This is a genomic window from Acinetobacter sp. 797_lipA (assembly GCF_058243025.1).
On the sequence record NZ_JBZAYQ010000003.1, the window covers coordinates 1 to 57,671 of the forward strand.

At 47.0% G+C, this 57,671-nt stretch carries 54 protein-coding genes and 1 pseudogene (1 of these 55 running past the window's edge); 4 read left to right on the plus strand and 51 right to left on the minus strand.

Annotated elements, in window-relative coordinates; genetic code table 11:
- The 46 genes and pseudogenes from AC4CU2_RS18110 to AC4CU2_RS18335 form a co-directional block, all read right to left on the minus strand.
- A pseudogene (locus AC4CU2_RS18110) lies at positions 1-236 on the minus strand (hypothetical protein); the annotation flags it as partial.
- A gap of 65 nt (positions 237-301) precedes the next feature.
- A complete protein-coding gene (locus AC4CU2_RS18115; protein WP_490769288.1) occupies positions 302-880 on the minus strand; it encodes a hypothetical protein in 579 nt (192 codons plus the stop codon).
- Positions 880-1,560: a hypothetical protein gene (locus AC4CU2_RS18120; protein ID WP_490769289.1), complete on the minus strand. Its 681-nt coding sequence runs from the start codon at positions 1,558-1,560 to the stop codon at positions 880-882. Before AC4CU2_RS18120 ends, AC4CU2_RS18115 begins: the two co-directional genes overlap by 1 nt.
- Positions 1,560-2,057: a hypothetical protein gene (locus AC4CU2_RS18125; RefSeq protein WP_490769290.1), complete on the minus strand. Its 498-nt coding sequence runs from the start codon at positions 2,055-2,057 to the stop codon at positions 1,560-1,562. The genes AC4CU2_RS18120 and AC4CU2_RS18125 overlap by 1 nt, the downstream gene beginning before the upstream one ends.
- Positions 2,057-2,662: a WGR domain-containing protein gene (locus tag AC4CU2_RS18130; protein ID WP_490769291.1), complete on the minus strand. Its 606-nt coding sequence runs from the start codon at positions 2,660-2,662 to the stop codon at positions 2,057-2,059. The genes AC4CU2_RS18125 and AC4CU2_RS18130 overlap by 1 nt, the downstream gene beginning before the upstream one ends.
- 74 nt (positions 2,663-2,736) lie before the next feature.
- Positions 2,737-3,822 (minus strand): toprim domain-containing protein, encoded by a 1,086-nt coding sequence (locus AC4CU2_RS18135; protein WP_490769292.1) that lies wholly within the window; start codon positions 3,820-3,822, stop codon positions 2,737-2,739.
- A gap of 181 nt (positions 3,823-4,003) precedes the next feature.
- A complete protein-coding gene (locus tag AC4CU2_RS18140) occupies positions 4,004-5,089 on the minus strand; it encodes an NUMOD4 domain-containing protein (protein WP_490769293.1) in 1,086 nt (361 codons plus the stop codon).
- A gap of 112 nt (positions 5,090-5,201) precedes the next feature.
- Entirely contained in the window at positions 5,202-5,399 is a 198-nt protein-coding gene (locus tag AC4CU2_RS18145; protein ID WP_490769294.1) for a hypothetical protein, read from the minus strand.
- Positions 5,400-5,404: 5 nt separating this feature from the next.
- The gene (locus tag AC4CU2_RS18150) at positions 5,405-8,143 is read right to left on the minus strand and encodes a DnaB-like helicase C-terminal domain-containing protein (RefSeq protein ID WP_490769295.1); all 2,739 of its coding nucleotides are present in this window, start codon (positions 8,141-8,143) and stop codon (positions 5,405-5,407) included.
- A 33-nt stretch (positions 8,144-8,176) separates the two neighbouring features.
- On the minus strand, positions 8,177-8,632 hold the full coding sequence (locus AC4CU2_RS18155; RefSeq protein WP_490769296.1) for a hypothetical protein: 456 nt from the start codon (positions 8,630-8,632) through the stop codon (positions 8,177-8,179).
- Between the two features lie 97 nt (positions 8,633-8,729).
- Positions 8,730-9,455, minus strand: a complete 726-nt coding sequence (locus tag AC4CU2_RS18160) for a hypothetical protein (RefSeq protein ID WP_490769297.1) — start codon at positions 9,453-9,455, stop codon at positions 8,730-8,732.
- 99 nt (positions 9,456-9,554) lie between these two features.
- Positions 9,555-10,442: a replication initiation protein gene (locus AC4CU2_RS18165; protein ID WP_490769298.1), complete on the minus strand. Its 888-nt coding sequence runs from the start codon at positions 10,440-10,442 to the stop codon at positions 9,555-9,557.
- Positions 10,443-11,081: 639 nt separating this feature from the next.
- Complete coding sequence (locus AC4CU2_RS18170; RefSeq protein WP_279690171.1) at positions 11,082-11,333, minus strand: hypothetical protein; 252 nt, start codon at positions 11,331-11,333, stop codon at positions 11,082-11,084.
- Between the two features lie 12 nt (positions 11,334-11,345).
- Positions 11,346-11,891: an N-acetylmuramoyl-L-alanine amidase gene (locus AC4CU2_RS18175; protein WP_279690173.1), complete on the minus strand. Its 546-nt coding sequence runs from the start codon at positions 11,889-11,891 to the stop codon at positions 11,346-11,348.
- Positions 11,891-12,295, minus strand: a complete 405-nt coding sequence (locus AC4CU2_RS18180) for a hypothetical protein (RefSeq protein WP_490769299.1) — start codon at positions 12,293-12,295, stop codon at positions 11,891-11,893. Before AC4CU2_RS18180 ends, AC4CU2_RS18175 begins: the two co-directional genes overlap by 1 nt.
- Positions 12,296-12,375: 80 nt before the next feature.
- Positions 12,376-12,846, minus strand: coding sequence for a DUF4376 domain-containing protein (locus AC4CU2_RS18185; RefSeq protein WP_490769300.1), 471 nt, complete (start codon positions 12,844-12,846; stop codon positions 12,376-12,378).
- A 182-nt stretch (positions 12,847-13,028) separates the two neighbouring features.
- Positions 13,029-13,244, minus strand: coding sequence for a hypothetical protein (locus AC4CU2_RS18190; RefSeq protein ID WP_490769301.1), 216 nt, complete (start codon positions 13,242-13,244; stop codon positions 13,029-13,031).
- Positions 13,245-13,286: 42 nt separating this feature from the next.
- Complete coding sequence (locus AC4CU2_RS18195) at positions 13,287-13,844, minus strand: DUF4376 domain-containing protein (protein ID WP_490769302.1); 558 nt, start codon at positions 13,842-13,844, stop codon at positions 13,287-13,289.
- Positions 13,841-25,099 (minus strand): TipJ family phage tail tip protein, encoded by an 11,259-nt coding sequence (gene gpJ, locus AC4CU2_RS18200; RefSeq protein ID WP_490769303.1) that lies wholly within the window; start codon positions 25,097-25,099, stop codon positions 13,841-13,843. Before gpJ ends, AC4CU2_RS18195 begins: the two co-directional genes overlap by 4 nt.
- A 23-nt stretch (positions 25,100-25,122) precedes the next feature.
- Positions 25,123-25,752 carry a tail assembly protein gene (locus tag AC4CU2_RS18205; RefSeq protein ID WP_490769304.1) on the minus strand — a complete coding sequence of 210 codons (630 nt, stop codon included), beginning with the start codon at positions 25,750-25,752 and terminating at the stop codon, positions 25,123-25,125.
- Positions 25,742-26,482: a C40 family peptidase gene (locus AC4CU2_RS18210; RefSeq protein WP_490769305.1), complete on the minus strand. Its 741-nt coding sequence runs from the start codon at positions 26,480-26,482 to the stop codon at positions 25,742-25,744. Before AC4CU2_RS18210 ends, AC4CU2_RS18205 begins: the two co-directional genes overlap by 11 nt.
- Positions 26,482-27,174, minus strand: coding sequence for a phage minor tail protein L (locus AC4CU2_RS18215; RefSeq protein WP_490769306.1), 693 nt, complete (start codon positions 27,172-27,174; stop codon positions 26,482-26,484). Before AC4CU2_RS18215 ends, AC4CU2_RS18210 begins: the two co-directional genes overlap by 1 nt.
- Positions 27,174-27,503, minus strand: a complete 330-nt coding sequence (locus AC4CU2_RS18220; RefSeq protein ID WP_279690184.1) for a phage tail protein — start codon at positions 27,501-27,503, stop codon at positions 27,174-27,176. Before AC4CU2_RS18220 ends, AC4CU2_RS18215 begins: the two co-directional genes overlap by 1 nt.
- A gap of 66 nt (positions 27,504-27,569) precedes the next feature.
- Complete coding sequence (locus AC4CU2_RS18225) at positions 27,570-33,275, minus strand: phage tail tape measure protein (protein ID WP_490769307.1); 5,706 nt, start codon at positions 33,273-33,275, stop codon at positions 27,570-27,572.
- On the minus strand, positions 33,268-33,552 hold the full coding sequence (locus AC4CU2_RS18230) for a hypothetical protein (RefSeq protein WP_279690187.1): 285 nt from the start codon (positions 33,550-33,552) through the stop codon (positions 33,268-33,270). Before AC4CU2_RS18230 ends, AC4CU2_RS18225 begins: the two co-directional genes overlap by 8 nt.
- A gap of 98 nt (positions 33,553-33,650) precedes the next feature.
- Positions 33,651-34,001 (minus strand): hypothetical protein, encoded by a 351-nt coding sequence (locus AC4CU2_RS18235; RefSeq protein ID WP_279690189.1) that lies wholly within the window; start codon positions 33,999-34,001, stop codon positions 33,651-33,653.
- A gap of 90 nt (positions 34,002-34,091) precedes the next feature.
- Positions 34,092-34,637 carry a hypothetical protein gene (locus tag AC4CU2_RS18240; protein WP_490769308.1) on the minus strand — a complete coding sequence of 182 codons (546 nt, stop codon included), beginning with the start codon at positions 34,635-34,637 and terminating at the stop codon, positions 34,092-34,094.
- An 80-nt stretch (positions 34,638-34,717) separates the two neighbouring features.
- Positions 34,718-35,182, minus strand: a complete 465-nt coding sequence (locus AC4CU2_RS18245; protein ID WP_279690193.1) for an HK97 gp10 family phage protein — start codon at positions 35,180-35,182, stop codon at positions 34,718-34,720.
- The gene (locus AC4CU2_RS18250) at positions 35,182-35,565 is read right to left on the minus strand and encodes a minor capsid protein (RefSeq protein WP_490769309.1); all 384 of its coding nucleotides are present in this window, start codon (positions 35,563-35,565) and stop codon (positions 35,182-35,184) included. The genes AC4CU2_RS18245 and AC4CU2_RS18250 overlap by 1 nt, the downstream gene beginning before the upstream one ends.
- Complete coding sequence (locus tag AC4CU2_RS18255; RefSeq protein WP_490769310.1) at positions 35,562-35,774, minus strand: hypothetical protein; 213 nt, start codon at positions 35,772-35,774, stop codon at positions 35,562-35,564. Before AC4CU2_RS18255 ends, AC4CU2_RS18250 begins: the two co-directional genes overlap by 4 nt.
- 144 nt (positions 35,775-35,918) lie before the next feature.
- On the minus strand, positions 35,919-36,422 hold the full coding sequence (locus AC4CU2_RS18260; protein ID WP_279690199.1) for a hypothetical protein: 504 nt from the start codon (positions 36,420-36,422) through the stop codon (positions 35,919-35,921).
- A 9-nt stretch (positions 36,423-36,431) separates the two neighbouring features.
- Positions 36,432-37,235: a hypothetical protein gene (locus AC4CU2_RS18265; protein WP_279690201.1), complete on the minus strand. Its 804-nt coding sequence runs from the start codon at positions 37,233-37,235 to the stop codon at positions 36,432-36,434.
- Positions 37,236-37,238: 3 nt separating this feature from the next.
- Complete coding sequence (locus AC4CU2_RS18270; protein WP_490769311.1) at positions 37,239-37,838, minus strand: hypothetical protein; 600 nt, start codon at positions 37,836-37,838, stop codon at positions 37,239-37,241.
- Positions 37,839-37,974: 136 nt separating this feature from the next.
- Positions 37,975-38,877, minus strand: coding sequence for a major capsid protein (locus AC4CU2_RS18275; protein WP_490769312.1), 903 nt, complete (start codon positions 38,875-38,877; stop codon positions 37,975-37,977).
- A gap of 142 nt (positions 38,878-39,019) precedes the next feature.
- Positions 39,020-39,904 carry a DUF6651 domain-containing protein gene (locus tag AC4CU2_RS18280; RefSeq protein ID WP_490769313.1) on the minus strand — a complete coding sequence of 295 codons (885 nt, stop codon included), beginning with the start codon at positions 39,902-39,904 and terminating at the stop codon, positions 39,020-39,022.
- A gap of 48 nt (positions 39,905-39,952) precedes the next feature.
- The gene (locus AC4CU2_RS18285) at positions 39,953-41,623 is read right to left on the minus strand and encodes a phage portal protein (RefSeq protein WP_490769314.1); all 1,671 of its coding nucleotides are present in this window, start codon (positions 41,621-41,623) and stop codon (positions 39,953-39,955) included.
- A 51-nt stretch (positions 41,624-41,674) separates the two neighbouring features.
- Positions 41,675-44,197: a polymorphic toxin-type HINT domain-containing protein gene (locus tag AC4CU2_RS18290; protein WP_490769315.1), complete on the minus strand. Its 2,523-nt coding sequence runs from the start codon at positions 44,195-44,197 to the stop codon at positions 41,675-41,677.
- A gap of 2 nt (positions 44,198-44,199) precedes the next feature.
- Positions 44,200-44,802, minus strand: coding sequence for a DNA-binding protein (locus AC4CU2_RS18295; protein ID WP_490769316.1), 603 nt, complete (start codon positions 44,800-44,802; stop codon positions 44,200-44,202).
- Positions 44,803-44,945: 143 nt separating this feature from the next.
- Positions 44,946-45,362, minus strand: coding sequence for a hypothetical protein (locus AC4CU2_RS18300; RefSeq protein WP_490769317.1), 417 nt, complete (start codon positions 45,360-45,362; stop codon positions 44,946-44,948).
- A gap of 299 nt (positions 45,363-45,661) precedes the next feature.
- Positions 45,662-46,132, minus strand: a complete 471-nt coding sequence (locus AC4CU2_RS18305) for a hypothetical protein (RefSeq protein ID WP_279690217.1) — start codon at positions 46,130-46,132, stop codon at positions 45,662-45,664.
- A complete protein-coding gene (locus AC4CU2_RS18310) occupies positions 46,125-46,346 on the minus strand; it encodes a hypothetical protein (RefSeq protein WP_279690219.1) in 222 nt (73 codons plus the stop codon). Before AC4CU2_RS18310 ends, AC4CU2_RS18305 begins: the two co-directional genes overlap by 8 nt.
- A gap of 58 nt (positions 46,347-46,404) precedes the next feature.
- Positions 46,405-47,364, minus strand: a complete 960-nt coding sequence (locus tag AC4CU2_RS18315; RefSeq protein WP_490769318.1) for a hypothetical protein — start codon at positions 47,362-47,364, stop codon at positions 46,405-46,407.
- Positions 47,365-47,407: 43 nt separating this feature from the next.
- Positions 47,408-47,893, minus strand: coding sequence for a thioredoxin family protein (locus tag AC4CU2_RS18320; RefSeq protein ID WP_490769319.1), 486 nt, complete (start codon positions 47,891-47,893; stop codon positions 47,408-47,410).
- Positions 47,883-48,539: an ATP-binding cassette domain-containing protein gene (locus AC4CU2_RS18325; protein ID WP_279690225.1), complete on the minus strand. Its 657-nt coding sequence runs from the start codon at positions 48,537-48,539 to the stop codon at positions 47,883-47,885. The genes AC4CU2_RS18320 and AC4CU2_RS18325 overlap by 11 nt, the downstream gene beginning before the upstream one ends.
- Positions 48,536-49,192 (minus strand): ParB/Srx family N-terminal domain-containing protein, encoded by a 657-nt coding sequence (locus tag AC4CU2_RS18330; RefSeq protein WP_279690226.1) that lies wholly within the window; start codon positions 49,190-49,192, stop codon positions 48,536-48,538. Before AC4CU2_RS18330 ends, AC4CU2_RS18325 begins: the two co-directional genes overlap by 4 nt.
- Positions 49,189-49,833, minus strand: a complete 645-nt coding sequence (locus AC4CU2_RS18335) for a ParB/RepB/Spo0J family partition protein (protein ID WP_279690228.1) — start codon at positions 49,831-49,833, stop codon at positions 49,189-49,191. Before AC4CU2_RS18335 ends, AC4CU2_RS18330 begins: the two co-directional genes overlap by 4 nt.
- Before the next feature lie 76 nt (positions 49,834-49,909).
- Between AC4CU2_RS18335 and AC4CU2_RS18340 the strand changes: the two genes are divergently transcribed.
- From AC4CU2_RS18340 to AC4CU2_RS18355, 4 genes are all read left to right on the plus strand, one after another.
- Complete coding sequence (locus AC4CU2_RS18340; protein WP_490769320.1) at positions 49,910-52,684, plus strand: helicase-related protein; 2,775 nt, start codon at positions 49,910-49,912, stop codon at positions 52,682-52,684.
- 276 nt (positions 52,685-52,960) lie between these two features.
- On the plus strand, positions 52,961-53,158 hold the full coding sequence (locus AC4CU2_RS18345) for a hypothetical protein (RefSeq protein ID WP_490769321.1): 198 nt from the start codon (positions 52,961-52,963) through the stop codon (positions 53,156-53,158).
- A 122-nt stretch (positions 53,159-53,280) separates the two neighbouring features.
- Entirely contained in the window at positions 53,281-53,601 is a 321-nt protein-coding gene (locus tag AC4CU2_RS18350) for a hypothetical protein (RefSeq protein ID WP_490769322.1), read from the plus strand.
- A gap of 12 nt (positions 53,602-53,613) precedes the next feature.
- A complete protein-coding gene (locus AC4CU2_RS18355; RefSeq protein WP_279690236.1) occupies positions 53,614-53,868 on the plus strand; it encodes a hypothetical protein in 255 nt (84 codons plus the stop codon).
- A gap of 343 nt (positions 53,869-54,211) precedes the next feature.
- Here AC4CU2_RS18355 and AC4CU2_RS18360 read toward each other — a convergent pair whose 3' ends face one another.
- From AC4CU2_RS18360 to AC4CU2_RS18380, 5 genes are all read right to left on the minus strand, one after another.
- Entirely contained in the window at positions 54,212-54,607 is a 396-nt protein-coding gene (locus AC4CU2_RS18360) for a hypothetical protein (RefSeq protein ID WP_490769323.1), read from the minus strand.
- Between the two features lie 72 nt (positions 54,608-54,679).
- A complete protein-coding gene (locus AC4CU2_RS18365; RefSeq protein ID WP_490769324.1) occupies positions 54,680-55,480 on the minus strand; it encodes a hypothetical protein in 801 nt (266 codons plus the stop codon).
- A gap of 956 nt (positions 55,481-56,436) precedes the next feature.
- On the minus strand, positions 56,437-56,601 hold the full coding sequence (locus AC4CU2_RS18370; RefSeq protein WP_490769325.1) for a hypothetical protein: 165 nt from the start codon (positions 56,599-56,601) through the stop codon (positions 56,437-56,439).
- Between the two features lie 294 nt (positions 56,602-56,895).
- A complete protein-coding gene (locus AC4CU2_RS18375) occupies positions 56,896-57,246 on the minus strand; it encodes a hypothetical protein (RefSeq protein ID WP_490769326.1) in 351 nt (116 codons plus the stop codon).
- 126 nt (positions 57,247-57,372) lie between these two features.
- Positions 57,373-57,671, minus strand: partial view of a hypothetical protein gene (locus AC4CU2_RS18380; protein ID WP_490769327.1) — the 3' portion only. 1 nt of this gene lie beyond the right edge of the window; the window shows 299 of its 300 coding nt (coding positions 2-300); only part of the start codon is in view: it crosses the right edge, with 2 bases visible at positions 57,670-57,671; it ends in the stop codon at positions 57,373-57,375.

A 57,671-nucleotide genomic window follows, 5' to 3' on the forward strand; every position in this document is an offset into this window, starting at 1 on the left:
ATTGCATGCCCTGCAGCTAATTCTTCCTCACGCATTTCTAATGCGGGGCAATGACGACGTTGAATGGCCACTTTACAATCTGAATAATTGCTGCTGATTTTCCCCTCGCTATTAATGCGACTGAGACATGCAGAATATGCAGGGCGATGACCGCCAAAATTACAAAATTCGCAGTAATATGCGTTGCTTCCAGATGCCGACATTTCTATAGGCAGAGTGTTGATTTTTTGATTCATTGTTTCGATCTCTAAGTGAATACAGTTATTTTAAATGCTGCGCTGTAGGATTGCTGCGGATAGTTTTACCCCCAACTTCCCCACGCTTCACCATAGTGATTGGCGCGATTGATCTGAGGTTTGTTTTCGTCATTGACGATCTGATTCTTGGTCGTGCGGATGTACGCTGATAATTTTGCAGCAATCCACGACTCATGCTCCTTAAATGCCTCTTTCACTTCTTTTTCAAAGTCTTCAAGCATCTTGCTAGAAATATACGCGACGCCTAATCGGGCAATTTTTTGAAGCGACGGAACATTCAGAACATTCAAGCTTCCAAGTGTCTTATTCAACTCGTCACCAACTTCAATTAGCTGATCAAAAACTGCAATTTCATTGGTGCGCGTTTGATGTGAGTCAATTTCACTCTGCTCGTTGGAGACTATGTCCACATTCATGCTACTAATGCTCTTGCCCACGCCGTTTAGCGCAATATCAATGAACATTGCTCGGTTTGGGCCATGCGACCTTCCTTTTTTGACTTCACTCTCCGTCGCTTTATAGGTGACAAGAATTTCAAGCATGGCGTGACCCAAATCAAAACCTTCCGCGTGCTGCCGTCCGGAAACAAACAGACGGGTTTGGCGCATGTATTTTCTACCCATTACCAACTCCCCCATGATTCGCCGTAGTGTTCGTCGCGCGTTGCGTTGCTCACTGCGGATTTAGTTTCAGGTTCAATCGCTTCTCCTTTGCTTAAATTGTTCATAACAGCGTTATGAATGGCAAAAGCATAGTCGTGCGCGGCGGTGATTTGCGCCCGCGTTTCGGTCAATTCGCGTGCGTCACATGAATTGAATTTATCGCTCCCGATAAACTCCTGTAATTCATCATAAAGAACGCTGAGTTGCCCATATGTTAGATGCGATAAACTCTCGTCGACTCCTAGTGCCAACGCGCCAGAAGGACTAAGCGTTCTCTCTAGGTCTTTTAACTCACACAAATCTTCCTCATTGAATGGTCTGAGCCTTTCGCTATTTTTTGTTTTGGCAAAATCAAGCATGCCCTTGATTCTTTCCACGTCGTCTACGTCTTCGTGGTGCTTAGCGATAAGCGCAAGCTTAGAAATCTCGTCATCTTGAATTACGCCAAACGCTAGTGGTTTAGTTTTTACACCAACGTGCTCTGCCACTGCGTTAGACGGCTTAATAAAAATAGAATAATGACGAATTCGGTTGGTTTTGTAGATTTCGCCATATCGATCTTTATCTTCATACTCATAAACGCTGACTGAGCTTTCCACGGTCCAATATGGAGTGTGCTCGTTGAAACTTTCCGAACTCATTACCAACTCCCCCATGCCTCGTACGCTTGTGGTTTTTCCATCTTCATTACGTCACGCTCAATGAGCGCTTGGGCCTCTACACTAAGACCCTTGATATAGCTCTTAAGCTCGAACTCCGTCATGTACAGTACGCGAGTTTCGTTTTGCAGGAGCTTGACGTTTGAATCTCGATAGCCAAGCGCTTCAATTTCCGTCACAAAGTTGACAATTTCACGGCGCTGTTTGGAGATGATTTTTTCCACAAAATCATTGACGTTATCGAAGTTTTGATCATCCTCAATGCCTGCGGTTTCGTTGAAGGTTGGCACAATTGGCGCGCCCTTCAACTGAGTGATCTCTTTTGAGTTTAGACAATAGGAACACCCCTCGCCCAACTTGTGAAAACCAATGATTAACTGAGTGCCCTTTGCAGAGTCCGAGTCATTTGCGGCAAGAACCTTGAACACACCCAACCCTTCTGTGACGACATAACCAACACAACCACTTTCTGTACTCATTACCAAGCTCCCCAGCTTTCGCCATAGTGCGCTTCGCGTTTGCTTTCTAGCGCATTTATTTCCTCAAGTTTTTGTTGCTGCGCTTGTTCTGCGGTCATGCGGCTGTATGTCGATTCACGTTCATTCGTCCCTATTGCCGCAGTGAGAACGGATTTTAATAGTGCTTGCTTAAGATCGGTCATTCCTTCACGGCCAAGGTCAGCCCAATCGTTTACGCTGTTTGACGTTAATTTCGAGTTGGTTGCGTTTTTTTCCGTAATATCGACGAGCCAATTTCCAAGCTCAATATTAATAAACACTTCCGCTTCTGCAAGATCGCGAAAAGAAATAGTGCCAATACCGCTATTTCCGGAGTTGAGACCCACATAGCCACGACGTTTTTTACTTTTAATTAAATCTCGAAATTCGGTAACACCCGACGTCTCTTGCTCATAAGGCGTTATCTGCACTCGACTCTGCTTGCCGATAGAGCCATACATGCGCATGATAAGAGCTGATTTGGTTCCGCCGTTATTTACCGAAATCGCCGCAAGTAAAATCGCGTAATGTTTGGTTCCGCCTTCATGCTCTGCATGTGTATTATAAAAACTTATATCAATGCTCATTTTTAAAACTCGTTGTTCTATATCTATGATTTTATAGATTCTCAATAGGAGAGCTATATTGGGTAAAAACGACCCTACGCTTTTGCCAAGCGATATTTCAGCAGCAACTTGGTCGCGCTTGCGGGTGTGATTTCAACCGCAGATCGATAGGCTTTACGCACTACGCTTGGCTCAACTTCGTTGGGGTCTTTACCTTTTGGCAAGATTGCAACTTTAACTTTAATGCCGTGCATTCTGATTTTTAACGCGGTCTCGACTGCATCTATAATCGCCGCCTTTTCGCCGTCCCACATGATCGTTAGCTTGGACATTCCAGCGTCTTTGAGTTTCAGCAATTCTTCCATCTGCGAGTTCTCAAAGCCCTCAGAGATATGTTTACCGAAAGAGCCAATACAGCCGACGTTGCGCAGCGCAATATCCGTTTTAAAAGCTTGATAGATTGCCATGACGTCGAATGCACCTTCGCCCACAACCACATCAACGTAGCCATACGCGTTGTGCCCGTTGTACAAATAAGTACCTGTGGACGCGAAGCCAGGAGGGAACAAGTATTTCTTTTCCGCTGTGCCAGTAATGTCACGCCCTTGAAAGCTCACAAGGCGACCGTCTAGGTCTTTGACGGGAATCAAAATTCGCTTTGTGTAGTTTTGATACTGTTTTTCGCCAGTTGGGCCAATGAACTCAAACCAACCCTTAGCGCAGAAACGCAAACCAAACTCACGCACCGTATCCAAATCAATGCCGCGTTCAGCAAGGTATTTCAGATTTTTACCTTCATGTGGCAGTTCAATCGACTTTGGTATTTTCAGCTTGCCTACGCTTTGAGTTTTGGCGACCTTTTTTACCTTTGGTCGCCAACCTTGTTCCATTGCGACATTTTCAATGTGCTCAAAAACCTCACGATTGCTAACCGTCGAGCCAAGATCAGCCTTTACAAATGACCATTTAGTGAATTTCGCTTCGCAATCGCCGTGAAAGCAGTTGCCTAAACCCGTGTCTTGGTTCAGGTAAACCTTCCAATTGTCGTTACCGCACGCGGGACAGCGTTTGACGTTCAACTGTGTGCCCGACTTACCGTGAACGACTTTATATTCGTAGCCTTCACGGTTAAGCCAATACTCCATGTCGATGCGGTCTAGGGTTTCTGATAGGTCACTCACAACGATTCCAACTTATTTTTGCATGGACAGTTTTTAAGCCAGTACATGAAAATCCAACGACCGCCAGCGTATAGATAGACGCGCCCGCGCTCGATACGATATTTCGCCTGTGTATCAACATGCCGATGTGTTGCCAAACTAAGATCAAACAACCCCACTTTAATTGTCATAACATTGCGCCTCAGATGAAGCGCAAATTATTAAGTTTGCAATTGTCCATATTGCCATCGATATACTCGTAGCTATAAGACAAGCCCTTTGCTTTTCGCTCAGGGTGGAATGTCTCTACAACCACTTGCGCGACAGCGACAGGCATCTTTAAGCCATCGCGACAGAGTGTAACCGTCAGTTCGCCATCTTTGCGCACAGGGGTTAATTCACGTCCACGAACGAAGCGATAGTTTTTGGCGTTGTATTTTTTGATGTTTTCAGGCGTCAACATGCTTGGCTCGCCATCTGAGCGTGTACCGCCAAAGCGATGTACATAGCGCTCAAGTGAACGAATGACGCCCAAGTTTGAAACTTGATAGAAGCCTTCAAAGTACGGGACGTCTCGCCATTCGGTTTGCTCACACGCCTCTAACGCAAACGGTGGAGACATTTCGACAGTTGCGGCCTCAACCATTTGGCTTTGATCGGCATCGGGTCGGGTGAAGGTGTCAAGGTAGCTGTAATCGCCCGTGATCGGTGCAAGGTGGTTGCAGCCGCGCATTGTCTTGCCTTCTTCGTTAAGTTTGTTTAGATGCGCGCGTCCAGCGTCATTCAGGCGTTCAGCGCGCCCCTCTGATATCCAATCAATGTTTGAAATGCGGCAGTCGCTAGTATCGTCATTTTTATATACGACGACGCTTGTTGAGCGCTGCAATACATCGGGGAAACGCTTGGCCCAAGATGGCTCGCCTTTGAACTTCAACAACACCAATTTCGCAGTGGATAAAGTGATCTTATAACGCTTGCCTTTATATGTTGCGACAATGACGTGTGAGATCGAGTGGTGTTCAGCGCGCTTAATTACAGGTGGCGTAATCAAATAAGCACCGCGACCACTGCGTTCAGGCATGTATTTCACTCGCCCTTCGCTTGAAATGCTAACTTTTCGATCTAATACATTTAAAGAGCGCCAAGACTCTTTTTCTGACAAATCTTGCGTGCTGTAATTGTCGATAGGCGGTTGAACGAAACGCTCAACCTCTTTACTTTTGTCAGAATCCACATAAGCGAGAAAATTGCGGGCCAAAGAAGCCATACCGCGCATGATCATATTCATAAATAATCACCAATTGATTGAATACATAGTTGTATTGAAAACTGTTAAAGCATAGCTGAACTATTTTAGGATTAAAATAGTCAGCGCTGACTTATTTATATTGGGCGCAAAATTACCCTTCTTTCTTTTCTTCTTTCTTGTTGTCCTTCTTGTCGCTTTTCAGCGCCGCAAAGCAGCCAGCAACAGTAAGCACACCCAATGAAAGCGCAATGCCAGCGGTCAAACTCAGCATGAAAACATCCACCAAAGTTTCAAATGAAACACGTGGAAGCAAGACTTCGTAACTTGATTTAATTTCCGTGATTTGCATGTGATTTACTCCACTCTGATAATTTCTTCTAGGAATCGCATCATGGCGACGTTTTGTTTAATTACGACCGTAAAGCCTGTTTCTTGGTTACGTGACGCCGCAAAGTACAGTCGAGCCTCGCCTCGCGCTGCTTCTTCTTCCGTTTTGTTGATTGAGATCACCAAGTCAGCAATACGAATTTTGTTAAAGTCCTCTGCAACGTGGTCCATCTTCGCAACGGTAGACTTATGCCCTTCACGGTTCGTCTGCGTCGCTGTAATCAACGCCACATTGAAATCGTGTGCGATTGCACGTAAATCGGTGTAAACGCTCTTAGAGTTCGCGATATCGTCATTCATGCGGTGATCGGGACGCATCAGGTCGGCATAATCGACCACAATCATGTCGAACTTAATTGGCGGTCGCATCGTGCCGTCGGCATTTCGTCCAGGGTTTTGGTAGCGCTCGACCAATTTACGCAATTGATTTGGGCTGAATGTACCCGAGCCGTATTCGTGAATGATGAATTTGCCCGCCGATGCTTTTGCAATGTCCACTGCATCAGCAACGTGAATCGCCTTATCACCCAGATCACGCATATTGGTCTTGGAGATCGCTGCGTCCATACGGTCTGAGATAATGTCCGCAGATACTTCAAGCGTGACATAAAGCACGTTAAATTTGGCGAGCGTTGCTGCGCGTCCAAAGTTAATTAAGGCTTGTGTGTTGTGACTGACAAGACCGTTGGCAAAGAAGCTGTGCGTGTCAGGCACGGTGACATCCACCGTAACCGCTGTGGCGTGTTGCAAAGTCTTGACTTCTTCGTAATAGTAACGACCGCTCACCAACGCTCTCAATTGCTCTACAGCGCTGCCGCATAGCTTAAACCTGTCTGCATACGTCAAAATCTTTTGAGCAAGCGCTACAGTCAAATGACGCACTTCTCCATCGACTCCACCGCGAATCTTGCGCAACTGTCGATAGAACACAGGGTCAAAGGTTGATTTCAGCGGATAGCCTGAGTTTTGAAACTCTTTCATCACGCGCCCAATTAACTCACGCTGATGCGGTAGCCATTCTCTTGCCGTTGTGTCTTCGCAATCGTAGGAATCAAGAACATCATTCTTTCTTGATTCGTACAAACCAATCAGCTTTAAGGCTTCGATGTTACGACGACCTGACACCTGTAGGCGGTAATAGTCACGCATGATTTTTAAACCATTTGTGGCGCAGCTTGTCTTTTCTGAATAGGCAGCAATGACACCTTCGTTTAGGAGTAGCATGTGAATCTGCTTAATTAGCTTTTTCGATGCCATACATAAATCAAAGATCACTTTGTTGCCAATCTTTCTGACATTGCCCTCTAAACCAATAAGTGCGCTGACAAAGGCGAGTACCGAAGACTTAGGTGCGCTTAGAACCGCATGTGGCACAACCTTATGTTTGGAGACTGCGTAAACAACCCCTAACTTTTCAAGGTAGGCTTTTAAGCTCAAGCTCTGCACAATGGCGCGATCTGTCTTGTTGGGTTGTGAGTGAACTTTTGCGCTTAAACCAAACAATGATGCCGTTAGCGTGATGAAGCGCTGTAGAATCACAGGGTCTTTTTGCGTAAATTCCACCTGACCTTTTTGACCCAAGTACCCTTCTGCAATTGCCATCGCTAACCATTCGGCAAGCTCAGGGGTCATTGTCGTTGGGTAACTTGTACCTTCTGCCGCATAGCTCAAATCAACTTTGTTGGCATAAACTTGTTCGCCTTGCTGACCGACGATGAAATCACCAATCTGCAACTCGTCAAGCTGACGCCATTCATGTTGACCTGTTTCGCTCATAACAAGCATTGGGTGATGGTGCGTACCTTCAATCGAAAAACCGCGTCGGGTCTTGACCTGAATCGTTGGCGTAAGACCGCTGTTGTAAACGTGACTTGTTGCTTCCATACCGTTCATTCCCAAGATAGGCATGACGTGATCTTTGAACTGATCAACACCTAAATCCAGAGGAACAATGTCACCAATTTCGATCAGACCGTCGTTGGTAAAGATCATGGTATCGCGTGTAACGCATTTACCACTCTTTGGGCCACCCATGAGCAACAGCATTTCCTTGCGACCCCAACCGTGATGGTAGAGCAAGTTATCTAACTCACGACAGCCAGAAGTAATGCCCGTCTTCGGTGTTTTGCCTAGTTTTTTGTCAATACGAATGGCTTGGCGATTTCGCGCAGCCTCGTAGTAATCATAGCCGCAGCCGTCTTCGTTTACACCAACCGCAAGTGCCGTCTTAACAAGTCCTTCGATCTTCTCGTATTCGCCTCGCTCTAAGTGAGGAACTGAGTTCAAGATCGCGTGTGACATTGCTTGTTTACGCGCAAAATCAACAATCTTTTCCTCAACGAATAATCGGTCGTGAACAGCCGTTGAATACAGCACTTTGCGCGAATCAACAACCGCCTTTAACGCAGTGCCTTTGAGAATCTTGGCGTGCGCTTGGTCTTTGATGACTTGTGCAATCGATACAGGGTCAGGTGCGCAGTTGTATTTGGCAAAATGAGCCAGTGACATTGAGACTAGACGTGCCTCCCCTTCGTTTTCAAAAAACTCAGGGTTAAGAATGTGCGACGTCTTGCGAAGAAAGTCATCATCACGCAGAGCCAAAGCCGCAATCTTGGACTGAAACTCTGCATCGTATTCAAATTTTTCCTCGACAAATCCCTCAAGACCATCTTCGGTCTCCTCGGTCAATACCGCTTCCTCTGACATAAGAAAATCCTTATAAAAAAATAAATCTACAAATTAAGACGGAATAAATGAACCGCCGCCGAAACCTTTAAAAATTGAACCGTCAGTGCTTACAGTTCCTTTTTTCGATAGTTCGTCCGCGAGTGCTTCAATTCCCTTCACAGGTGAAAGTTCCACAATTTGCGATTTAAACAGAACGCGTGTTCGGTAGCCTTCACCGTCAGTGTTCTGACATTTCAAGGAGATCGTTTGTTCGTCTACAGCTTTAATTTGACCGCGTGCAACTTGTCCTAAAGACGTGATGACAATCACTTCTTGCTCGGACTCACTGAGCTTTTTCAGAAAGACCATGTGACCGTATTCGGGCAATTGGCGATTCGGTTTGCGCTCTGCCTGCGGAACGTAGTTGGTTCGTGGGGTAAATTTTAATGACTTGGGTTCGTTGCGGCTCGGTACGGTATTGCCGTAACGCGCTTGCTCCTCCGCCGTGTTATTCCAGTTGTTACTCATAAGAAAATCCTCTTATCTATTTGGATTAAGTCAACGCTGACTTAATAATCATGTTTTGATTATAGTCAATATTCACTTAATTTGTAACGTCACAAAATCATCCAATTGCATGATTCATGGCGTCTTGTACGACATAAGTGTCGAAACAATTGAGTGCCGTCTCTATTCTCAAAGCGTCGTATAAATACAAACAAGCACTTAGAGAAAAATGCGGCACACGTCTGCGCTTGATTTGCTGAACAATAAATTCCTCATAATCAATTTGCATCTGTGAATTGATATAGTTTGCGACTGTGAAGTAAGGACTGCAAGCAATTTGCAGCGTCGCGTCGCAATGCGCCTGCCATGCGACATAAGCGTCCGTGAGCATTTCTTCGGATTTAAGCTGAGTCGGCCGCGGTGGCAATGGTCGTCCGTTTGCTATGATTTTACGGCAGCGATTGAACGCAAAATTGAGAAAGAACTCATAGCGCATGCCTAGAGCATCAATTGCCTGTCTAAGCCTCCAAAAAGACAATACTTCGCGACTCTCCAAAAAATCATGTTGCTTGATGGGTTTTACGAATGGGGCCGCTTCATGATTAATCGCCTTGCGGTAAAAATCTCGGTACGCTTCTTTATACTTGCGCAAAAAATAGTACGTGGCTTCCATTGGGTGCATCAGGCGGTAGTCAAACCATTTGGTCGTCATCAAGTCCGCTTCAATCTTGCGTTCTTTAGCAGGAATGCGCTTCATCATGAGTATTTCATAATGTTTTGGCTCAAGACCGCTTCCGAAGAAGTGACCTGACCATTCCGCGTTGTTTTGATGATTTGGCTTCACTTGGGTAATCCGCAATCGACTGAATATATTTATTACTAGATTATAGATAATAATTTATTAAATATTCGGTCACAGAACATTTACCCAATGGCGGTTATATTAAAACCCAAGTTGCGGTAGTCCATCGTCATCAAGCGGCCGATCCGACTCATTCTCGGTAGCGCCGTCATCACCCATTTCAAGCATTTTATTTCTAAGCGCTTCGTCCTCAAGAAGCTTCTTCGCCTCTTTGCTGCGCACAATGGCCTCAGATGCCTTATTAAACGTAAAATGCCCGCCGTGCACACGTTTGCCAACTTTAGTTGTTTCGTACGCCATGTTCAGGTCAGGAATGGTCTTATTAAGCATTGCAACCGCTCTCCCTATCACATCGCGGTTAAACAGCTTCGTTTCTGTGTACTTGTCCTCCGGCACGCTCATAGAGCCATCTGAAAGAGGGAACGAAAGCCCAATGCCGAGTCTCTGCTTCAAATCTTCAATTTCAAAGAATTGAGTTTTGCCGATGGTGCGCCATTGCATTGCATATTCAAGAATGCGAATTGCATAGAAAGAAGGCAGTTTGGACAGTAGCATTAGATCATACAGAGTGTACCGTGCATCTTCCTCCATTAAGGCTTCTGCAACTCGCTGTGAGAACATGATTTCGACAAAGCCTGTCTTTTCGATGTATGAAACTTCCGATACCCAATTGGCAAATGTGACCTTGATTTTGTTCTTTAAAATCTCATCAGGACGACGGATTATCAGCATTTTTGATTTAAGCGATAGAGTTGATTCAATCAGCGCTAAATGATAATTACTGTTGTTTTCCTTGAGACCGTATGATTTGACAAAATCGCTCACATGGAAACGTATTCGATCTGTGAGTGGGTTTAAGTTCTTGATTCTAGCCTGATAAATTCCCATAAGCACAACGCGGTACTCATTTAAAGCCAATGCAAAATGAGCCTCATTGATTGCGTTATTTTTTTTAATTACGTTCGCCATTTGTTCCCTAATATCAAGTCAGCGCTAACTTAGGCTATTTATGCTCACCCATCACACGCCCTTATTTATGACTCAGGGAATGTAGCGCGATTTGTCATTTGGTTCAAATGGCTTATCCACAAAAGCTGTTGATAAAAACCAATATATCTGTGGATAAGCCTGTGGATTGCAAATATATCTGCTCACCCGTTCACGCTATATCTGCTCACCCGTCCACGCTATTTAAGCTCACCTGACACGCTATATCTGCTCACCTGACACGCTATATCTGCTCACCTATCATGGCTCAAAGCCTTATGTGACGCATTACGGATGCATCGGAAAAGGTTTTAAACGGTCGCTGCACGGGTGCAATCGCTGCGCAACTGCCGTTTCGCTTTTTCAAATTCGAATTTATAAATTTAAATTTATAAAAGAGCGTTTCACTTCTTAATTCACAAATTTTTAAATTTAAATTTTTCATTTTTTATTAAATACACAACAATAGCTTGATCATGCCCTATTTACGCACAGAATCGCGCACATAGACGCCAAAAGTGAAAAACAGTAAAACATACGTTTTCAGAGAAAGGCAACGAAATAGCGCAAATGAGCGCAAATTAAAAAGCCCCAAACTGAGTTCAGGGCTTTGATTTAAATTCAAAATGGAGTTGATTCGTCTTTTTTGATCACAAACGTGGCATTTAGGTATTCATGCCAGAGTTCGGAGCAATCATCCAACACTTTTCGAATCTTTGATTTGATCAAATTCAATTGTTGTTGTTTAGACAAGGCGCAAAAATCTCGAACTGCGTCTTTGAGGTCTAAGTAGCCCTCGTATAAGCCTGCACCTAAACGAATGACAGTAATGATGCCTTTGGTCGCAACGTAAATCTCAATCTTTTTGTCCATTTTAAACTCCAGTTAATTGAGTTTTTTGACGTACTCAATGATCTCATTGGCAATTGCTTTGCAGATCAGCCATTTTTTCGCATTCCAAACCGCCAGTTCGGCTTCATTGGTGATGAAGAAAAGTTCCAGAATGATACCGCCACCGCGTACATAGCCAAGTCGGCTGTGTTGGCCAGAGCCTTCACTTTTCCAACCGCCGTCTGAACCACGTGTTTTGATACCCATAACTGTTGCAATTGCGCCACACATTTTTTGACAAATGGCCTTGTGTTTGACAGCGGCTAACGCCTCTGTTCCACCCGCTTTTTTATCAGAAAATGCGTTGCAGTGAACCTCAACAGCCAACACTGAGCCGTCAATCAGTTGAATTGCACGCGCCAAAGGTAAATTGCCAAAGCCTTCGCCATCTGTACGCGTTTGAATGCCTGCAGTTTTGAGGTAATGAACAATCATATTTCGAGCATCTGCGGCAATGTCGGCTTCGCGAAATAGACCGTTGGTTGCGCCTGGGTCCGAATCGCTATGCCCTGCCGTAATGGTGACAATTTTTATAGCCATTATTTACCATCCTTGAAGTCGTCACGTGCTTTACGCAATTCGCGGACAACTTCGATAATGTTTTTGCCTTCTGTTTCGCCGATGTACGTGGTAACCCAGCGCACAATCGCCCAACCCGGTAATCCACAGAGAAAGAAACAACCGCCAATGGCCATCATTCCGTAAACGTCAGTTACCCATTCGTGAAGCCCCCACTTGATGATGATGAAGGAGCCGCCTGCAAGACTTGAAACAACGGTACAAATCAAACCCACAGCCCACTCTTGCGGTGAACGTGGCATGCGGGTCATAAACACCACTGCTGATACCATTGCGACGCACAAAATGACGGTAATCGTCATGCCAAATGCCTTTAAAAAGGCCGCCAAACCATAACCACCGATTGTTGATACTGGCTCGGTCATTTCTCTGATCTCACTTGTTGGAAGTTTGGGGAATTATCCACCAATTCCCCTTATTAAATCAATCAGCGCTGACTTAATAATTAAAACAAAACCGCATCAACCTCTGCCGGTGTTTGCGCTTCGTTAATTGCAATACGCGCCGCACGACCTCGCGCATGGGCCGATTGAACATGCTGCGCCATCGCTACGCCTAGATCGGCAATGTCTTGAGCGGACAGCTCAATCACTTCGTCATTTGATAACGTCCACGTCGTCGGCATGCCAAACACAACCGCCGCAAGGATTCGACCTTGCGAAACTTGATCTGAGTCAAACGGTTTATCATCCCAAGTGAAGCCGCCAAACTCTAATTGATTACGCTGTAACTTAACCTGATTCCACTTTTCGGTGCGCGCCACAACGACATTGCGGGTATCAACCCACTCTTTTAGATCGTAGTTAAACTCCATGAAATATTTAGGAGCTGCGCCAATAGCCACCCAACTTGTGCCGTTCCAATAGTCAGTTGTACGCGGTGGGGGGATTATGGTTAGCGTGTGGTCTCCCGGCACGTTGGCTAGAATTTCTTGCGCCGTGCCTGTTAATTGGGTGACGAAGCGGCCATTTGGCGCGATAAGATATTGCATCATTTTAAATTACCTTTGTTGATTAAAAAATAAGTCAATATTGACTGATTAACTCATTGTATATGAACTTGGATATTTTGCATTGATTATCTCCACATCAACCAACATTACACTAAGGTAATAACCATAGCCGACAACAATGGGCGAGAAAATTCCTGCGTTTTACTTATATTGATATTGGCTGACGTGATCGTCCCTGTGCTTGAATTGTATTGATAACCACACTGCGCATTATTAACCATACCCTTCGGGTGCATATGCGCCGTAAAGGTGATTGGTTGGATGATCTGAAACGCACATGGCCACATTGGACAGTGCGGCATTGTGCCACCTAAATTTTGGCAATAAAAAAGCACCCGAAGGTGCTATAACTGGACTAATTCAACCTGTTCTTTTGTTTCAGCATCAAAGATGAGTTGTCTAGCAATGCGCCCCCTTTCGTGAACGCTTGCAATGTGGACTTGCAGCGCTACATAGAGTTGCCGCAACTGTGATGCGCTTAACTCGACTGTTGTATTGTCGGCTAAAGTCCAAGTCCGATCTACACCAGCAGCGGCTGCGCCCATGATACGCCCTTGTGAAACTTGGTCTGAGTCATAGATATTCCCCTCAAATTCGAAGCCACCGAACTCAAGCTGATCACGCTGCGATTTAATCTCAGTCCACTTCTGAGCTTTGATGTCATCAATGGAGCGCGGATCAACCCATTGCTTGATCCCATAATCAAATATGAAATGTGGCGATGGTGGTTCGCCGATACTTATGAATTGCTGTAGATTAAAGTCCCAATAATCAGTTGGTAAGCTTGGCTCTATATCATCGATGTAGATGGTGTTTGTTGGGGTATTTAACCCAACCATTTCATCAGAGCCGCTCACCCTGCAAATGATTGAGCCATCTGAGTTAAGTAAACTCCTGATCATTTTTTCACCTCACTTAAAGATATAGAGATATTTTGCGATTTAATCTCTATAGTGCTTGTAGTAATATCTTTGAATGGCGGTACAGTTTGACCGAGTGTACTAAGTATATACTGTAATTTATACACATGAACTCCCGCTGCTGGGTTGTCTACGATCGGAGGTAAAGCTTGCAGCAATCGAAAAACCTCATCGCCGTAACCGTTTGGTACAGAATTTATAGAAAAACGCTTAATTTCGACATCACCGCGCAGTATTCGCAGGTATAACGTTCTTGTGGTTGCTATTGTATTATCAAATGAAATATTCACACCAAACGTCACATTAACCTTACCTCCACTGGTCTCAATGGCTAAAGATGGCACGCCTTGAGCTGCAACACCGACAGTCACAGCCTCATCCTTAATCTTTAAAGTATCAACCTGTAAGTCTCCAATTTTTGCCGTAGTGATAGCACCATCTGCAATGACTGCCGAAGTCACTGCTAAATTGTCAATCTTAGCAGTCGTGATAGCACCATCCTCAATATTTGCAGCACCAACTTGAATTGTTCCTAAGTTGGCACTAATCGCACTCAAACTCCCGATACTCGCTGTATCAATATGCGCCAACTTGATCGTCGCATTGGCGATCTTCGCTGAGTTTATATATGTGCCGGCACTTGGGTAAGTTACACCCTCGATGATCTGATTGGCAGAAGTCACAATGATGAATGGCTTAATCCCTGTTCCAGATTTGCCCACTTCAAAGAAGTCAGCATCCACCTTGAACGCAGAGGTCGTTACGCCATTCACACCTGTTGAAATCAAACCAAATCCAGCCGAGTAGCCGTTGTTGTTGATTTTCACCGTATGACTTGCATTGATACCGTTCACTGAGGTTGTGAGCGTGCTGATGCTTGTCGTTTGATTGCCAACTGTTGTTGATAGATTGGTGATCGACGTCGCCTGCGAGGTGATCTTGCCCTCTGCGGTGGTTACCCGAGTGGTGAGGTCCGTAAGCGCTTGCGCCCCTGCGTATAACGTCATATCAGGGCTATCGCGGTACGATTCTGTCCACGCGGTCGCCATGTTGCCCAGTTGAACCACCACGTCTTTTACGACAGGGTTGGTCGCTGTGCCTCCAAAGCCCAGATTGACCGTTGCTGTTCCAGCAGGGAAACTTGATGCAGGCAAGGTCAAGGTGTAACGCGTGCCCGTGATCGTTGCTACCGCTGTGGTTTGTGCTTTGGTTTGTGCTCCAGAAGCATTTAGGCAGCGATAGTAGATATTGGCATCTGTGATGTTGCTCACCACAGTAAAGGCAATGGTTAAATCTTGTCCCTCTGTGTATGGAATGGCGTTACCAATACGGTCGGTCGCAGCCATGCCCGCACCTGTGATTTGAGTTCCAGCTACAGTGAAGTAAGTGCCAGTCGTTGTGTAGAGCGTGCCTGCGTTATAGCGGCGCAACTCTTTCAAGGCGAATAGGTTAGAACCACCCACCTTGATCGCGTTCACTTTGGTTTCAAGCGCTGTTGCTTTGTTCGCAATTGCGTCCAGACCCGTTGTTGAATGATTTACCTTGTTGCTTAACGTGTCCAAAGCAGTGCTTGATGCTTTCGTTGCTAAACCATTCGTGGCGCTGTTTACTGAGTTCTCAAGGTTTGTAATGCGCGTACTTTGAGAGGTGATATTCCCCTCCGCTGTGCTTACACGTGTGGTGAGTGCAGTAAGTGCTGCGCCGTCTGCTTTGGTAGCTACGTTGTTGTTTGTTGTAGTAAGTCCAGCTTGTAGATTGGTAATAGAACTAGCATTCGTGGTAACTCTGCCATCAATGGCGGTAACTTTGGAATCTAGTGTTGACAATGCACTTGCTGTCGCAAACTTAGATTCATCTATAGGTTGCGCGCCTGCAAAACCTTCAGGTATTCCACTGATAAGGCTTATAGGGTACTTAATCCAGTCATTTGTTATGTTGGAGTTAAATGAGTGTTGAATACCTGTGCCTGTGCCCGTTCCTACCATTGAGGTGAAGATAGGTAGATTATTACCACCCCATGTTGAATAGTAAGTAGCTGACCCACCATTAGCTATTACAAAGTTCTTAAGTTCAACATTCCCTTGTAGAGCTGCGGCAGTACCTATGTTATCCGCTCCAACTAAAGTAAAGTAAGTATTTACGGGTAAAGCTAAAAGTGCAGTAGCTAAAGAAGCAATATTAGCTGTTGAGCCGTAGGTATCAAACCTTTGAACGCTTGAGTAACTACCATCATTAGCCCAAACCACCAAGTTAAATCCACGTGAAAACACAGCTAATCTTGTTAGCGTTGCGTTGTACAGACCCCAAGGTAAACCACCTTCACGAAAGCCTCCATTACGGCTTGTAGAAATGACATATGTACTCGTATTGCCAACACCAGCTTCCAACTTTGTTACTTTAGAAGATTGGCTAGATAGCTCACCTTCCGCATTAGACACTCTTGTTGTTAAGGCAGACAAAGCACTACCATCTGCTTTGGTTGCAAGACCATTCTCGACTACTGTAACTTTGCCTTGAAGCGTTGTAATGTTCGACGAGTTGGTCGTAACGCGTCCGTCAATGGCTGTAACCTTACTGTCAAGCGTCGTAAGCGCCGCAGATGATGCTTTTGACGCTAAGCCAGTGGTTGCATGATTGACCGAGTTCTCAAGGTTGGTTACGCGTGTGCCTTGAGAGGTAATGTTGCCTTCGGCAGAGCTAACGCGTGTGGTTAGTGAAGTTAGTGCCGCAGCGTCGGCTTTGGTATTTGCAGTAGCCTGAGCTGCTGCCGCTGCTGTTGCTGCGTCTGTAGCTACTTTATCAGTCACCGCAACCCATGCGCTGCCTGTCCAGCGCTTAGGTGTGTTGGCGTTGCTCGTTGTGTCAATCCATAAGTTTTGCGCGAGCCGATCTTCGACCGCGGGAGCCGTAGACTGCACAAGAACTTTGCCTTTACCGCCAGCAAGAGTAGCCGCGTTGGTGGCCGCTTGCTGTGCCGTAGCAACATTGGTGTTTGTGGTAGCTAAACTTGAGTTTAGGTTAGTGATCGATGTGGATTGAGTATCTAACGCAGTCTCGGTATTGGACACTCGTGTAGTTAATGCGGTCAATGCACTGCCGTCAGCCTTCGTCGCGATATTATTATTCGCCGTTGCTAAGCCTGACTGTAGGTTTGTGATGCTTGTTGCATTAGCTGTAACGCGCCCATCAATACCTGTAACCTTGCTATCAAGCGTATTTAGCGCAGAAGTAGAGGCCTTAGTAGCCAGCCCTGTAGTAGCGTGGTTTACGGTGTTCTGTAACGTAGTAATAGCTGAGCCTTGCGAAGTGTTCACACCTTCTGCATTGGATACACGTGTGGTTAATGCTGATAACGCTGACCCTTCCGCTTTAGTCGCTAACCCATTTTCCACAGTGGTTACTTTGCCTTGCAGCGTAGTGATATTTGATGCGTTAGTGGTAACTTTGCCGTCTATGGTAGTGACCTTGTTATCCAGTGCGGTCAGTGCAGAGGAGTCCGCTTTAGTCGCTGCGAGGCTACTAGCCGCGTTAGCCGCAGCTAATGCGTCTGTAGCAACTTTATCAGTCACCACTACCCACGCTGTACCATTCCATCGTTTAGGCGTGTTAGCGTTCCCAGTGGTGTCTATCCACAGATTTTGAGATAACTGATCAGCGGCGACTGGTGCGGTAGTACCGAAAATAACTTTACCTTTCTGCCCTGCCGCAGTCATGGCGTTTGTAGCTGCCGTTTGTGCCGCAGTTACATTGGTGTTGGTCGTGGTAAGCGAGTTATTTAATGAAGTTATAGACGAGCTGTTAGACGTTACACGTCCATCTATCGCTGTGACTTTATTATCTAGCGTGGTAAGTGCCGCAGAAGACGCTTTCGTACTCAGTCCCGTTGTCGCATGATTCACGGTGTTCTGTAAGGCAGTGATGGCATTACCTTGCGAAGTAGATTTACCTTCTTCGGTGGCGACTCGCGTTGTAAGGGAGTTGAGCGCAGAAGCGTCAGCTTTGGTGCTGACCGCGCCCTCTACGGTGGAAACGCGTCCAGTAAGTGACGTTATCCGATTGGCCTCTGTGGTTACACGTCCATCTACCCTACTAACCTCAGCGTTAGTATTTTCGATTGCAGTGGCGTTAGCATCAATCTTGTTATTGACAGTAGCTTGAGAAGGCGACCATGCCGTAGCCACGTTACCATACTCAAGTTGAGCACGTACAAACTGCATACCTGTGGTCTGCGTTGTATCCTCAAGGATAATAACGATACCATCACTGTTAAGCAGCGTAGAGCCTGCAGAGAGCTTTAATGTACCTACGCATTTGAAGTAAGCACCTTCTTTCGTAATTTTGGTGTTAGCCCTATTTAATCGCGCCGACCAACCGTCACCAACGGCAGCCTTACCTACAGTCACGCTCGTAAATGGTTTAGATGTTCCAAACCCTTCTGAATGCTCCAAGTACCAAATTGTAAGCGTAACTTGAGTATCTTGCGTTATTGGAGTGTTTACACACTCAGGGTCGGCAGATACTTTGTACTGACTAAAGGAAGTTGCGTGGGATCGCAAAAGCACAGGCGACCCTGACTTATCGCTGTCGCTTAGCATGTTCACGCCACCAACATTTAAGGACGCTTTAAACTCTTCAACTTTTCCAGCCGCAATTTCAGTTGCCTTATCGTCAGCCTGCGTTTTGGTGTACATATCACTTAGAGCCGAGGCATTTGCCTTAGTCGCCAAAGTACCGTTAATTGTGGTTATATCGGACGCAAGTTGCGTTAATTGGTTAGTATGCCCAGTAACCACACCATTAATGCGGGTAACTTCGCTATTGGTCGCAGTTAAGGCAGAACTTGACGCTTTAGTCGCTAATCCAGTAGTTGCGTGATTAATCGTATTCTGTAGCGTAGTAATCGCCGTGCCTTGTGATGTGTTCACACCCTCTGCATTCGTCACACGAGTAGTAAGCGCAGTAAGTGCTGACGCTTCTGCCTTAGTAGCTACAGCTCCTTCAACCGTAGAGACGCGTCCTGTAAGTGCGGTTACGTTTGAATTGGTAGTATCAATACGCCCGTTAGCCGCCGTTACTTTATTGTCCACAGCAGTAAGGGCCGCGCTTGATGCTTTAGACGCGAGTCCCGTAGTTGAATGATTAACTGTATTTTCTAGGGAGGTGATTGCGCTGCCCTGCGAAGTATTGACCCCTTCGGCGTTACTCACTCGCGTAGTTAGTGCAGTTACCGCCGAGCCATCTGCCTTCGTGGCTATATTATTATTCGCGGTAGTCAACTCGCTTTGCAGATTGGTAATGCTTGTGCCTTGCGCTGCAACAACGCCGTTAATCCGTGTTACTTCGGCGTTGGTTGTGTTAATGGCTGTAGCGTTGGCGTCAGCAACATTCTGCGCTTTTGCGCCTGCAGTTACGTTTACGCATGACCAATCTGTTGCATACCACACCGTTCCCCACGGTGAATTTTGATCAATCTGCAAGAATGGTACAAAGAACTGGTGCGTTGCGTGTGCGGGCACAGTCCAACGTACAGTAAGGCGTTTCCATGTAGTACCTTCGGTAGCAGTTACACCACCAATACGTGCAGCCACTAGGTTAGAGTTTGTAGTGGCAGAATTACGGCGATAAGTATACAAGTTGAACTGCGCAGTGCCTGTTGCACACGCAACCAATACACTGATCTCGTAAACATCGCCTGCTTTACAAGGAATGTTGGTAGTCTTACTTGTATCCAAAAAGTGATCACGATTAGCTAATCGGGTAACATAAGGGAACGGGCAGCCTTCAGGCACGCCTTCTGAATCTGATGGAATACTTGTAAAACCATACGAAGGAAGGTTAGGATCAAAAGTACCATTAGGCACTAAGTTTTCACCTTGGCTAGGTAGAGTCCGTAACTTAGCATCAAATGCAGTTACTTGACCTGCCAAGGCAGAGTCAGACTGTGTTTTAGTATAGTAATTGTTTAATGCTGTAGCATCCGCTTTGGTTGCGACTGTTCCTTCAACTGTAGTCACTCGACCACTTAAAGAAGTAATGTCGTTGGTATTGGCCGTTGTTTTGCCGTCAACCGTGGTGACTTTGCCATCAAGCGTGTTCAAAGCAGTGGTTGATGCTTTGGTTGCGAGACCTGTTGTGGCATGGTTCACTGAGTTTTCAAGGTTTGTAACACGCGTGCCTTGAGAGGTGATTGTGCCCTCTGCTGTGCTTACACGTGTGGTTAGCGTGTTGACCGCCGACGCATCAGCTTTGGTTGCAACCGCCGTGTTGGCTGCATTCGCTGCTGCAAGTGCATCTGTTGCCACTTTGTCTGTAACCGCCACCCAAGCTGTACCATTCCAGCGTTTAGGCGTGTTTGTGTTACCCGTGGTATCAATCCAAAGGTTTTGACTTAGACGATCAGCGGTTGCCGGAGCTGTTGATTGGTACAGCACTTTACCTTTACCGCCTGCTAATGTATTTGCTGCGTTGGCGGCATTCTGAGCAGCGGTCACATTTGTGTTTGTGGTGCTTAGTGACCCCTCTAATGAGGTGATGCTTTGACTCTGAGTGCTGATGTTGTTTTCGGTGGCGGTTACTCTAGTTCCCAAATCCGATAAGGCTGTTCCACTGGCTTTTGTCGCCAAAGCATCATTGATTGAAGTTATGTTGCCTTGAAGTGTGGTGATATTCTGCCCTTGAGTGGTAATCGTGCCCTCGGCAGTTGTCACGCGGTTAGTCAACGCGGTTACAGCAGAAGAATCTGCCTTAGTCGCCACAGTCGTATTTGCCGTGTTTGCCGCGGCTAATGCGTCTGATGCAACTTTATCGGTAACGGCAACCCAAGCTGTACCATTCCAGCGTTTAGGTGTATTGGCGTTATTTGTGGTGTCAATCCAAAGGTTTTGGGTCAAACGGTCAGCAGTTGCAGGCGCAGTGGTTGAATAAATCACTTTACCTTTTGCATTGGCTGTAGTTTGCGCCGTACCTACGTTCGTGTTGGTAGTTGCCAAGCTACCCTGCAAAGAAGTAATGCTTTGACCTTGAGTGCTTACACTGCCTTCTGTTGCGATTACGCGCGTTGTAAGGTCAGTCAGCGCTTGACCGTCTGCCTTAGTTTCAAGATCGTCTTCTGTTAGAGTTACGCGGTTTTGCAACGCTGTAATATCAGAGGTATTGGCGGTTACTTTGCCGTCAATTGTAGTGACTTTGCTATCTAGCGTATTTAGTGCCGAAGTAGAAGCTTTGGTTGCCAAGCCAGTAGTCGCATGGTTTACACTGTTTTCTAAGTTGGTCACTTTTGTTGATGTAGAGGTAATCGCACCCTCAGCAGTTGCTACGCGTGTAGTTAGCGTAGAGACAGCGCTGGCGTCAGCTTTAGTTGCTACTGTTGCGGCTGCAGCATTTGCCGCTGCCAGTGCATCTGTGGCGATTTTATCCGTCACTGCAACCCATGCTGTGCCGTTCCAACGCTTAGGTGTGTTTGTGCCACTTGTAGTGTCAATCCAAAGATTTTGACTAAGGCGATCTGCCACTGCGGGAGTGGCGCTTTGGAACAACACCTTGCCTTTGCCGCCTGCAAGCGTATTCGCTGCGCTTGCTGCATTGGTTGCAGCGGTCACATTGGCGTTGGTGGTATCAAGTGAGCTTTGTAATTGGCTTGTTTTGGTGTTTACGTTGCCTTCAAGCGTTGTTACGGACGTTTCAACATTAGCGATACGGCCATTTACGGCTGTATTGTTGTTGTTCACCGTTGTGGCGAGGTTGTCGATACGCGTGCCAAGTGCTGCATCGGCATTGGCAACGGTTTGCTTGAATGATGACAAGTCAGTGGTTGCCGCTGAGAGGTCGCCAGATAAGTCTTCAAAGCTTGACTGCAAAGCATCAAGCTCTGTCACTGTGGCGTCGTGTGCGGTCGTTACAGCTTCAACCTTCTGCAATGCCGTAGCGACTGCACTGTCGTTGCTTGTTTTGTACGTGTTGAGTTCACCACGTACAGCGCTTACAGCGTCAGTGCGATCAATCACCTCTTGATCAATGCCGTCCTGAACAGCGTCAATCTGAGTGGCGATATTGGTGTTGATTTCGGCCACTTTGGCATTGATCGCGGCATTTCGCGCGGTTTCTTCCGCCATTATCGCATTGGCGCGAGCTGTTGATTCCGCAGTCAGTGCTGCAGCTCGATCTGTCGCCTCTTTTGCAATGGCGGTTGCACGTTCTGCCGCTTCTGTTGCAATAGCTGATGCAATGGCGGTTGCACGTTCTGCCGCTTCTGTTGCGTCGCCTGCAATGCGCGCTTCCGCTTCTGTTGCAATATCCGTTGCGCGTGCTGCTGCTTCTGATGCAATAGCCGCTGAACGCGCTGCCGCTTCTGTTGCAATGGCGGTTGTAATAGCTGTTGAGCGTGCTGCCGCTTCTGATGCAATATCCGTTGCGCGCGCTGCCGCTTCTGTTGCAATGGCGGTTGCACGCGCATCCGCTTCTGATGCAATAGCGGCTGCACGTGCCGCTGCTTCTGTTGCATCGCCTACAGTGCGCGCATCAACCTCTGCAACTAAGTCATTTTGAGTCGCCTGCAATTCAGCGATACGAGCCGCTGTTTCAGCCAAAAGATCAGCACGGTTTTGCGCATTGTCCGCAGTGGCTTGTTCAATTTGGTCCACAACTTCCGGCGATAAGACAATTTTGTCCACGTGGCCAGACAGCATTTCAATTAGAATTTCAGGGTCTTCAAGTGTTTTGGCAGAAACGAAAGGTGTAAATTCACTTTCATTGCCTGACTTATCAACGAGCTTGATGCGGTAATATTGGGTTAAATTCCCCATCAAGCCAGTGACGGTATGTGTAGTCGCAGGGTATGGAACTGCCGCAAGTAATTTGGCATCAGCAACATTGTTGGTGTCTGAAACCTCAATAACCACGTGTGAGCTGTCTTTTGAGTTTGCTGGGTAGGCCCAACTCATTTCCATGCCAAACAAAATGCCATGCGCTTCAAAAGCCACAGGAAGGGCAAGGTTTCCGCTCTTTCCTGTTAAGTCAGCGCTGACTGAATATTGAGGGTAAGAACGCGCACCTGACATGCCGATAGCGGTTACTCGCGCAATATATGTGCCTGTGTAAACGTCTTCCACTTCGGCAGAAAGATTTGCGGTTTCAGGCAGGCGAACCCAGTTGTCTTCGTCTCGCTTCCACTCAACCGAGTAACGAATGGCTTTATCTGCACGCTCCCAATCAATTACAAGGCGAGTTTTGGATAAACCTTGATGCACCAAGACTTCTTGCTTAATGCGCACCTCAGATGGCGGAACTTGATTGCGCGAGCTTAAAATGGATGTTGGTGGAACTTCCAACATCACATTCTTTTCAATGGCTGCGTATTTATTTGGGTTGTGCGGAATGACGCTAATGTCGAACTTGTCCAGATCAACACCCTGCTTCACACCCACTACGCGCGCTTGAACCAACTCAAGGTTTGGCGCAGAGATCACCCATACCGCCTGACTCACAGGAAGGTTCTCCAAAGGCGTTACCCATGTCACTTCTGTCGCGGTATGTGTGTTGCCTGTTGTGCCAATGACTGTGGTGCGCGTTACGTGAGTGGCGATTTCACGCTCAACAAACGAACCATCCGCTAACATCACGGCAAATTTAAGGCCCGTGTCGAAACCTGTGAAGTCAATGTCATCGTCCAAAATTGCACTTGTTGCAGTGCATGAAAGGAGACGACCGCCAAAGCGTTTGCCCGCGCGGTGCTCATCTTGAATTTGGACGATGGAGCCTGGCATCAATGTTGATGCGTCCATTCCCGCCGTGAATGAGCACACTTCGGATTGCTGATGTTCGGTGTATAGAATCCAACGACCGTAACGATGTGCCTGCGCGCGTGAAGTACAGCCAAATGCCTGAATCTCAATTTTACGAACGCCATAGCGCTCAATGAGATCAGGGTCTTCAACGTATTCTACGGCTTGCTTGTAATCGTCTTTTGGGTCGTTGTATGTCACCACCGCAATTGAGTGACGGTCTTTTACACTTGTGCCTGAGTAGCTAAATTCACCTTCAATGTTGGCAGAAGTGAACGCCATAACAGGGTCACTTGGCGCATCAATAGTGAAGCCCACCTGACCGCCTGCCCAGTAAGACATGCCGTTAAACGCCGAACAAATATCCGTGATCAGATCATACGCTTCGGCACGTGAATTAATGGTGCAGTTGATAGTGTAACGCGGCTCTAAATTGCCGAAACCGTCATCAACCATTTGGTCACAGTAGCGACCAATTTGATACAAGCGTGCCTCATCCACCAATCCAGCATCAATGTACTCACCTAAGCCATAACGATTGTTGGTTAAAATATCAAACATGATCCAAGCAGGGTTGCTCGTTGGGGCAAGTTTAAATGAACCATCCCAAATGCCTGTATATTCTCGAGTCACGTGGTTATAGTTGCTCGGCACTTTAATGAGCAAGCCGTCAACGAGATATTCACGTTTAGGCATTGAGCTAAAGTGCTCTGAGTTCACGCGTGTTGCGACAAGCGCTGAGTTTGGGTAAGTCAGCTTCTTGGTGGTCACTTCCGAGTAACTGTCGAAATACAGGTCGTCTTGCGTGCCCGCCTCAGTGCTGTCTGACGTTGTGCGTGTGACCTGAATGTCCCAACGTGTAATTGGCGTGCCGTCATTGGCTACTTTTGGCAATTTAACGGTGTACGCCACTTGATAACGTGATGACGCTTTCCCTTTAATTGCGCGTGCTGCAACTTCGCTACTCGCACCGCTATTGGTGGCCATACCAACTGAGAAGCTCACAGATGAACCGCGAATGTCGCCATCACTTTCAGTCACCATCAAGCCACCAATGGCAAGAATGATGCGCACTTCGTCCACACGTGAGTTGGTGATACTGATCACTTTTGGCACGTTGAATTTCAACTGTACGTTGACAGACGTCGGGGTCTCAATGCTGCCGTAGCCGTCAATGTAGCTTTGGTCTTGTGTGCCTGTTCGCTCCGTCCATGACACACCTTTGAAGTTCTCTGTGCCACCGTTGGTGCGCATTGGCGTGCCGTCGATGTAGATCGACTTTTCTTTTTCAACTGTGTTTGTGCCGACTAAGCCGCCAATCTGACCTTCGCCCAACAAATCAATGACTGACACAAAAGTATGGGATTGCAAAGTATCTGGGTCTTCACTTGGCGTACTACCGCCGCCGCTACCGCCCTGACCGCCAATTGGATACAAATTTTTTTCATCTAAGCTCATGCTATGTTCCTAATTTAGTCGGGTTAGAGCGTGGGAGTTGAGCTTGCCCAACTGCCTATTGAAATTTTGCCTGTGTCAATGTCGCGCGCCTGAATAAGCTGATCGACCGTTGTAGCGACAGAGATTGGAAAACCTGAAACTAAACAGCGCCCGTAGATCAAGGGTACGGGTGCGCCCTGCTCTTGCGTTTGTTCTGTACCGTTGAAGTAGTGCGAGGTTTTGCGCGAGCCTTTGCGTGATTTTGGCGCAAGCATTTGGGAGATACCACCGAACAACATCATTGCGCCGTTTAGCGCGATCAGTGGGTTGCCGGTCATTAGACCACCGACAATCATGACCACGCCAACGACGATTTGCAGAATGCCGCCTTTGCCCGCGCCGCTAATCACAGGTGTGAAGCGGATGCGTTTAATTTTGCCGCGCTCAAGCTCGTAACTGTCTTCGCTTAGGGTTTCTTTGTGACCGTCTTCGTACTCACAAACCACGCGATAATGCGCGAAGCGCGATGCCTTCTGACGAATCCAGTTCAACAGCGAACCACCTGTGTTGGCGTCGATTAAACGCAATGCGTGGTTGGGATTACGTGCAGCTAAATTCCACGTGCGCCCAAACTTTTTACCCAACTCGCCCTGTAGGCATACTTCAACTAACATGATTTTTGTGCCTCAAATGTTTGACTGTGTGCTTAAGCCAATAGCCGCCATACATGCTGCGACCTGATAAGTGTCCTTCGCAGTGATGCAGGATGGTTTCATCGCCAATGTAAATGGCTGAATGACTTGGCTTGCCGCTGCCATCAGTTTGAAAAAATAGAATGTCACCCACTTGGAACTCTTGGCCGTGCACATCCACTAAGCCCACTTCTGACCACTTTTCACCAAAGAAGTCATGCCCTTTAAGCCAGTAGTTTTGAATGCGCGGGTAGTCTTTTAGCTCAATGCCAAACTCACGACGGTAGTAATCACGGCACAATGTCCAGCAATCGAATACGCCAAATACATAAGGGCGTCCGATGTAGTCTTGCTCGTACCCTGTAGGGCCAAAAACGCGCATGTCTGAGTAGCTAAATGTCTCGCCTGCTTTTGTTACGCAGCACATGTACCAAGTCACACCCGTTGCTTCGCAGCTTGCTAAATCTGCCTCTGTAGGTTCGGTGTTGCCGTTGGTGTGCGTGTGCCATACTCCAGTGATCTCACCCATATCTTCTGCACGTTGGTATTCATCCACGTTGATCAGAAATTCAGTCTTCGGGTAGATCGCATCGTTACGCGCTTCAATCGCTACAGATTGACCGTTATCAAGCGCAATAACGAAGCCACACGCTTCGTTTGGGTACCGCATTGCACCGATGCGGTGGATTTCAGCAACTAGATTTTCTTTCATTACTGTTGAGCACCCGGATAGCCGCCATACGGCAATTCTGCATCATCCCCAAAACGACACTCACAAGACGAAATGCGCTTGGCACAGCGGTCTTTGGCGTTGTCAGAGGTCGGTTTGTCATCTTCGTCAAAGTAGCCACCAGTCCATCCGCATTCAGCAGAACGGTAGCGCCAACGACAGGCGTGTTTCATAATCTGACCATAAGGCAACTGCACGCCCATCAAGTCGAACGCAGACGCCAATTCCCACTCGATGAGGAAACGCGTCTCTGAAACCTTGCGATCAATGAACCAAAGTTCGTCAGGGTGGTGCTGCGTCGGGTCTGCTTCTGGGTTACCCGATGGGAAGTTCACCGCATCAAGGAATCGACCAAAAGTGCGGTGACGAATGAGACGCGCACCAATCAGGTTGTCAAGCTCCATTGCCAAAGCTGAGAAAAGACCCTGAACATTGGCGAGACGAATTTTTGGTGTAGGCAATGAACCCTGTGAGGAAATATCGTAACCGTCTGACTCAATCGGCAAAGGTTGATAAGTCACACCCTGCCATACAATCGGACGACCGTTGTTATTTACACCCGAATGAAAGTGCAGCACATTGCCGCCCATTCGAGTTGCATCGAGGGTGAAAAGCTCGACAGTTGCCGAGCGTTCAAGGGATTGAATTTCAGAGGTTAAAATGCGTTCGCCCATTATTTCACCTCAAAGACTTCTTCAAAGGTCGCTGAAACCTCAAAAACACCAAACTTGGCTTGACGCATGTCCCATTCACGACACACGAATGTGCTCCGATAACCCTTCGGGTCTGTCCAAACGAATGACTCTACCCCTCCTCGATCTGCAAGAAATTGCTCGATCAGAGTGGCAAGTGGTAAGTTCCCAGTGAAGGTGCAGCTCCAAGTCAACAAATTTGCGTGGATACTTTTTGGCGTACGGGATTCATAGCCATTAAATTTAGTGACATTCACATCGGGTTTTGATGATCGTTTTGCGCCTAAATCTGGCGACCATGTAAATTCCATAAGAAAGCGCCAACTTATAACAATTCTTCCGAAGAATTATAAGTCAGCGCTGACTTAATTTAAAGGTTATTTTTTATAATTGATTCCACCCGGACGTGATTGGCGTGCGAGTTCATCAACCACCACCGCGCGTACAGATTGAGCCATTTGCTTCCACTCGCTCTGTGTGCCTGAACTTGACGATTCCGAACTTGAACCATCCTGTTGAACATTGATCGTAATATTCACCATATTACTTGTCATGTCGGCAGAACCACCCATGCCGCTTGCAGCAACGCCCAAACGACCTGATGAATCGCGCGTCAGCGGCATTACCGCCTCTGGACCAGCCTCACCCATGACACCCAAGTTACCGAAAGTGCCACCGTTAGCGAACATGAATGGCGTTGGTGAATCGTACAGACCATTGGTGAACGCGCCACCTTTAGCGAATTGGAGTCCTGGTGTGCTGCCAAATCCCGCAGACGCACTACCGCCTGTTTCAGCCAGTACGCTTCCGAAAGAACTCATGTCAGCACCGCCACCACCGAACATTGACGCGCCGAGACTCACTAAAGAACCAATTGAGCTTAATGTGCTGCTGCCGCCACTTGCTGCCTGTGAGGTCATTAGGCTCGTCGCCCAACTTGCAAGCGCTGAAATGGCTTTGGTAATTGCGTCTCCAGCCAATTGCCATAAGCTGCTTGTGGTTTGCTTGATGCTGTCCCAAAAACCACCCATGCTGCCCGATACACCACTAAGTTTGTCTTTTAGGGTGCCGAATGCACTTGCGGTTTCATTTACGACTGCCGCAGTGCCGTCACCTTCGGTTGCCACTGGAGTTTCGCCACCAATACCAAACATACCGCCAAGTTTGGCAAACCAACCTGTGTCGCCACCTGTCATTTGCTTAAACAAGTCAAAGAAGTTGGTGTCGCCCATCATCGACTCGTACATGTCGGACATGAACTTATCGAAGAATGAGCCTGCGAAATCAGCCGCTACATCAGCGCCAATCTGTTTCCAGTCAAGGTCGCTCCAGTCCATTTGGCCAGTAAGTAATTTCTTACCCGTGTCCATGGCCTGTTTCGTCCAATCTGCGCCGATGTTTTCAAGACTTGTGCCTAAGTCACCGTACTGACGCATCATGCGCTGTGTAGCGGTTTCTTGAGCCTTGACGCGCTTTTCATTCTCAAGCTGAATACGAAAGGTAAAGTCTTCCTCCATCTTGAGTTTGGCAGCAACGGCCTGTTTGTACGCTTCCTCCTCGGTTTTACCCGCAGCTTCGTATTTGGCGATCTGCTCGTCTAACAAATCACGAATACCTTTGATCTTCTTCATTTCCTCGTCGTAAACAAGCTGTGCTGTTTTACGGCGCTTGTCCACCTCACTGTCGGAAAGTTCAATTTGCAATTGCTCGTTGTACTTTTTCGTATCCAAAGCGAAGTTAGCGAAGTCAATGGTTGCCTGATTGGTTAACGCCTCAAGCTTGTATTTCTCGTAATAGTCGTGCTCCTTAACAGCAGGGGTCTTGATCTCTTGACGTGCAAACTGGCGCTTTAATGCAGCACCCTGCGAGCTATCAACGTCAATTCCCGCGTCGTAGTTCTCAAGCGACATTGCGAGCGTTTCACGTGTTGTGCCAACGCGCTCAGCGGCTTGTTTTACACCTTTGGCAATATCATCAAGGCGTAAGCGTTTCGCCTCTTTGTCAAGCCAATCCTGCACGCTAAAGCCAGTTGCGTCTTTTCCAGCCCAGTCGATCTGATCTGCTGTCCAGCCGCCACTCGCTTTGTCGTATTTACCCGTGGTAAACATACGGCTGCGTGGGTCGTTGTTCGGGTCAAAGTCTCCACCCGCCCATTTACGCTTGAACTCGGCTTTCGCAATTGCGGCGTAATCAGGCGTTCCACCTAATTCTTCATCGGTGCGGAACGATTTTAAAGTACGCGCATCGATATCTTGAATGCTTGCGTAGAATGGGTTATTCCATTCACGCTCCTGCTTAGGCGCTCGCTCTTTCGGCGCAGCGTCACCGCCACCCGTTGCGGCAGGCGTATTAGAGTAATCAGCCAAGTGCGAAGGTGTTGGGTTGTTCAGCGCGGTGTTGGTAGGCGCGTTGTCAAGAACGGGAGTTGGGGTGTCTGATTTTTTGTCGCCGCTGTAACTGTAGTTGTTGCGATTTTTGTTAAAGTTCCTAACCATATCGCCCGCAAGTCCGCCATCGCCACTGTTGATGGTGATTGTTGGCGATTTTAGATAGCGGTTTTTATCCACATAGTCGTACGACTTCTGATCGGCTTGAGACAATGCGCCAAACTTATTACCCGCATTGATATCGAGCTGTGTAAGTTTGTATGGCTTGCCGTTACGAGTGATTGTGTCACCCGCTTTCTTTCCTTTGGTTAGCGCCCACTGATCAGCGCCAACTTTTTGCGCATTGTCATTGTACTTCTCGTACGTAGGCTTAATGCGCATACTCTCTTTGTACTCGGCAATCTCCTTTTTGCGCTGACGCGTTTGGGCGATTACTTCGTCGTTTTGAGCATTGAACGATGACAAGAAAGTCTGCCAAACAACACTGATGTTGTTGATCATTGACCGCCATCCGGTTTCGATGCCGAGATAAAGGTTCTGCATACGTTCGCCGATGGTCAAGCCACCCACGGTTACGTCGCTAATCCATTTACCAATCACCCAACCGAACATTGCAGCAAGACCGATCCACCCAGCCCATTTCAGCAAGCCACCCAATACACCGATGACGCGTGATGTTGCTGATGCGGCCTGCCCCATGCCCGCTGCGCCTGCTACACCAACCGCAGTGAACTTGCCACCTGTAGCTGCCGCTGCCGCGCCTGCCGCGCCAATTGCGGTCGTTGCGCCTGTCGCCGCTGTCGCTGCCGCACCTAAAGATGCCGCTGCCGCGCCGCCAATAGAAAGCGCTTTTAGGCCCATCATTGCGCCGCGAAGTAGCGAGAACTTACCAATCAGACTTGTCAAAGTCAGAATTAAGCCACCGCCCACAACCGTTATAGCTAAGAACGCGCCTGCTGCTGGGTTGTCACCTACAAACTGCGCCAAAACATTCACAAGACCTGTAAAGCCCACAACGGCTTGTGTTAGGTATGGCAACAATGGAGAGAAGGCTTCTGCGAGTTTTTTCGCTTCACCCTGTAAGTTCTCCACCGAACCTTTGAATGTGTTTTGGACGTTTTTAAGTGCTTCTTCTTCGCTTTCAGACTTGATCGCGGAGTCACGCACGTGCTCGGCACGCTTAATGAACGCTTTGTTCATCATTAGCGCCAAACCATCTACGGCTTTGTTAGAAATACCCATGGTTGCAAGGTATCGCTTGATTGCCGCGTTTTCGGTTTGATCTTGCTCTTTGGAGTCAACGACCTGACCCTTCGAGCTAACCATTTGCCCCTTGGCGTTGTAGGTGTGTTTGTCTGCACCCGCGCCAAAGAAGGTCTCAAAGTTTTTTGGTGCCATCATGTAGTCAAGCACTTGACCACGCAATGAGCCGAAGAAACGCACAGGGTCGTTGGACATAGATTTTACGTCCTTGAAGCCTGCGTTTTTGATCATCTTCTGGAATTGCTTGTTAGAGTTAGCGTTTTTGGTGTACGACTCTGCGGCATCACCATCAAAAACATTCAGAATGTCAGCGCCAAGCAATTGACTTGCCGCACGGTTGGTGATGGTACGACCTGAACCGTACAGTGCCATCATTTTCAACATCGTACCGACAGTCGCAACACCACCGCCGCCACCGTTACCGCCACCCGCTGTTTTAAATTGTTCAGCAAGCGCACCAACAGACAACCAGCCTTCCGCAGACACGGATTGACGTAAGTCACCCATGTTACGTGCGACGGTTTCAATATCGGCGACTTTGATCTTACCGCCTGACACGGTGGCAAGACGACGCAGTACGTCAAAGGACTTAATCACTTCCTCTGGGTCGTACATGACTTGACGTGCTTCGGCAAAGCCGTACATGTTTTTCATCAAGTCGGACTGTTCGCCATTCTCGAAGCCTGCAGCACGTAGAACGTGAACATTTCGCGCAGCCGATGTAATGGTTTTATCCATAATGCCGACATTGTTGTAACCAATCGCCGACATGGCATCGTTGCGAATCTGTGTTGCCTCTGCGCGTGAAAGGTATTTTTCTTGCTTGGCAAGTGCGTCTGCCTTACTGAAAAATTCATCTTCCTCGCCCTGTGACAAGTTCCACAATTTCACACGACTTTGAGCCTGTTCAAGCTTTGACATTTGACGTACGGTCGCGCCTGACGCTTGTGTCATCTTCATGCCCGCGTACATCGCGGCAAGCTCTTTAGCAAAGGTCATTTGCTCGCGGTGCATGGCCTGCTGTTGTCTCTGCTGCTGCACCAAATTCTGCATTTGGGCGTTGTGCATGGCCTGCTGTTGCTTCTGCTGCTGCGCCAACAACGACTGCTGCGCGCCATAAGACAGAACGCTATTTGGGTGATTTGATGGGTATGGCCCAACAAAGTTCTTGCTGTTTTGATAGTACGCTTGCTGCTGCCGCTGTGCTTTAGTTGCAGGCAATGGCCCCATAAAATTAGGTGAAGCGGCATATTGCTGACGCTGTTGTGCCAGTGTTGCTTGAATCTGCTGTCTTGGGGTTTGCGCGTAGGTTAGTGGCCCAACAAAGTTAGCACGCTGCGCGTAGAACTTCTGTTGTGCAAGTTGCGCCGCTGTCGGTGTGTGAGGGCCAATAAAGCCACTTGAGTTCAAGTAAGCCTTAGACATGGCTTTTTCAGCTTCACGGCGTTGACCAAAGGACATTTTGTCGTAAGCGGTCGGCCCTACAAAATTACGCGTGTGCTTAATCTGCTCTTGCTGTAATCGGTTCTGCTCCGCAAGTGACTTGTTATGCGCTTCTTGCATTGCAGTCAGGCGCGTCTTTAACGCTGCTTGCGCTTGCAGGGATTGATTCTGACGGTTGACTAGATCAACACCGTCTTTGAGCTTGAGGTTTTGTGCTTGAATCCCGCCAACGACTTTTGCGACTTTTTCATGTACCGCAGTTACGCCAGCAAGTTCTTTTTTGCTTTGTGCGATATTGTCGCGCATTGCCGCAGCTTGTGGCGATTTCGAGTTCGCGTTGCGCCCAAAGTAGCGAGAATTGTATTCTTGCTGTGCCTTTGCGACCTTTTGCTCGGCTTCACGCTTGAGAAGTGAAATCTCTCGGAGTGATTGCTTGTGATTTTTTAGCTCTTTTTCATTGTTGGCTAAAGTCTTTTGCAGTGACTTTTCGGAAGATTTAAGTGCATTTTTGGATGCAGTGCTTTGCGCCCGACCAAGTTCATTGACGTTCGTTTTCAGTTCGGCAGTGGCTTTGGTGGCGTCTTTTGTAGTTTTACCCAGCTTGGCAAGCTTGTCATCGTACCGCTTGGTGAATTGACCAAGTTTGTCGGTTTGCTCTGCGGCCTTTTGGGTTTCTTTGTGAAGTTGCTTGGTGCCATCAGCAAGCTTTTTGGTCGATTTCGCCGCATTGCCTGTGATGTTGTTCAAGCCATTCATTTTCAGCAATTGACTACCAAGTGACTTATCTAACAAGCCAAATTTAGTGGTCAAACTGCCGAGATTGGTATTCAAGCCGCTGAGTGTCTTCTCTAACTGAGCGACCTCCTGAGCGGTTTTATCAAGTTTGTTGTCGAGCACGCCAAGTTTCTTGACGGACTCCCCTAGCGCTTTATCAAATTGACCCACTTCAAGGGTCAACGTATTGCGAACCGTATTGTTGGCTTCACTCACTGCTGATCACCATTTTCCTAGTGCTTCCGCTCATTGATCTGAGACTTTCAAGTCCCGCTCGGTCGAGTTGAGCCTCACGAATTGGGTCAAACTTAGTCTTAATGACCGTGCCCCTTTCAATGGCCAACTGCTCTCTTAAATCTCTTAAGGCATCGATTGAACCCGCGAAACCTCCCGCCATTGCTGCGGTAGATGAAATTGACAATCGGCGTAGATCGTCTCGGGCTTGGATGCGTTGAATGTTGTTGCACAATGTCCAAAACATTTTGAGTGGCATGTCGAGGACGGCATCGTAAGTGTGGGCGGGATAGAAATGGACTACCTGACAGAAAAGGAAGCCGAAATCGACCTCCTCAATTTCTGGCGGTAGTGGTGTTACTTTCCCTCTACCCCTTCCGTATCTGCGTTTTCTTCCACGCTTACCACTTCATCGAAGTCAACACCACGAATGAAGTCCGCGATCATTTGCAATTCAGGCAAAGCGAGGTCCATAAGTTCTTCGTCGGTTGTTGTTGGGACGCACGCGCGCACCATTTCGACGGTGAGCTTGATTTCTTGCAGGGCGTGATCGACTTGATTTTGATCAAGGTTGGCAATTTCTTGCGCTTTTTCAGTGATACGAATGAAGTCCGATACCTTAAGTGGCTTTACTTCATGGATAACGTCGCCAATTTTGAGTTGACGTTTTGTTTGAACGGACAAAGATTGAATATTAAGCAGTTTCATAGGTGGTCTCCAAAAATAAACCCTACATGTGTATGCAGGGTTTATTCTATCTTAAAAATAAGTCAGTGTTGACTTATTTTTAATTGATAATTATGGGCCTGTAGGGTTTTTGATTTCACCAACTTGGAAAAGAACTTCCGAGCCGCCTTCGATCACTGGGTAACCTTTAAACTCACAGTTAAAGATGCGTTCTTCATCCAGTTTGTATGAGTAGTTCATTGCACCCGGCGTTGCCGCCTTCGGTACGCGGAACGCGTCATTTAAACGAAGATCGCTGATGCCTGTGCCTTTCGGAACTAACACCAACTCTTTCGCGTGAGTCAATAGGCTCTCACCTGTACCTGTTGGCACAACCACTGATTTCTTAGAAGTTACTGCGTCAGTTACAAGTTTGGCACCCGGCATGACTGCCACTAAGTTTTCCAAAGTGGTTTCAGCCAATGGAACGGATACCTTCACGGTACGACCCATGATGTATTCGTCAATTGGGGTGTTGCCATATTGGTCAACTTGAACTTCATAGGCTTCGGTTTCCACCGTCACCTCCACGCCACCTTTGGTAAAGCCTAAATCTACGCCACCGTAGAATACCTTACATACGCCTAATTTGACGTTTTGAGGACTGTTGTTCGCCATCAATCTTTCTCCGTTTAATAAGTCAACGCTGACTTATTTTAATTGCGAAAAATAACATAAATGGACAGTTTGTGTCCATATTAGTAGTGTATTTGGATAAATTTCTTCGCCACCTGAGCGAGTCGCGCCGCAATGATTGGTTGGTACTTTTGCATGGCGCGATGCATGAATAAACCGCCAGCAATTTCACCGCCTGCCGCTGCAGCTTCCATGGACTTTTCAGAAGGTTGATATTTTTGCCCTGTGCGACCCACGGCCATTTCATTATGCACGCGTGAAAAGTAGTCTTGAGAATACACAAGTGAAATGGTGTGAATGCCGAGACCACCTTTGACGAATTGGCCTTTGGCGTTACGTTCGCTACCGACACGGCTGTAGCGAATGTTGTTACGCAATCGCCCTGTTAAAATGGGTGACATGTGCGTTGCCACTTCGCCCATTTCTAACGCAAGGTTTCGCAGTTCGCGGTCCATGGTTACAGGCATTTCTGAAAGCTTGGCCAAACGACGTTGAATGTTGTTGATGTTGCCTTTCTTCAATCCCATCACGGCACCTCATAGCCCACAATGCGAAAGTCCGTTGAGAACTCCAGCAAGTTACCGTCTGACAGTGGGTAAACCACAGGTTCAAACATTGGATAGCATTCTTGAATGTGTAGATTGCCGAGTGTACGTTGGCTCAGGGTTAGCGCTTGAAACGCCTTTTTCATCAGCGCTTCGCCTGTCTCATATCCGCTCGCTCGGACAATGATTTGAAACTCTGAATGAATGTACCCAACCAACTCGTAATCAATTTTTGTGCCGACCAATGGATTACGCAGCAAGATGCCGTTATTCACATTGATTGGAATCATGTTGATGAAAATGGTTTTAGCGCGCACGCCCACGCCCGATAATTCAAGGTGTTCTGCGATTGGGTGCAGATTCATGCTTCACTCCAGTAAGTGCAAAGCACCTCGTAATGATCTAAGCGACCTGAAATCGCGAAACGCGGGTTCATCCCCATCACGCGATATCGACTGTTTAAAAGCTCAATGATTGCATCGTGCTCCGCTGTCGTATCGGGTGCCATGAGAATGAATGCGTCTGCCTCCAGTTCGCGTGAGTTACCACGCGACGCAGAAGAATCGGCTCGCACTGAGGACTTGTCATTAATGATCTTCAAGCGAACAATGGCGCACTTCTCTCGTTTACGTTTGCCGTAATTTGGCATCCCGTTAATGTCGTGGCCATCCTGCGCTCGTACAACACATTTTTGATTCGGTCTAAACACAGTGATTCCTTAAAATGTTTCGTCGATCAGCCATCGCATCACTGAGTAAACGGCGTCGGTTGGCTCACTCCACTTTCGACCGTGTACGTCGTGCGCATTTAGCTCGACTTTCATTAATTTGCGTTGCACAAGCAAACCCATAGCACCCGTCGCTGTTTTTGACAGCAATTTCGCAGCCTTATTGCTTACACCGTGAGTTAGCGCACGATTCGCTTGGTGCGTCATTTCGGTGGAAATAGAGATAAGCTGCATGGTTGCTAAGTCAATTTTGGCAGCATTCACGTTGATTTGGCTCTCTGCCGCCATTGCGACAATTTCATCCATCAGGTGATTGATACCATCCACATACACATAACGCGCCTTCGACACGTCTAGTTTTGCGTTTTCAATTTGACTTGGGCTTGGTGTGTGTCCCGCGCTGCGAATAGAAAAAAAAGCACCGTTAATGGCCAAAGCGAAGCTTTGGGTGATTGATTCAGACTTGCTGATGAAGTAATCCAACGAGCGCTTCATTTCATCCATTTACGTTCTCACAATTTTCTTGGAGTTCACGATGAACTCGCCGAGGTATTTAATTGCCGTTTGCGAGATCAGGGTATTTGCCGGAGCTGTGCCGCGGTAAGTCTCATGTGTCTCGCCAATGGTTTGTGATGAAAGTCCTTCTTGACGCAATTGCTCAACTACACTGCCGCCACCAAGCACAATGTTTGCCTCTGCAACTTGTGCCTTGCGTAGAGCCGCTTTAAAGCGCTCTGAGAGCTTGTTGAACTCCAGTGGTGTCATCGTGTTCAAATTGAGCGTAAGCGACGTTACAGCTTCATCTGAGAAGGATAGACGCGAGATTCGTTCCTGAGCTTCACAAAGCGCTTCAATTCGCTTATTCGCGCTTGATTTCAGAAATTCATCACAGTCAGGAATGAACGATGCGGTCAAGATCGCCTGAGCGCTCGTTTGAAAGCTGTTCAATCCAATAACCAATCGATCACGTGGGTACAGAATGTAAGATGCCGTTTCAGCAATGGTATTGCCGTCATCAAGCGTCAGGCTGAGTTCAACAATGCGCGCACCGTTCACTTGGATTGCATGTTTGTTCTCTGCTGTAATGTTCTCAATGACAATTGGCTGAATTTGGTTGTGCTGAGAGTCAATGTTTAAAACCACTTTGCCTTCGCTATCCAAAGGCAAAGTGATATCTCCCTCATTCAAAACTCGACCAAGTTCATCCAGCAAGCGGTAGGTCGCGCCTGTTACATTGTATGGGTTGCCGTCTTCATCCACGATGTAGATTGGGAGAGCAACGAGAGTTCCTGCGAGGTACTTATTCATTGATTATCCTTGTTTTTGAAGGATGCGTTCAGTCAACGTAGCAATTGAATTGCCAGTTACGCCGAACGATTTGCCGATTTCACGTAAGCCCGCGATACCTGATTCATCCGCAATTGCAGCGAGTGATTCAGCCGTGTATTTAATCGGCGCTTCGTTCGCTGCATCTGTTGCTTCGTCAGCGCCTTCGTTGCCGCTTGGCGCATCGCCTGCGCTTTTGGGTTGCTCGGGGTGAATGGTTTGATCTGCGTCTGCAGCCTGTAAATCACCTGAGTTTTCATCGATGCCGTTAATTTGCGCGTGCGCAACTGCCGTTCCCATATTAATTGCTTGGTCAGCGGTCAACGCTTTGCCACCTACACTTTCTTGCAGTGCGTGCATGCCGCTTTGCTGCTCAATTGATGGTGCGGGTGTGTTTAAGTTTTGAGTGTAGATATCGCCGACGTTTGCAGGCTCACCATTTTCCCATTCAGCACCGATTGAGCCAGCAATACGAATGGCGTCATTAGGGTGAACATCGTGTTTAGATAGGCCATTTTCAAAGTAAATAACGCCCATCTGCCCTGTGTAATTGGAGAATGATTCAGAGGTCAATCGTAATTTCATCTTGTTTGCTCTTTGGTGTGTGATGCAATGAGTAAAATAATAAGTCAGGACTTACTTTTATTCAACATGATTTAAAAGGCGCAGATAACAATAAAGGGGCATAAAGCCCCTTTACTATATAGTCAACGCTGACTGATTAGACGTTAGTAACGCCTTTCAAACGAGCGATAGACTTGGTTGATTTCAACGCTAGACCGCAGTACCACTTAAGGCGCGTACGAGTCGCGTCTTTGTTTTGCACTGTGCCAATGTCTTCAACCACGATACCCGCAGTGTTGCCACCGTAGATGCCGTGTAGACCGTCAACTTCGTTCAAGCGTACAGCGTACACCGAACAAGTTTTGGTTGCTGTGCCTTGAACTTCATCGCCAGCTAAAAACTCATTCATGATAATTGGAATACCATTGTGAGTAAGCATTGGGCGACCGAAGTTTTCCAACTGTTGCATCACCGCATCAGTACCGTAAGTTGCACGAAGCAACGCGCGGTATGCGCGGATTGTGCCACGACGCATTACAAGAACGTCAGCACCGTGAGGTACTTGGTCACATAATTCGTCCAGCATGTTAAGCGTTAAAGACGCGCCGTTTACACCCGCTTCAATCGTTTGGTCGGTTGTCACAAGTTTGTGAATACCGTCAAACGCTTTAGGGTTTGTTGTGCGGTCGCCAGTAGCCAAAGTTTGATGGAACTTACGGCCAACACCTTTCGCTTTTTGAGCTAATTGGATGGCTTTTTGTGAGTTCGTATCGCTTTGAGTACCGTCAAGGAATTTATCTACGTCCACATCACCAATTAAGATGCGTAGGTGCGCAGTAACTTCGTCAAACGTAGAAGCTTCTTCGCCAACTTCTTCGTTTGGATCGATGAAATCAGCGCCAGCTAATGTTTTTTCACGGTTGTAGACATACGCCTTTCCGTTCACGTGGACAAACGGCAAGACAGAGAATAGGTCATCCTTTTCGATGATTTCTTCGATTACGCCTGAAATAAGTTGGTTATTACTTAATTTCGCGGCTTCTTCGCGTAATAATGGCATGTAAATGCTCCATCAATTAACTATGAGTATCGTGTCGGGTCTCCTAACTCTCTCTAGTCACCGATTAGTAGCCAATCGTAACAAACGATTGGCTTAAAATCAATCAGCGCTGACTAATTTTTATCAGCGCCAACCATGCAATTTACGACAATGTTTTTAGACCTTGAGCGATCTTTTCACGTGGCGATAAATTCGCATCTTGCTTAGGTGGAGTAGGATTCTGTTTTGAGTTTGAACCTGAGCCTTTGTGTATCTTCGAGCGAATCAAAGAGTCACGGTCAGGGTCGGCTTCAATAATTTTTTGCATGGCTAAATCGAACGTCAATGGCTCGCCGCTTACATCAACAAGCTGCGTACGCCCCGCTGCACCACGCGGTTTGTTGTATCCGACAATTTGACCATCTTCCAGATCAAAATGAGTGGCATACAAAGCGCGAGCTTTAGTTGGCGTCAGGGTAAGTTCGTCTGCCACATATTTAGATTGCGAGAAGGTCGAGCCAACCGTCAATTCGTCAATACGTGCTTCTGATGAAAGTTTGGCTTCTTTAAGCGCGTTGATTTCAGCTTTTAACGTGTCGGTTTCAGCTTTATGCTGCTCATTCATCTGTTTTTTAATCAGATCAAATTGACCTTTTTCTTCCAGCTTTTTGGTTTCACTTTCTTGCTTTTCGCGGATTAATTCACGCGCCACTTCGGGGTCAAGATCGCCGAATTTCGCTTTCAAAGCGTCGAGTTCACTTTTTAATGCTTGCTCGTTGCCTTTGCGCTTCATCACTTCTTTTAGAAGTTCGGCTTCTTTGTCAGACGGTTTGTTGCCTTTTTTGGCAGGGTCTTGGTCTTGGTCAGGTTTCTTTTGGCCGCCGTTGTCGCCGCCTTCACCACCTTCACCACCTTCACCACCTTCACCATTGTCTTCACCGCCAGAACCACCTTCACCGCCAGAACCACCACCGAGGTCACTGCCCTCGCCGTTGTTTTCTTGTTGAAGGATTCCGCCTTGAATTAATAATTGCATCCATAATGGCATGATATTTCTCCGCTACTCTCTTAGCTTGATTTGAGCTAGTCTCTCAGCTTATTGGGTTTCTTTAGTCACTTGACCTTGGCGGTTATTTTTGACCGCTTTGGCTGCGTGATTACCTTGGGTTTCTTTGGCTTTGGCCTCTGACGCAGCGCCGTTCTTGCTCACGGAAGTATTGCGTTTGAGGTCTCCACCACCAGTCGTGTCCGTTGTTCGGGTTGCCAACTCAAGTGGGTCGACAGGCCATTCTTTTAATTCCTTGATCATCTGTTCGCGCAAGTCTTGCTTAAGCTGTGGGAACAGCTTGTCAATGATTGCGATCATCTGTTCACGTCGAATTAAATCAGGCGCATCGATTAACATGAGTCGAGCCGAAATATCGAACTCGTCGTACAGTCCACGTGTGTCAAAGTTGTCAGGGTAAGAAATCAAAGATTTATCATCTGTTAATTCATCACCATGCCACTTCGCCACAAGTCGAGCTATTTTGTTTTCAATGCCCTCAAGGCTGTCGGCTTTCGCCACCAAGAGTGCATTGACGCGTTCAAAGTCATACGCTTTCGCTACGCCAGAACTATTGTCGATACCTACCGCGTTGTCTTGTTTTGTGCGCTCTCCTGCTAAACCGACAGTGTGGTAAATCTCACCAATAATTTTGGTGACAACTTGAACAATTAAGTCAGCCTGTTTTACATCAGGCGATAGATAGAATGGCTGCACGCCGCCCTCACCGTTGTAGGTGAAGATGCGCTGCGTTCCCATTTCGAGCAATTTTTTGTGCAACTCATCACCAGGATTGAGGTTTTGAGCGGGCATGGCTAATTGCGAGAATGTTTGGTCTTGAATGATGGCGTCTAAGTTGGACAGGTAGTTCGCAACTGCTCGGTCCAAGTAGGCAATGTCGTCGATCAACGCAGGCGCAGAGTATTCATCGTCACCGATGATGTTGTCCGCCAAGATGACAGGGACTTCGCCCAAGCCATGCTCGCCTCGCTCAATCTCCTCCACGTGCGCTTTTTTCTTAGAACGGCCAACTTTGCTTTCCGTCATTTCGTACAGATACCATTCGTTTCGCGTCCACAAACGGAAACGGTGCGTACCATCGCCAGATGAAGTGAATGGGTCTACATCATCACGTCCAGCTTCGTAGATTAAAATCCAGTTCAGCGAGCCGTGTTCGTCGAATGAATAGTCCAGCAGTTGATTTGGCGTCACGATATATGCGTATGCAGCTAAGCCACTTTTCTTTTCATCTTCAACGGATAACAAGCTTTTTTCGTGGCTGTCGGTATCGATCACGATACCCACACGACCAAAGAGCGAAGTCTTTTTACTGACTTGGCGAACGAAATCGTTGATCGTCAGTCCGCTCTTGGTTGATCTCTTCCAGAAGTTTTGTACGGATTGAGGTGCGCTGTCGGTGCCGCGTGCGATATTCTGCTTAAACAAGTATTTGTTAATCAGGTCAACCACCTCACGGGTATGGTTGAAGCGATATGCGCGCTCTAAGCGATTGCCGAACTCAACCTCGCCTTCTTTGATATAACGGAATAAGTTGCCTTTGAACCAATCGCGACCGCCTTCATAGGTCGACTCCATAAATGTCCAATGCGCCGACAAAGATTCATAAAGCGGATGACGACGCGCGACAAGTTTCTGCAAGCTCTCCTGCTCGGCAGAGGTTGAAGAATTGGCGTTCGCAATGGTCGTTGGTGCTTTTGGCATTTTCGTCTTTACCTTTGGATAAATATAGTCAGCGCTGACTTATTTTGCATATTAAATGGAAATACCGCCAATTTCAATCTTACGCATTGGAAATTCGAGTTCAATTGCGTAACCAATCGCATCTGCACTATGTTCAACGCCTCCAGATTTATCAACATCGCGGCAGCCGGGTTTGTAAATGGTCTGCTCAAATGAGTTAATCAGGTGCTTACATTTCTTGTCCACACGCAGTTTAATTTGACCGTCTGCCGTGCGTAACATGCGGTTCACGGCATTCACGCGGTCTGCAATCAATGGGTGCTTTCTGCGGAACTTAAGTTTCTTAAAGCCCTTCTCGCGCATAATGTCCAGATCGGATTCACCGCGCGCATGTTGACGTTGACCGCCTGCGGGGTCGGGGTAAATCACAATTTGCTTTTGCTGACGCCAATATCTGCGGTCGATCTCGTCACAGACTTCCTCAGTGTTTGAGCCAAACTGTACGATTTCATCCACCACCCAGACTTCACCATTTGACTGCGGCTGCATGATGACCGTACTCATTGGGTCGATGTTGAAGTCCATCCCCACCCAGATCGGAAGTTGTGGGTTGAATGGGTAATCGCCCGTGTGCGTTTTACGATCAAATGGGTAGTACACACGTCCAGACATGGTTTCAAACGATGCCAGAAATTCCTGATTAAACGATTTCTCGTCCATATCGGATTTTGCAGCCTCGATTTCTGACACGGGAATGAATGGCGATGTAATGGTTGGGAACTGCCAAGACGCCCATTGGCCACGGCGTATTTTTTCAGGGTCTTGGCCCTGCATGTAAACCGTGTACAGTTGGTTATAGGCTTTTGGTGTGCCGATGAAGATTGCGTGTCCGCCAGTAGACGCCAAGGTTGGACGTAAACACTGAGTCCATGCTTCTTCTGAGATATCCTGGAACTCATCCAGAACTAGAAAGTCAATTCCCACACCACGTAATGAATCAGGGTCATCGGCGCCCTTCAATTCAATCAATGAGCCGTTGACCAACTCCACAGACAAACTTGAGTGGTTGACCTTCTTCTTCCATTTTTTAGGGATGGCTTCAAGAAGGTCGCGCCACATAATCTGTTTGGCCATTCGATAGGTCGGTGCGACATACCAAATGCGTTGACGCGGTTTTTGTGCCTTGCGAATCATCAGCGTTTTGGACAGTTGCGTATTGTGAGACACAAAGCCATCGGCGATGAAGTTGTGATTGCCTTCAACCGACAAATCCCAAGTTTGAGCTTCATCTGCGTTTTCAACACTCGTCACTTCAAGCCAAATCAGATCACCATCAGCCAGTGGGTCGAAGTAACCATCGCTGTAGTGCCTCAATTGCTCGTAGCGCTGCGTTGAGATTCGTTTAGAGGTTTGCTTGCGCCATGAATTTAGGCTCTCTCTGAGCGCAACAGGAAGACCTCTTGCGACGACAGAGTTATATCCACCGTACTTGCCTAGCTCACGTTTTTCTTGATCAAGCAAATGCGGTAAAAATTCATCGTAACTGATCGGCAGATATTCGTTGTTCGACCCAGCAGACTCAACCGCGCATTGTCTTGCAGTTGCAACTTGCTTTTCTTTGGAGAGTGCATTGATCTCGTCTGCAAACTTGATCAGTGATTCTTTTTTGGAAGTGATGAATCTCCAGCTCTCAAATTGCTCACCAGTCTTTGAACTTTTAGCCTTGTGAACCTTGTGACGAATCTGACCTTGAATCCCGAACTTGGCAAACAGCCGCGCCAATTGCTTGACCATCAATTCATTTGCAAGTTGAATTTCAACTGACCATGTGTTCTTGGAGCGATGCGAGATATTGCCATCGCAAGCAATCATTAAATTCAAGAACGTGGCAAGCTGTTCTTTTGGCAGAGCGAACACTTCATTGGGAATGAATTTGGTTTTACTGTTCAATCCCCAAACATTCAAGCGCTCCAGCATCTTGCGAAATGGATTAGGGTTCGATCTTGATCTGCCGTTCGATACGCACCAGTCCACCCCATTCTTAGAGGTCACGGTCATGTTTGGATCAAACTTTAATGCCGATTCACGAACCACATCCAAAATTTCAGGTGTGGTATTGGAAATGGTGTACTGATTGCCTTCTGCAAGCCAAATCGCCAACATTTTCAATTCGTGATCCTTCATTTGGTTTTTACCAAACGTAAGCTGTCGAGGCGAAGCAATTAAGTCGCCTTTGCGAATGTCCTTTGCTTCAACCCAACGATTATTGACAAGAAACGGATGGTTTGGTGTGCAACGCACACTTTTGCCGCCTACACGAATGGTTAGCGTTTCTCGAACGCCATTGTCCATGACGGCAACGACCTTGCGAGGTTCTAACGCATAAGTATCTTCGTTAGCCGTGATAACGAGATCGCCAGGCAAAATGTTTTGGATCGGTTTTTCTGACCCATCAGCCATGCTTATCATGGTGTCTGATTGTAAACATTTGCCCCAACGACGTCCAGCCACAACAACCCTGAAACGTGCAGGGCTTAAGTATACTTCCATCTGTTTTGGGTGAAGCGAAAGCCTCGACTTAACTTTGGCGGCCATGATTACCCCGTAATTTCGATATCGTCATCGGGTAACGGCAGCTCTGCATCACCAAAGTCCAACGGGTCGTTGAAGTTTCGATCTCGAAGTTCTGCAATTTCTTCCGCCGTAAGTTCGGTAATTTCCAATTCAGGCAATTCAGCGTCGTCAATTGCGTCAGGACGATCTAAGCCCAACACTTGCCAACGCGCTTGTTGTGACTTGGTTAAAATATTCATGGCGGTTTCAAGTGACTTGAGATTCGGCTGAATGCTCGCTAGAGGGGTTGCCTTTTGTTGCGCCTCTAAAATTGTGCGCCAAGTGAGATTCGCGATGGCCCGAGCCATGTTGTAATGCTCGTCTTTGGTCTCTTTGATTCGACGACTGTGTTCGCCAATATCACTTAACGCCTCTTTGGCCACCTTCTCGGCAACTTGCTTGCGGCGCTCCTCGGCTTTCTCACCTTTGGTGATCTTTTTTTTCTTCATGTGCAATGACACAGAAACGGCACTCACCCCAACAAGTGCGGAGAGTTCTTCCAGCGTCGCGTCTCCAGTCGCCCAGAGCGCTTCTGCTTTCGCCCATTCTGTCGAGGTTGGATATCGACGCTTCTTTTCTTCTGTCATGTGATACCTAAAAAAAAAGGTGCTTCACGATTTGTTCAGCACCCAAAAGCTTCAAGGACACCTTAATCGCATGGCATTACCGACTAGGATGTGGTCAGAATATGAATTTTAACTCCTCAAGTCAAGTCAGCGTTGACTTATTTTTATGAGTAATACGCGAGCGCGTACCATAAAGCGCAAGCAAGCGCGTTTTCTGCGCTGTAAAACGCTTTGGTTGCGCACAGATCGCGTCCAACTGAGAAAACCGCAACGTAGAGTGCTTTTGAATCATTGGAGCGCTCTGACGCGCGTTTAGCGCGTTTTTTGCTTGACTGAGGGACTGCAGGAAGAATGATTGGGTCGATTTGTAGTTTATTTAGCTCATGCAGAGTAATTTCACTGTCTTCGCAATAATTTGGACAGTGGGTGTAACCGTCTTCGGTTCTAATGGCAAACTCACCGCACATAACCGCATCGTAGCCAAGCAGGGTATCAATTTCCGTATTTACAACGGCACCCGGCATAAATTCTTCACCAACGAGCGTGATTTCATGTGCAAGGGTCATGGGATTCTTCCGCATGTATATCAAGTAAATTTGATCTTATATTAAATCAGCGTTGATTGAAATAACGCCGCCATGAGGTTACAAAAAACGCAGCACTTTCTCTCTGCCGCAACTTGGGTAAATTGGCTGAAAACTTGGGTAAATCCAAATTTTCGCAAAATTCAAATTTAATAAATTAATAAGTAAAAAAAAGAAAGAAATTATATTATATATATTCGTTCGCGGTACATTTACCCAAGTTGGGAAAATTTACCCAAGTCTCGGTATAAAAAATAACCAAGCCTCGGTATAAACTCACCCAACCCTTCGCGGTATTAAGCCACCTTCTCCAGCTTCGGTAGATGAGCGGCTTCCCATTTTTCATTGATCTCTAACAGGCGGTAGTATTCGCCCACTGAGCGTGAGAAAAACTCCTCAATGGTGTACGCCTCAAACTCCGCACTTGGGTTTTCTTCGCAAAGCACCTCCTGAGAATAGCCCTGCCAAATATGTACGCATTCATGGCATAGCGTGCGCATAACACGCGGCAGATCGTCTTCCAGCATTGCCGGATAATAAATAATCCCCATGTAGCCGTAGTTCGGGTTATACATCACTCGGGCGGTGGCAGCGAAGCCTTCTGAGCTGTCGTCCAAATCATCCGCAATGCGTCCAAAAGACTTACCCAGCAAATTTAACTGTTCGGGCGCTTGAATGACCACGTACTCCATTGTGTTGAATGGCGACAAGAACATGGTTGGCTTGGTTTGCGCAACGGATTTTGGCGGTTTCACTTTCTTAGTCATCTAGGTCTACCTCAGTTTCAATCAATGCGCTTTTCAGCGATACGATGTAGGGTGCGATAAACGCTTCACCCTGCGTTGTTAGCTTCAAGGTGGTGTAAGTTCTACCCGAGCGTACAACTCGCCCCACACGCGCAACGAGGTCGCGTGCGACGAGGTATTTGACGCTGCACAGTACCGCTTGCTTAGTTGCGGTATAACTCAGCGCTAATCGCAATTGGGTAATGTCCAATTGAGACCCATCAAGGTTGCCGCCCTTGATGAGTTTCAGTATCTCAATCTGCTTTGTAGTCAATCGCAAGGCCACGCTCCTCAATCAGCGCATAGTTCAATGGCTCATCGACACCCTGACAGTCAAACGCCATCACGGAAATGCGCTCAGGTAACTTATGCTTGGTCACGTCCTCACGCCGAAGTTCAGCGTCAGGGTTGGGGTAAACACCGTACAATGGCGACGCAAATACCAACTGCTGCGTATTTTTCAGCAATTTGTCCAATGACAAACCATCCACGCGCGATGTGCCGTTCATGCGGTTATTCCCGGACTTCTCCATCGAACTCGATTGGTAGTAGAAGTGGCGCATTTCGGCAATGCACTTCTCGCGGGTTTTCTCCGGCATGGCTTCAATTTCTTGCAAAATGCCCACACAGTCGGTTGGGATGGAATCAAACCAACGACGGAAGAAGCGCAAGCCTTTTTCGTAATTGGCCGCACGTTTTGGTGGTGCGAATTTAATTCCCGCTTTTGCTGCAAATGGATTGAATTTAGACATGGAGCTTTGAAACTCAATGAATAAATCGTCCGTCATGCGCATCATCAGGTTTTGCGCACGATAGGCAATGCCCGCGCCGCGATACATGGTGTCAATCACCAAACGACTGTTGGTACAGACATTGGCGTTAATCCACTCAGCGCGGTATTTGTTGATCATGCGATTGTCTTTGCCGCCGACATTTGGGCGCAATCGAGCAAACAACTCATTTCGTCCACTGAGTAGCATTTTGGGAACAGTCATTGTGCCAACGCCGATGGTTTCGCCGAACAAGGTAATTTTCCAGCGACGAGGGCCAATACCTTCTGTACCCGCCTTGTAGTGGAGTTCCTGCAGCAATAACCAATCTTCTTTGGTGCCAGGCTCAATCATGATGTGCTTGAGTAGGGACAATTGGTGGTTCTTAGGCACTTCATGTCGCGTAACCAAGGCATCTTCGTTGTCGATTTGAATTTGACTCACGGTATCTTCCTTAAAAAGCCCGAGCAATGTCGGGCTTAATCTGTTACTTGCGCAGCAAGCCCCAAGTTTCTAGCAATTTGCTCAAATGCGCTTCGCCGTTATAACCCAAGTTTCGCGCACCCACTTTTTCGATCACTTTGCCATCGTCTTGCAGGACGAAATCCACGCGAAGCAAGGCAGGCACGTTGCGAACGCCAAACTGCTCAAACAGGTGCTCATTCACCCCTTTTTCAAAGGAGACGATCTGCAACGGCAAGTCGTGTTCTTTCGCCAGTTTGTCCAGTACAGGTTTCATCTGAGCGCATGGTCCACAAACAGGGCTTGAGAACAGCAGCAGTTCTGAATCCACAACGTCACCCGCCTTAAACTGAATTGGCGGTGGTGAGTCGATTACTTCTGTGCTCGCAGCCACTTCCAGAGTTTCCGCAACAGGTTCAGCATGTAAAACAGGTTCCGCAATTTGTTCAGCAGCTTGTACAGCTTGATCATTGACTTGCTCCGTCTTAACGGTTGATTTTTTAGTTGGCATCTTTGTAGCCCTCAGTGGTTTTAATGATTTCAATTTTTTCGCGATAGCGCTTGTTGATGGTGATATCAGGCGCTAAGTCCTCCACCATGTCGCCGTGCGTGGTTGCCACAAGCACCGTCGCCCCGACTTTGCGAGCCACCTTCTGCAAGTTGAACGCGATCACTTTGGCAGTGGTACGGTCAAGCACAGCTAAGAACTCGTCGGCAATCCAGACTTTCGCGCCAGATTCGACCAACTTGGCCAAGCGGAAGCGATAGCGCTGACCGTCTGACAGTTCAGAAGGTTTGCGAATGAACAAGTAGGCGTCGTTCAGACCGGCAATCGACAAGTACGTCAATGCCTCTTGGGTGGATTGACCAATCTGATCAATGAGCGGCTTGTCCAGCAGCTCCACCTTGTCAATGTCCGATACAGTCAGCGCTGACTGATTCATTAGGCTCGCCAATTCACGTAAAACGGTAGATTTACCCGAACCCGATTGTCCCGTGATGTACACCACATCGCCTTGATTGATTTCCAGAGGTAAGTTGTCAAAGACCACGAACTCTTTTTCGTCCAATCCCAGGCCAAAGGCTTCCGCAATTTCCAGAACGCGATCTGTGCGTTCGACGTCGGTGTTGAAACGCTTGTCGATGGTATAAATCATGCTTGCTGCGCTCCCATGAGTTGCTTGCAGTAGGCAATGAACGCATCTGCGCCTTCCAGACCTGTTTCACCCTCTGCTGCCGCCATAAAGCGCACCACAATGCGTTCGTCACGCCCCTGAATGTCTTTAAAGCCCAATGCTTTGTCGATACGCACCGCACGGTCGTCGGCTTCTTCCAACTTGCTGATGGTTTGTTGGTTCTGATTAGCAATCGCCGCATCCAGATCAAAAACAAAAGCATCGTCATTCATCTGCGCCAAATCAGCCATCATAAATTCAAGCTCTTTTTCATCGAAGATGCCTTCAAGGAAAGTGCTGTTGAATGTAGCCAAGTCCTGATGTAACAAGTCGGCATCAAGATCACCGATAGCAACGCGGTTATCTGCCAGACGAGCCGCTTTCACTTTGTCAGCGTCCAGATCGTCACGCACCAAGACCGGCACATGGGTCAAGCCCAACTGAATTGCCGCCAGACGGCGACCATGGCCTTTGATGATGACGCCATTGGCATCAACGACGATAGGTTGGTCCCACCCAAATTCCGAAATGGACTTTGCCACGCGTTTAATCTGTTCATCGGTGTGAATTTTGGCATTCAGTTCATAGGGGTGAATGGATGCCAGATCACGACTTTCGATTTTTAATTGAGTCATAGATATTGCTTCGCTAAGTGAACGAGGGCATCCCCTGCGTTGGTTAAACTATCGGATTCAGTGAACCCTTCCGTTTTGATAATTCGCTCAATGACTTTGGTGACAGCATCAATATCGTCATTGGCGATGCGAAAGCGCATGACCTGATGTGACGGTGCGGACTTGGTTTCAGGCAAATGTATGTCATCATCCATGTCGGCGAGAGAATCTAAGTCGTCAAGCGCTATAATAGAACTGTTAAAGACTTCATCTAAATCGCTTTGCGAGTACGGCATAAAGTCGATGATTTCCGAAGGGCCACCAATCTCTTTGATCAACTCAAGCAACTTCATTGAGTCGTCTTCACCAAAGCGACCGTTATCGACTAAGCCGATTTCTTTCGCTTTTTTGTCAGGGATTTTCCCGAGATTGATCACCGGAATGGAAGTGAGACCAACACGCTCTGCAGCCGCAGCACGGTGCTCTCCACCAAGTATTTGATAATCACCGTTCGGCAGTTCGCGTACGATGATTGGTTTGAACATGCCAAAGCGCTTAATGGACTCCTCAAGCTTCGCTTCATTGGTAGGCGAAACGATGTTCGAGTTCCAAGGGTTAGGCTTCAATAGCTTGGGGTCGAGTTGTAGATTAGTAAAGGTCATAGTAATTAGGTATAAAATAAGTCAGGACTGACTTATAATTTATCCCAAAGGCAGTCCAATTGCAAAAGGAATACTTATGTCGGAAGTAGTCACAATCGCTTATGATGCGGTAAATGCGATACTTCACAAGCCGTCTGTAGCGGCAAAATTAGAAGTTCAGTCCGCGCTGAGTTATATGGTTGATGGCGCTGAAAACGCATTGGCATTTAAGCAAAAGAAATGGGACGGACGTAATTCGTTTTTTATTTACGCGAAGTCGTCTTTCCCTGCAGGCTTTGTCCATCTTGTCACTGAGCGTCTGCGTCAAAAGGGTTATCAGGTCAAATTGGCACGTCGCCCCTTGCCTGAACCACTTGGCCCTCGTCGTCCAGTCGTTGACTCATTTGGCTATGAAGAACGCTATGACTATCAGCCAGAGGTCGTTGATCGCTTGGTGAAACACGGTCAAATCATTGCTCAGGTTGCAACAGGCGGCGGTAAATGCTTAGGCAAGGATACCCCTGTGCTGATGTATGACGGTTCAATCAAGATGGTTCAAGACGTTGTTAAAGGTGACTTGCTCATGGGTCCCGACAGCACGCCACGTACCGTACTTTCAACTTGTGTGGGTCACAGTCCGCTTTATCGCGTTACGCCTGTTAAGGGCGATGCTTATGTGGTGAACGATGCTCATATTCTTTCTTTAAAGAAAACGAGTCGCGGATACCAGGGTAAGAATCGCGATGGCGAGAAATATCCAAAGGGTGAAATCGTCAATATTAATGTTGAGGATTACATCAAACAGCACAACACCTTCAAACATACGCACAAGGGATGGCGCACAGGAGTTGACTTCAAGACCGCTGCACCGCTTTCGGTTGACCCATACTTGTTGGGTACCATTTTGGGCGATGGCTCAATCAAAGGAAGCGTAAATGTCACAACGATGGACGCTGAAACGGTAGCTATGCTTAATGAACAGGCGAAAGTTTGGGGCTTGACTTGCAATGTGATTACCAAGAAAGACAATCGCGCAAGTACGATCTACCTCACAAGCGGCCGAACAGGCGGCAAGCCTAATCCGCTATTAAGCGCCCTGCGTGAACTTGGCTTTGATGATAGCGAGAAATCAACTGCTAAAAAATTCATCCCTCATGCGTACAAGACGGCATCACGCGCTGATCGCCTAGAGTTGCTTGCGGGCATCTTGGATACAGATGGCCACTACGACGGCAAATGTATGTATCTCACTCTGAAAGAGGAAGCTCTTTTTGACGATACGCTGTTCTTGGTGCGTTCGCTTGGTTTTGCGGCTTACAAGGCAAATCGAAAGAAAACATGCCGCAACAACGGTGTAACAGGTGATTATTTTGCCATGACTATTAGTGGTGATCTCGATCAAATTCCTGTACGTCTTGAACGTCGCAAAGCACCACCGCGCTTACAGAAGAAAAGCCACCTTGTAACAGGCATTTCGGTTGAAGCAATTGGCGAAGGTGATTATTACGGCTTCGAGTTAGATGGCGATCACTTATTCATGCTTGGCGACTTTACCGTTACTCACAATACACGTATTGCACGTATGGCGTACGCGCGTATTAACCGCCCTACGCTGTTTCTCACCACGCGCTCTATCTTGATGTATCAAATGAAAGACGCCTTTGAAGAACTTGGCGTGAATTGCAGTGTGCTCGGTGATGGTGAATTTGGCGAGGTCAATGAGAAAGGCAACTTATCGGTGCGAAAAATGTGCGTCGGTATGGTTCAGACGCTTGCACAACGTCTTGAGGAAACGACCGTAGAGAACGAATTTCAGCTCCTCTACAACGCATTGACACGTAAGCAAGAAAAAGAGATCACGGCGCTGAAAAAGCAGCTTTTAGATGCAGGAATTAGTGGTCCAGAGATCAAAACTCGCCTTTCGCGCATGATTGACGCACAGCAAAAAGAACTTGAAGACAAAGCGCCAAGCATGATGCAGAAGGCAGAGCGCAAATTCAAAGAAAAAAGCTTGCAACGCGCACAAACCATTGCGGTTTTGGAGCGTTTTGAGTTCGTGATCTTGGAGGAAGCGCACGAAGCATCGGGCAACTCGTATTACGAAATCATGCGGCACTGTAAAAACGCACATTATCGACTTGCCCTGACTGGAACGCCATTCATGCGCGAGTCCCAAGAGTCGAACATGCGTTTAATGGCGTGCTCAGGCCCTATCGCAATCAAAATTTCAGAGGAAATGCTGATTGAACGTGGAATTTTGGCCAAGCCGTACTTCAAAACCGTTGAACTTGGTAAAAATCCGCCAAAACTGCATATTGCGACCGCTTGGCAAGCCGCATACCGTCTTGGCATCGTGGAAAACGAAGAACGCAACGTCAAAATCGTCAATGAGGTGTTGATGGCAATGCGTTACGGGCTTTCCACTATGGTTCTCGTCCAGCATACAAGTCATGGCGAGAAACTAATGAAGATTCTCGAAATGGCGGGTGTGCGCGCGCTTTACATTCAAGGTGAAAACGATCAAGTAGAGCGTAAAGCGGCACTCAAAGCACTAGCCAATGGCGAAATTGACGTCCTGATCGGCACAACCATTCTCGACGTCGGTGTGGATGTTCCTGCGGTGGGCTTAATCATTCTCGCAGGCGGTGGCAAAGCAGAGGTAGCGCTTCGTCAACGTATTGGCCGTGGTTTACGCGCCAAGAAACTGGGTCCGAACGTGGCTTTTGTTGTTGATTTCAATGACCCATTCAATCGCATTTTACGCGAGCACGCAGCACAACGGCTTGAAATCATCAAGCAAACAAAAGGCTTCAATGAGGGCATTACGCCTGAATTTGAATACGAAAAACTCGGATTTAAAAAGGTAGCTTAATTATGATTACTTTCCCACAACACTTGGTTTTGTGTTTGCCTTTTCTCCTTTTGGGCGTCGTCGCGTTTTACGCACGCCTAGAATGGAAACGCAAACCGCTTAAATGCATTGCACGCAATAAGCAAAAGTCCCGCCTGAAAGAGCTTGCGAAAAAAGAGCGCGAGATCAAAGCCAATATGGTAAAGACAGCAACGAGTCGATCTTACAGCGGTGGCACTCAATTACGCTCACATTCAGCGCGTTCCCGCAATGATGAATACGACTTGCTGCTGTTAAGTGCAATTCACACAAACGCGCAAAGCAACGCTGACGGCTACGGTTTGGGCGAGCCGTCACATCGAACATGCGATAGTAACAATTGGTCAGCGCCATCAAGCCACAGCCATAGCAGCGACAGCAGTTGTAGCCGTAGTTCATCCAGCGACAGCGGCGGTAGTTTCGGAGGTGGTGGCAGCTCTGACAGTTGGTAAATAACCAAAATACGCCAAGTGGTGTACCTCCTCGCGAGGTACGCCATTTTTTATTTCTGCGATTTAGATTAATTAGTTTAATATTCTCTATAATGCAATATAAGTTAAACACTATGAGATTAAACAATGGGACAAACACCAAATGAATTTTACGCAGATCGTGGTTTAGTTCGCACGTCCATCACATTGACCCCAGAGGCAATTGATATCTTGGGCGCTAAAGCGAAAGAACTAACGGACGACAAATACAGCAAAGTGACTCAGGGTGAGATCGTAACGATACTGGTGGATATTTTGACTACGGGCGTCATCGATCAAGAATTTAACGCTCGCCTTGAGCAATTGAAAGCGGATAAAATCAACGCACGCAATGAGCGCCTTGAACGCTCTCGCAAGGCAAAAGAATTACTCAAAAGTGGAAAGCTAGACCACTTACTCGAAGAATAAAGGGGAAACATCATGGCACTAGGATTATTTGCAGTTTTGTTGATTGTGATTTTTGGCGCAGTTGCCATGATCATCGACAAGGATAAAAAGCATCTTGTTGAAATTCAGGAACGCGATGCGTTGGTGGTTGAGCTGACAAGCGCATTAAACGACATGACAGCCAACTACAATGCAAGACACGCGGAATTGACTGCGTTGCGCGGTGAAGAACTCCAAAAGCGCTATGATCAGTTTCAAAATGAGCTAAAGCAAGACGGTTTAGCCTAATCACACCCAAATCAGCGTAAAAATAGCCCATTTATGGGCTTTTTTATTTTTGGGTGAATTTGCACTGGAAATGGGAGAATTTTAGGATTTTAACTCCCAACTGTCCCAGTCCACAGCTCCCCTTCCCCATTTCCCAACTCCCGAGGGCATCCTTTGGTGGCTTGCGTTCCCAAGACAAGGATGACGGTATCCGATATCTAGTCCTGCCGAGACAAGGACGTTATTTGGAGGTCGGAGCGATGTGGCGGGTATGCCCACGCGCGCGCGAAATTTCAATAAGACTTCGCTCATTTATCGAAAAAATAAATGAGCGAATTAATTGATTATTTATTGAATATTGATTTTAAAAATCAATATTCGAGTGAATAAGCAAAGCGTAAAAATTTAAATCAATTAAGTCTAATTGCGCTTTTTTAATTTTCGCTTTTTTAATGTTCAATGAGTAAGTAAATGAGAATACATTTTCGTTCACTTGTTTAAGTGTGATAGATACATTTTCACGAAGTTTAGACAATGTTTTTTTCATGTCTCTTAGTTGCAACTTGATAGCGTCTGAATTATCGCTATATTGCGCGCATAGCGATTTTATAACATTGCTATACTCTGACTGCATTTCATTGAATAACGCGTCATACGCATTAATAGACGCATTAGAATCGCTTTTAAAAACTATAGTTGCAGCTAGTGCATTTTTATCTAGTGTAAAGCAGCTATCGAAGCTTAATTTTTCTGTATTCATTGTTTTGTACTCACTTATAAAGTTGAATGAATAGCTATATCAATCAGCGCTGATTGATATAGCTTTGTGTGCTTATGCTTTTGCTTTTTTAGTTGCTTGTTGCTCTTGTTCGATTTCTGCTGCGACGCGCTCAAGCTCAGCGCTTGTATTTTCGTTCATTTGCAAGATAAACAATACATTGTTTAAATATTGACCTTGTTCGTTGAACGTCATTTCATCGTTCACACCTTTTTTGCGAATATTGCAAATATTCAGCGCTTTTAAGCTCATGCGACTGCTACTGATTTGCGTTGACGCTGTGCTACTTGCTGAGTCGTACACGTTGATAATTTCGCGTTGTTTGTTACGCGCTGCGCTGCGATGCAAGTCTAAGCACACTGCGCTCTCAGCTTCTTTTTTCGTGATCATACCGAACTTGAGTAAGTTCACTAAGATAGCAAGCGTGTAAGCGTTCATGCGTTTGCGGTCTTTACGTGCAATGCATATAAGCAAGTTAAGCACTTTCGTGATTGCATACACTTGCATAAAATCGTCGTGCTTATGATCGGTCACTTTTAACATTGCAGCGATGTTAGACAAGTCGAATTTTTCTTTTAACAAAATTTCGATTGATTGCAAAAAATGCACGCTGCAAATTGTGCTCATATCGGTAAACATTGAACTATTGATATTTTGCGTTTTACCGTTAATCAATTGATTGTTCATTCGTACCGCTAACGCGTTAGCAAGATCGAGTTGTATAGCTGCTGCGCGTATAGTTACTTTGTTCGCTTTTGCATGTTCAGCTAGTTGTTCTTTCGTGAATGTTATAGCTTCGCGCTCAGCTTGAGCGTTTAAAGTAAGAGCTAAAAAGTTTACGTTTGAAGTAGTCATGATTTTTCACCTTTTGAAAATTAGTTTTTTTATACCGTCGTTCGGTATGAGTTCATATTAGTTCAATGTTTTATTTAGTGCAATATAATTAAAACGATTAATTCATGCACTTTTATTGTTTTTTCTATTAGTGCAATAAAAAGCTTGAACTAATTGTTTTTATCAGGTATCACGCGCACGCGTTACTTATATACGTATACGCTATGGCGAGGAGCGGGGTTCTTCCCGGTAGGCGCTCCCGGTTCCCGCGGAGATTTCCTGCACCTCTGACACCCCGCGGAGTCGGCGCAATCCGTTGGGTCAACCACACCACGTAAGGCGACGTGCCTTTAAGGAAAAATCAGTGTCGCCGAAACTTTCCATGTATGTAGGACGTGTGCCACTAAGGAAAAACCAATGTCGGCGAAAGTTTCCATCAGGCACGGCTTGTTCCATGAGGTTTAAGCCAGTGCCGCGGAGTGACGCCGTGAGGTGTGGCTTCAATCCATCAGGCGCGGCTTACCCAGTAGGTTCTCCCATGAGGTGCTCCCAGATGCCATGGAACGAAGCCAGTAGGCGTGGCTGCTCCCCAATAGGCACGGCTGTACACTCCATCAGGCTGCTCCCGTGAGGTATTGTCTTCCATGAGGCACGGCTGCTCCCGTGAGGTTTCATCCATGCGGCGTGGCTTGTTCCCGTGAGGCTCAATCCTCTGGATGCACTCTCCCATGAGGTTTACCCGTAGGGTGGCGCTCCCACTTGGTTGTTCCTTTGGCTGGATTGCTCCCAATAGGCGTGGCTTATCCATGAGGTTGCTCCCATGAGGTTCATCCATAGGCTCTGGGAACTCTCCCGTGAGGTTGCTCCATAGGCTCTGGGCAATCCATCAGGATTACTGGCTCTCCTTACGGCTTACCCATGAGGTCTTCCCATACTCCATGGAGAGACAGGTCTCCCGTGAGGTGATCTGGCACTCCTTACGGCTCAACCAAGAGGAATGCTCCCACCCCATGAGGTGCTCCCATGCTCCGCGGAGTCTGGCGTGTCCTTCCGGCTCTCCCATGAGGTTCATCCATAGGCACGGCTTGCCCAGTAGGCGTGGTGTGTTCCTTGTGGTGCTGCCATGAGGTTGTATCCCCCATGCCATGAGGTCTATCCAGAGGTGATCTCCCATGCCATGAGGTGTAGCCAGACGCCATGGCCTGATGGAAAGCCTAGTGGATTCTCCCATGCCTGCAGGAACACCCCATGCCTCACGGAACGTGCCGCGCCGTGAGGTATAGAGCCGTGAGGTATAAAGCCGTGAGGTGCTCCCATACTCCGCGGGGTTGTAAATGGCCTGCCTTAACCAAGCCTACCCTCTCCTATACACAGACATAAAAAAACCTCAGTGAACGAGGGGTATTTATTCACTGAGGTATAAAAGGTGAAACGTGTTATTCCGTTACTTCACGACCGCTTGAGGTGTATAGAGAGGTAGTGAGCGTGTTGAACCATAAAGTTGAGGTATCTTCGCGATCTTCATCAATCACACATTCATCAGGATGCGCAAAGCATTCGTTCAACAGGAGGTCAACGATCTGCACAATCACATAGCGCATATCAGCAGGCGTACCTTGTGTGATGCGGTAGTGTCGTAACTCCTCATCAAACGCAACAATGACTGGAAACTTCTGGCCATCAGGAAGATTCAAACTAAACTCCGCATCATCGTCATAGTCAGGATTAAAGCGCTCTATAGTAATGAAAGGCAGTGTGGTTAATTCGACCTTGGTTATAGTGCTCATTGCTATCTCTCTATTGAGTTGTTTATCTATGTTGTAAGTATGTCAGCTTGCTAAAAAGAAAGCTGTGGGTTTAGTTAGATAGAAAACTATTTTCCTAGTTTTCTATCTAACTTGTTTTATAGGAATCTATAAAGTAGCTTCAATTCCTGTCTGCGTAACGTGATATGCAGCGACCGTAATTTCCTCATAAGACAGACTGAGGTTTTCAAAAGCGTTCTTATCCCTAACCAGCAACATTGACCCCTCATGCAAACGCATTTCCTCAAGATCGCAATCGTCCATCAGATAGTCGATATAAGCTGCGTTTTTCCCTAGCGCATCAGGAACAATAATTCCCAAGTACACATTACCCGTCTCTATAAAGTTAATATCTATAACGCGCTTTGAATCCTCAAACGCTTCGTTGAGCGTGATTTTAATTTCCA

Excerpts from the sequence above, each read along its gene's own strand:
- AC4CU2_RS18300 (WP_490769317.1), bottom strand. The coding sequence starts at position 45,362 with ATGCGGAAGAATCCCATGACCCTTGCACATGAAATCACGCTCGTTGGT.
- AC4CU2_RS18235 (WP_279690189.1), bottom strand. The coding sequence starts at position 34,001 with ATGAAACTGCTTAATATTCAATCTTTGTCCGTTCAAACAAAACGTCAA.
- AC4CU2_RS18290 (WP_490769315.1), bottom strand. The coding sequence starts at position 44,197 with ATGGCCGCCAAAGTTAAGTCGAGGCTTTCGCTTCACCCAAAACAGATG.
- AC4CU2_RS18240 (WP_490769308.1), bottom strand. The coding sequence starts at position 34,637 with ATGGCGAACAACAGTCCTCAAAACGTCAAATTAGGCGTATGTAAGGTA.
- AC4CU2_RS18360 (WP_490769323.1), bottom strand. The coding sequence starts at position 54,607 with ATGAATACAGAAAAATTAAGCTTCGATAGCTGCTTTACACTAGATAAA.
- AC4CU2_RS18320 (WP_490769319.1), bottom strand. The coding sequence starts at position 47,893 with ATGCCAACTAAAAAATCAACCGTTAAGACGGAGCAAGTCAATGATCAA.
- AC4CU2_RS18195 (WP_490769302.1), bottom strand. The coding sequence starts at position 13,844 with ATGATCAGGAGTTTACTTAACTCAGATGGCTCAATCATTTGCAGGGTG.
- AC4CU2_RS18270 (WP_490769311.1), bottom strand. The coding sequence starts at position 37,838 with ATGAAATTACGATTGACCTCTGAATCATTCTCCAATTACACAGGGCAG.
- AC4CU2_RS18140 (WP_490769293.1), bottom strand. The coding sequence starts at position 5,089 with ATGAATATGATCATGCGCGGTATGGCTTCTTTGGCCCGCAATTTTCTC.
- AC4CU2_RS18125 (WP_490769290.1), bottom strand. The coding sequence starts at position 2,057 with ATGAGTACAGAAAGTGGTTGTGTTGGTTATGTCGTCACAGAAGGGTTG.
- AC4CU2_RS18265 (WP_279690201.1), bottom strand. The coding sequence starts at position 37,235 with ATGAATAAGTACCTCGCAGGAACTCTCGTTGCTCTCCCAATCTACATC.
- AC4CU2_RS18330 (WP_279690226.1), bottom strand. The coding sequence starts at position 49,192 with ATGACTCAATTAAAAATCGAAAGTCGTGATCTGGCATCCATTCACCCC.
- AC4CU2_RS18190 (WP_490769301.1), bottom strand. The coding sequence starts at position 13,244 with ATGCCGCACTGTCCAATGTGGCCATGTGCGTTTCAGATCATCCAACCA.
- AC4CU2_RS18370 (WP_490769325.1), bottom strand. The coding sequence starts at position 56,601 with ATGGGGGATACAACCTCATGGCAGCACCACAAGGAACACACCACGCCT.
- AC4CU2_RS18120 (WP_490769289.1), bottom strand. The coding sequence starts at position 1,560 with ATGAGTTCGGAAAGTTTCAACGAGCACACTCCATATTGGACCGTGGAA.
- AC4CU2_RS18285 (WP_490769314.1), bottom strand. The coding sequence starts at position 41,623 with ATGCCAAAAGCACCAACGACCATTGCGAACGCCAATTCTTCAACCTCT.
- AC4CU2_RS18275 (WP_490769312.1), bottom strand. The coding sequence starts at position 38,877 with ATGCCATTATTACGCGAAGAAGCCGCGAAATTAAGTAATAACCAACTT.
- AC4CU2_RS18365 (WP_490769324.1), bottom strand. The coding sequence starts at position 55,480 with ATGACTACTTCAAACGTAAACTTTTTAGCTCTTACTTTAAACGCTCAA.
- AC4CU2_RS18335 (WP_279690228.1), bottom strand. The coding sequence starts at position 49,833 with ATGACCTTTACTAATCTACAACTCGACCCCAAGCTATTGAAGCCTAAC.
- AC4CU2_RS18355 (WP_279690236.1), top strand. The coding sequence starts at position 53,614 with ATGGCACTAGGATTATTTGCAGTTTTGTTGATTGTGATTTTTGGCGCA.
- AC4CU2_RS18230 (WP_279690187.1), bottom strand. The coding sequence starts at position 33,552 with ATGCCACTCAAAATGTTTTGGACATTGTGCAACAACATTCAACGCATC.
- AC4CU2_RS18245 (WP_279690193.1), bottom strand. The coding sequence starts at position 35,182 with ATGGGATTGAAGAAAGGCAACATCAACAACATTCAACGTCGTTTGGCC.
- AC4CU2_RS18205 (WP_490769304.1), bottom strand. The coding sequence starts at position 25,752 with ATGTTAGTTGAAGTATGCCTACAGGGCGAGTTGGGTAAAAAGTTTGGG.
- AC4CU2_RS18375 (WP_490769326.1), bottom strand. The coding sequence starts at position 57,246 with ATGAGCACTATAACCAAGGTCGAATTAACCACACTGCCTTTCATTACT.
- gpJ (WP_490769303.1), bottom strand. The coding sequence starts at position 25,099 with ATGAGCTTAGATGAAAAAAATTTGTATCCAATTGGCGGTCAGGGCGGT.
- AC4CU2_RS18280 (WP_490769313.1), bottom strand. The coding sequence starts at position 39,904 with ATGCCATTATGGATGCAATTATTAATTCAAGGCGGAATCCTTCAACAA.
- AC4CU2_RS18175 (WP_279690173.1), bottom strand. The coding sequence starts at position 11,891 with ATGGCTATAAAAATTGTCACCATTACGGCAGGGCATAGCGATTCGGAC.
- AC4CU2_RS18295 (WP_490769316.1), bottom strand. The coding sequence starts at position 44,802 with ATGACAGAAGAAAAGAAGCGTCGATATCCAACCTCGACAGAATGGGCG.
- AC4CU2_RS18150 (WP_490769295.1), bottom strand. The coding sequence starts at position 8,143 with ATGTCAGAGGAAGCGGTATTGACCGAGGAGACCGAAGATGGTCTTGAG.
- AC4CU2_RS18340 (WP_490769320.1), top strand. The coding sequence starts at position 49,910 with ATGTCGGAAGTAGTCACAATCGCTTATGATGCGGTAAATGCGATACTT.
- AC4CU2_RS18210 (WP_490769305.1), bottom strand. The coding sequence starts at position 26,482 with ATGAAAGAAAATCTAGTTGCTGAAATCCACCGCATCGGTGCAATGCGG.
- AC4CU2_RS18220 (WP_279690184.1), bottom strand. The coding sequence starts at position 27,503 with ATGGAATTTACATGGTCGCCAGATTTAGGCGCAAAACGATCATCAAAA.
- AC4CU2_RS18165 (WP_490769298.1), bottom strand. The coding sequence starts at position 10,442 with ATGGCGAACGTAATTAAAAAAAATAACGCAATCAATGAGGCTCATTTT.
- AC4CU2_RS18155 (WP_490769296.1), bottom strand. The coding sequence starts at position 8,632 with ATGAGTAACAACTGGAATAACACGGCGGAGGAGCAAGCGCGTTACGGC.
- AC4CU2_RS18350 (WP_490769322.1), top strand. The coding sequence starts at position 53,281 with ATGGGACAAACACCAAATGAATTTTACGCAGATCGTGGTTTAGTTCGC.
- AC4CU2_RS18115 (WP_490769288.1), bottom strand. The coding sequence starts at position 880 with ATGGGTAGAAAATACATGCGCCAAACCCGTCTGTTTGTTTCCGGACGG.
- AC4CU2_RS18260 (WP_279690199.1), bottom strand. The coding sequence starts at position 36,422 with ATGAAGCGCTCGTTGGATTACTTCATCAGCAAGTCTGAATCAATCACC.
- AC4CU2_RS18170 (WP_279690171.1), bottom strand. The coding sequence starts at position 11,333 with ATGGACAAAAAGATTGAGATTTACGTTGCGACCAAAGGCATCATTACT.
- AC4CU2_RS18130 (WP_490769291.1), bottom strand. The coding sequence starts at position 2,662 with ATGAGCATTGATATAAGTTTTTATAATACACATGCAGAGCATGAAGGC.
- AC4CU2_RS18215 (WP_490769306.1), bottom strand. The coding sequence starts at position 27,174 with ATGGGCGAACGCATTTTAACCTCTGAAATTCAATCCCTTGAACGCTCG.
- AC4CU2_RS18305 (WP_279690217.1), bottom strand. The coding sequence starts at position 46,132 with ATGACTAAGAAAGTGAAACCGCCAAAATCCGTTGCGCAAACCAAGCCA.
- AC4CU2_RS18180 (WP_490769299.1), bottom strand. The coding sequence starts at position 12,295 with ATGACCGAGCCAGTATCAACAATCGGTGGTTATGGTTTGGCGGCCTTT.
- AC4CU2_RS18145 (WP_490769294.1), bottom strand. The coding sequence starts at position 5,399 with ATGCAAATCACGGAAATTAAATCAAGTTACGAAGTCTTGCTTCCACGT.
- AC4CU2_RS18325 (WP_279690225.1), bottom strand. The coding sequence starts at position 48,539 with ATGATTTATACCATCGACAAGCGTTTCAACACCGACGTCGAACGCACA.
- AC4CU2_RS18250 (WP_490769309.1), bottom strand. The coding sequence starts at position 35,565 with ATGAATCTGCACCCAATCGCAGAACACCTTGAATTATCGGGCGTGGGC.